53 protein-coding genes, 1 tRNA gene and 1 other RNA gene (1 of these 55 cut by a window edge) are annotated in these 55,525 nt (G+C 64.7%); 25 read left to right on the top strand and 30 right to left on the bottom strand.

The window, feature by feature from the left end; genetic code table 11:
* The 4 genes from Q2941_RS24670 to Q2941_RS24655 form a co-directional block, all read right to left on the bottom strand.
* Positions 1 to 490 carry the 5' portion of a LysE family translocator gene (locus Q2941_RS24670; protein WP_458193981.1) on the bottom strand. It extends 146 nt beyond the left edge of the window, so 490 of the gene's 636 nt are visible here — the first part of the coding sequence; the start codon lies at positions 488 to 490; the stop codon falls past the left edge of the window.
* An 83-nt stretch (positions 491 to 573) separates the two neighbouring features.
* A complete protein-coding gene (locus Q2941_RS24665) occupies positions 574 to 1,116 on the bottom strand; it encodes an NADPH-dependent FMN reductase (protein WP_458193980.1) in 543 nt (180 codons plus the stop codon).
* A gap of 14 nt (positions 1,117 to 1,130) precedes the next feature.
* Positions 1,131 to 4,214 carry a DNA polymerase I gene (gene polA / locus Q2941_RS24660; RefSeq protein ID WP_458193979.1) on the bottom strand — a complete coding sequence of 1,028 codons (3,084 nt, stop codon included), beginning with the start codon at positions 4,212 to 4,214 and terminating at the stop codon, positions 1,131 to 1,133.
* Positions 4,215 to 4,410: 196 nt separating this feature from the next.
* On the bottom strand, positions 4,411 to 5,478 hold the full coding sequence (locus tag Q2941_RS24655) for an acyltransferase family protein (protein ID WP_458193977.1): 1,068 nt from the start codon (positions 5,476 to 5,478) through the stop codon (positions 4,411 to 4,413).
* Positions 5,479 to 5,676: 198 nt separating this feature from the next.
* Between Q2941_RS24655 and Q2941_RS24650 the strand changes: the two genes are divergently transcribed.
* The 3 genes from Q2941_RS24650 to Q2941_RS24640 all read left to right on the top strand — a co-directional run bounded on the left by Q2941_RS24650 (position 5,677) and on the right by Q2941_RS24640 (position 10,265).
* On the top strand, positions 5,677 to 6,993 hold the full coding sequence (locus Q2941_RS24650) for a UDP-glucose dehydrogenase family protein (protein WP_458193976.1): 1,317 nt from the start codon (positions 5,677 to 5,679) through the stop codon (positions 6,991 to 6,993).
* A gap of 153 nt (positions 6,994 to 7,146) precedes the next feature.
* A complete protein-coding gene (gene hrpB, locus Q2941_RS24645; RefSeq protein WP_458193975.1) occupies positions 7,147 to 9,624 on the top strand; it encodes an ATP-dependent helicase HrpB in 2,478 nt (825 codons plus the stop codon).
* 125 nt (positions 9,625 to 9,749) lie between these two features.
* Positions 9,750 to 10,265, top strand: coding sequence for a TIGR02281 family clan AA aspartic protease (locus tag Q2941_RS24640; protein WP_027520828.1), 516 nt, complete (start codon positions 9,750 to 9,752; stop codon positions 10,263 to 10,265).
* A gap of 32 nt (positions 10,266 to 10,297) precedes the next feature.
* Here Q2941_RS24640 and Q2941_RS24635 read toward each other — a convergent pair whose 3' ends face one another.
* Entirely contained in the window at positions 10,298 to 10,924 is a 627-nt protein-coding gene (locus Q2941_RS24635; RefSeq protein ID WP_458193974.1) for a transglutaminase-like cysteine peptidase, read from the bottom strand.
* A 439-nt stretch (positions 10,925 to 11,363) separates the two neighbouring features.
* Between Q2941_RS24635 and Q2941_RS24630 the strand changes: the two genes are divergently transcribed.
* A complete protein-coding gene (locus Q2941_RS24630) occupies positions 11,364 to 12,863 on the top strand; it encodes a phosphomannomutase/phosphoglucomutase (protein ID WP_458193973.1) in 1,500 nt (499 codons plus the stop codon).
* Positions 12,864 to 13,033: 170 nt separating this feature from the next.
* Here Q2941_RS24630 and Q2941_RS24625 read toward each other — a convergent pair whose 3' ends face one another.
* From Q2941_RS24625 to Q2941_RS24585, 9 genes are all read right to left on the bottom strand, one after another.
* Positions 13,034 to 13,543 carry an Lrp/AsnC family transcriptional regulator gene (locus Q2941_RS24625; RefSeq protein ID WP_027520825.1) on the bottom strand — a complete coding sequence of 170 codons (510 nt, stop codon included), beginning with the start codon at positions 13,541 to 13,543 and terminating at the stop codon, positions 13,034 to 13,036.
* A 99-nt stretch (positions 13,544 to 13,642) separates the two neighbouring features.
* The gene (locus Q2941_RS24620; protein WP_458193972.1) at positions 13,643 to 14,563 is read right to left on the bottom strand and encodes a PfkB family carbohydrate kinase; all 921 of its coding nucleotides are present in this window, start codon (positions 14,561 to 14,563) and stop codon (positions 13,643 to 13,645) included.
* Positions 14,564 to 14,575: 12 nt separating this feature from the next.
* Positions 14,576 to 15,520: an NAD(+) diphosphatase gene (gene nudC / locus Q2941_RS24615; protein ID WP_458193971.1), complete on the bottom strand. Its 945-nt coding sequence runs from the start codon at positions 15,518 to 15,520 to the stop codon at positions 14,576 to 14,578.
* Positions 15,521 to 15,547: 27 nt separating this feature from the next.
* Positions 15,548 to 15,967 carry an HIT domain-containing protein gene (locus tag Q2941_RS24610; RefSeq protein ID WP_458193970.1) on the bottom strand — a complete coding sequence of 140 codons (420 nt, stop codon included), beginning with the start codon at positions 15,965 to 15,967 and terminating at the stop codon, positions 15,548 to 15,550.
* A gap of 272 nt (positions 15,968 to 16,239) precedes the next feature.
* A complete protein-coding gene (locus Q2941_RS24605; protein WP_027520821.1) occupies positions 16,240 to 17,367 on the bottom strand; it encodes a muconate cycloisomerase family protein in 1,128 nt (375 codons plus the stop codon).
* A complete protein-coding gene (locus Q2941_RS24600) occupies positions 17,364 to 18,119 on the bottom strand; it encodes an SDR family NAD(P)-dependent oxidoreductase (RefSeq protein WP_254110007.1) in 756 nt (251 codons plus the stop codon). Before Q2941_RS24600 ends, Q2941_RS24605 begins: the two co-directional genes overlap by 4 nt.
* Entirely contained in the window at positions 18,119 to 18,925 is an 807-nt protein-coding gene (locus tag Q2941_RS24595; RefSeq protein ID WP_254110008.1) for an amino acid ABC transporter ATP-binding protein, read from the bottom strand. The genes Q2941_RS24600 and Q2941_RS24595 overlap by 1 nt, the downstream gene beginning before the upstream one ends.
* Entirely contained in the window at positions 18,922 to 19,584 is a 663-nt protein-coding gene (locus tag Q2941_RS24590; RefSeq protein ID WP_254110009.1) for an amino acid ABC transporter permease, read from the bottom strand. Before Q2941_RS24590 ends, Q2941_RS24595 begins: the two co-directional genes overlap by 4 nt.
* Before the next feature lie 220 nt (positions 19,585 to 19,804).
* The gene (locus Q2941_RS24585; protein ID WP_458193969.1) at positions 19,805 to 20,665 is read right to left on the bottom strand and encodes a transporter substrate-binding domain-containing protein; all 861 of its coding nucleotides are present in this window, start codon (positions 20,663 to 20,665) and stop codon (positions 19,805 to 19,807) included.
* Positions 20,666 to 20,844: 179 nt separating this feature from the next.
* Here Q2941_RS24585 and ffs point away from each other — a divergent pair.
* The 5 genes from ffs (at position 20,845) to Q2941_RS24560 (ending at position 24,405) form a co-directional block, all read left to right on the top strand.
* Positions 20,845 to 20,941, top strand: an RNA gene (ffs, locus tag Q2941_RS24580) — signal recognition particle sRNA small type.
* A gap of 94 nt (positions 20,942 to 21,035) precedes the next feature.
* The gene (locus Q2941_RS24575) at positions 21,036 to 22,871 is read left to right on the top strand and encodes a DNA polymerase III subunit gamma/tau (RefSeq protein ID WP_027520816.1); all 1,836 of its coding nucleotides are present in this window, start codon (positions 21,036 to 21,038) and stop codon (positions 22,869 to 22,871) included.
* Between the two features lie 144 nt (positions 22,872 to 23,015).
* A complete protein-coding gene (locus Q2941_RS24570; RefSeq protein WP_027520815.1) occupies positions 23,016 to 23,336 on the top strand; it encodes a YbaB/EbfC family nucleoid-associated protein in 321 nt (106 codons plus the stop codon).
* 1 nt (position 23,337) lies between these two features.
* On the top strand, positions 23,338 to 23,940 hold the full coding sequence (gene recR, locus Q2941_RS24565; RefSeq protein WP_027520814.1) for a recombination mediator RecR: 603 nt from the start codon (positions 23,338 to 23,340) through the stop codon (positions 23,938 to 23,940).
* Positions 23,941 to 23,970: 30 nt separating this feature from the next.
* The gene (locus tag Q2941_RS24560; protein WP_458193968.1) at positions 23,971 to 24,405 is read left to right on the top strand and encodes a hypothetical protein; all 435 of its coding nucleotides are present in this window, start codon (positions 23,971 to 23,973) and stop codon (positions 24,403 to 24,405) included.
* A gap of 136 nt (positions 24,406 to 24,541) precedes the next feature.
* Here Q2941_RS24560 and Q2941_RS24555 read toward each other — a convergent pair whose 3' ends face one another.
* The 3 genes from Q2941_RS24555 to Q2941_RS24545 all read right to left on the bottom strand — a co-directional run bounded on the left by Q2941_RS24555 (position 24,542) and on the right by Q2941_RS24545 (position 27,589).
* Entirely contained in the window at positions 24,542 to 25,915 is a 1,374-nt protein-coding gene (locus tag Q2941_RS24555) for an AmpG family muropeptide MFS transporter (RefSeq protein WP_027520812.1), read from the bottom strand.
* A gap of 86 nt (positions 25,916 to 26,001) precedes the next feature.
* The gene (locus Q2941_RS24550) at positions 26,002 to 26,304 is read right to left on the bottom strand and encodes a GIY-YIG nuclease family protein (protein WP_458193967.1); all 303 of its coding nucleotides are present in this window, start codon (positions 26,302 to 26,304) and stop codon (positions 26,002 to 26,004) included.
* Positions 26,305 to 26,392: 88 nt separating this feature from the next.
* Positions 26,393 to 27,589 (bottom strand): DNA recombination protein RmuC, encoded by a 1,197-nt coding sequence (locus tag Q2941_RS24545; protein ID WP_027520810.1) that lies wholly within the window; start codon positions 27,587 to 27,589, stop codon positions 26,393 to 26,395.
* Between the two features lie 170 nt (positions 27,590 to 27,759).
* Here Q2941_RS24545 and def point away from each other — a divergent pair, with 170 nt between their 5' ends.
* The 3 genes from def (at position 27,760) to truA (ending at position 30,280) form a co-directional block, all read left to right on the top strand.
* Positions 27,760 to 28,287: a peptide deformylase gene (gene def, locus Q2941_RS24540; protein WP_027520809.1), complete on the top strand. Its 528-nt coding sequence runs from the start codon at positions 27,760 to 27,762 to the stop codon at positions 28,285 to 28,287.
* A 135-nt stretch (positions 28,288 to 28,422) separates the two neighbouring features.
* Complete coding sequence (fmt, locus tag Q2941_RS24535) at positions 28,423 to 29,358, top strand: methionyl-tRNA formyltransferase (protein ID WP_027520808.1); 936 nt, start codon at positions 28,423 to 28,425, stop codon at positions 29,356 to 29,358.
* Between the two features lie 184 nt (positions 29,359 to 29,542).
* Positions 29,543 to 30,280 (top strand): tRNA pseudouridine(38-40) synthase TruA, encoded by a 738-nt coding sequence (truA, locus tag Q2941_RS24530; RefSeq protein ID WP_027520807.1) that lies wholly within the window; start codon positions 29,543 to 29,545, stop codon positions 30,278 to 30,280.
* Between the two features lie 197 nt (positions 30,281 to 30,477).
* Here the strand turns inward: truA and dapE are convergent, their stop codons facing one another.
* The 11 genes from dapE to rpmH all read right to left on the bottom strand — a co-directional run bounded on the left by dapE (position 30,478) and on the right by rpmH (position 40,044).
* The gene (dapE, locus tag Q2941_RS24525; protein WP_027520806.1) at positions 30,478 to 31,644 is read right to left on the bottom strand and encodes a succinyl-diaminopimelate desuccinylase; all 1,167 of its coding nucleotides are present in this window, start codon (positions 31,642 to 31,644) and stop codon (positions 30,478 to 30,480) included.
* Positions 31,641 to 32,285, bottom strand: coding sequence for a DUF805 domain-containing protein (locus Q2941_RS24520; protein ID WP_458193966.1), 645 nt, complete (start codon positions 32,283 to 32,285; stop codon positions 31,641 to 31,643). Before Q2941_RS24520 ends, dapE begins: the two co-directional genes overlap by 4 nt.
* Before the next feature lie 219 nt (positions 32,286 to 32,504).
* Complete coding sequence (dapD, locus tag Q2941_RS24515) at positions 32,505 to 33,350, bottom strand: 2,3,4,5-tetrahydropyridine-2,6-dicarboxylate N-succinyltransferase (RefSeq protein ID WP_254110013.1); 846 nt, start codon at positions 33,348 to 33,350, stop codon at positions 32,505 to 32,507.
* 215 nt (positions 33,351 to 33,565) lie between these two features.
* Positions 33,566 to 34,255 (bottom strand): pyrimidine 5'-nucleotidase, encoded by a 690-nt coding sequence (locus Q2941_RS24510; protein ID WP_027520803.1) that lies wholly within the window; start codon positions 34,253 to 34,255, stop codon positions 33,566 to 33,568.
* 87 nt (positions 34,256 to 34,342) lie between these two features.
* Positions 34,343 to 35,329 (bottom strand): DUF1036 domain-containing protein, encoded by a 987-nt coding sequence (locus Q2941_RS24505; protein ID WP_027520802.1) that lies wholly within the window; start codon positions 35,327 to 35,329, stop codon positions 34,343 to 34,345.
* Positions 35,330 to 35,397: 68 nt separating this feature from the next.
* Positions 35,398 to 36,285, bottom strand: a complete 888-nt coding sequence (gene argB, locus Q2941_RS24500) for an acetylglutamate kinase (RefSeq protein WP_254110014.1) — start codon at positions 36,283 to 36,285, stop codon at positions 35,398 to 35,400.
* A 205-nt stretch (positions 36,286 to 36,490) separates the two neighbouring features.
* Positions 36,491 to 36,856, bottom strand: a complete 366-nt coding sequence (locus Q2941_RS24495) for a DUF423 domain-containing protein (RefSeq protein WP_027520800.1) — start codon at positions 36,854 to 36,856, stop codon at positions 36,491 to 36,493.
* Positions 36,856 to 37,506, bottom strand: a complete 651-nt coding sequence (gene yihA, locus Q2941_RS24490; RefSeq protein WP_458193965.1) for a ribosome biogenesis GTP-binding protein YihA/YsxC — start codon at positions 37,504 to 37,506, stop codon at positions 36,856 to 36,858. The genes Q2941_RS24495 and yihA overlap by 1 nt, the downstream gene beginning before the upstream one ends.
* Positions 37,507 to 37,617: 111 nt before the next feature.
* Positions 37,618 to 39,486 carry a membrane protein insertase YidC gene (yidC, locus tag Q2941_RS24485; protein WP_254110015.1) on the bottom strand — a complete coding sequence of 623 codons (1,869 nt, stop codon included), beginning with the start codon at positions 39,484 to 39,486 and terminating at the stop codon, positions 37,618 to 37,620.
* Between the two features lie 16 nt (positions 39,487 to 39,502).
* A complete protein-coding gene (gene rnpA / locus Q2941_RS24480) occupies positions 39,503 to 39,880 on the bottom strand; it encodes a ribonuclease P protein component (protein ID WP_027520797.1) in 378 nt (125 codons plus the stop codon).
* Between the two features lie 29 nt (positions 39,881 to 39,909).
* The gene (gene rpmH, locus Q2941_RS24475) at positions 39,910 to 40,044 is read right to left on the bottom strand and encodes a 50S ribosomal protein L34 (protein ID WP_008542748.1); all 135 of its coding nucleotides are present in this window, start codon (positions 40,042 to 40,044) and stop codon (positions 39,910 to 39,912) included.
* Positions 40,045 to 40,394: 350 nt separating this feature from the next.
* Between rpmH and Q2941_RS24470 the strand changes: the two genes are divergently transcribed.
* The 10 genes from Q2941_RS24470 (at position 40,395) to Q2941_RS24425 (ending at position 49,750) form a co-directional block, all read left to right on the top strand.
* Complete coding sequence (locus tag Q2941_RS24470) at positions 40,395 to 41,921, top strand: ATP-binding protein (protein WP_027520796.1); 1,527 nt, start codon at positions 40,395 to 40,397, stop codon at positions 41,919 to 41,921.
* Positions 41,922 to 42,259: 338 nt separating this feature from the next.
* A tRNA-Arg gene (locus Q2941_RS24465) sits at positions 42,260 to 42,336 on the top strand.
* A gap of 321 nt (positions 42,337 to 42,657) precedes the next feature.
* Positions 42,658 to 43,566, top strand: coding sequence for a LysR substrate-binding domain-containing protein (locus Q2941_RS24460; RefSeq protein WP_458193963.1), 909 nt, complete (start codon positions 42,658 to 42,660; stop codon positions 43,564 to 43,566).
* A 136-nt stretch (positions 43,567 to 43,702) separates the two neighbouring features.
* On the top strand, positions 43,703 to 44,944 hold the full coding sequence (locus Q2941_RS24455; RefSeq protein ID WP_458193962.1) for an MFS transporter: 1,242 nt from the start codon (positions 43,703 to 43,705) through the stop codon (positions 44,942 to 44,944).
* A gap of 31 nt (positions 44,945 to 44,975) precedes the next feature.
* On the top strand, positions 44,976 to 45,737 hold the full coding sequence (locus Q2941_RS24450; RefSeq protein WP_458193961.1) for an SDR family NAD(P)-dependent oxidoreductase: 762 nt from the start codon (positions 44,976 to 44,978) through the stop codon (positions 45,735 to 45,737).
* Positions 45,738 to 45,765: 28 nt separating this feature from the next.
* Positions 45,766 to 46,755 (top strand): aldo/keto reductase, encoded by a 990-nt coding sequence (locus Q2941_RS24445; RefSeq protein ID WP_458193960.1) that lies wholly within the window; start codon positions 45,766 to 45,768, stop codon positions 46,753 to 46,755.
* 16 nt (positions 46,756 to 46,771) lie between these two features.
* Positions 46,772 to 47,971 (top strand): arabinose transporter, encoded by a 1,200-nt coding sequence (locus tag Q2941_RS24440; RefSeq protein WP_458193959.1) that lies wholly within the window; start codon positions 46,772 to 46,774, stop codon positions 47,969 to 47,971.
* A gap of 13 nt (positions 47,972 to 47,984) precedes the next feature.
* The gene (locus Q2941_RS24435) at positions 47,985 to 48,215 is read left to right on the top strand and encodes a tautomerase family protein (RefSeq protein ID WP_458193958.1); all 231 of its coding nucleotides are present in this window, start codon (positions 47,985 to 47,987) and stop codon (positions 48,213 to 48,215) included.
* 85 nt (positions 48,216 to 48,300) lie between these two features.
* The gene (locus Q2941_RS24430) at positions 48,301 to 49,317 is read left to right on the top strand and encodes a zinc-dependent alcohol dehydrogenase family protein (RefSeq protein WP_458193957.1); all 1,017 of its coding nucleotides are present in this window, start codon (positions 48,301 to 48,303) and stop codon (positions 49,315 to 49,317) included.
* A 37-nt stretch (positions 49,318 to 49,354) separates the two neighbouring features.
* The gene (locus tag Q2941_RS24425; protein ID WP_458193956.1) at positions 49,355 to 49,750 is read left to right on the top strand and encodes a (R)-mandelonitrile lyase; all 396 of its coding nucleotides are present in this window, start codon (positions 49,355 to 49,357) and stop codon (positions 49,748 to 49,750) included.
* A gap of 61 nt (positions 49,751 to 49,811) precedes the next feature.
* Here Q2941_RS24425 and Q2941_RS24420 read toward each other — a convergent pair whose 3' ends face one another.
* Both Q2941_RS24420 and Q2941_RS24415 read right to left on the bottom strand, forming a co-directional pair.
* On the bottom strand, positions 49,812 to 50,048 hold the full coding sequence (locus Q2941_RS24420; protein WP_458193955.1) for a conjugal transfer protein TraD: 237 nt from the start codon (positions 50,046 to 50,048) through the stop codon (positions 49,812 to 49,814).
* A 1-nt stretch (position 50,049) separates the two neighbouring features.
* Complete coding sequence (locus Q2941_RS24415; RefSeq protein WP_458193954.1) at positions 50,050 to 50,376, bottom strand: conjugal transfer protein TraD; 327 nt, start codon at positions 50,374 to 50,376, stop codon at positions 50,050 to 50,052.
* A gap of 171 nt (positions 50,377 to 50,547) precedes the next feature.
* Here Q2941_RS24415 and traA point away from each other — a divergent pair, with 171 nt between their 5' ends.
* The 3 genes from traA to Q2941_RS24400 all read left to right on the top strand — a co-directional run bounded on the left by traA (position 50,548) and on the right by Q2941_RS24400 (position 55,311).
* Positions 50,548 to 53,553 (top strand): Ti-type conjugative transfer relaxase TraA, encoded by a 3,006-nt coding sequence (gene traA, locus Q2941_RS24410; RefSeq protein WP_458193953.1) that lies wholly within the window; start codon positions 50,548 to 50,550, stop codon positions 53,551 to 53,553.
* A gap of 128 nt (positions 53,554 to 53,681) precedes the next feature.
* Positions 53,682 to 53,897, top strand: a complete 216-nt coding sequence (locus Q2941_RS24405; RefSeq protein WP_458193952.1) for a helix-turn-helix transcriptional regulator — start codon at positions 53,682 to 53,684, stop codon at positions 53,895 to 53,897.
* A gap of 442 nt (positions 53,898 to 54,339) precedes the next feature.
* The gene (locus Q2941_RS24400) at positions 54,340 to 55,311 is read left to right on the top strand and encodes an ABC transporter substrate-binding protein (protein ID WP_458193951.1); all 972 of its coding nucleotides are present in this window, start codon (positions 54,340 to 54,342) and stop codon (positions 55,309 to 55,311) included.
* Positions 55,312 to 55,525 lie beyond the last annotated feature (214 nt).

Below are 55,525 nucleotides of genomic sequence, written 5' to 3'. Positions count from 1 at the left end.
CGCTGACGCTGATCGCGATCTGGATGGCACCCAGCACCAGCGACTGTGTCAGCACGCTGCCAGCGGCGGGGTTGATGAACTGCGGCAGCAGCGCCAGATAGAGCATCGCGATCTTGGGATTGAGCAGGTTGGTGACAAAGCCCATCGCGAACAGTTTTCGCGGGCTGTCGATCTCAAGCTTCCTCACCTGGAACGGCGAGCGGCCGCCCGGCTTCACCGCCTGCCAGGCGAGCCAGAAGAGATAGCCGGCGCCGGCGAGGCGCAGCGCGTCATAGGCGAAGGGAATGGCGAGCAGCAGCGCGGTGATGCCAAACGCCGCGCACAGCATGTAGAACACGAAGCCCAGCGCCACGCCGCCGAGCGAGACGATGCCGGCCGCCGGCCCCTGCGTGATCGAGCGCGAGATCAGATAGATCATGTTCGGCCCAGGCGTCAGCACGAGGCCGAGGCAGACGAGGGCAAAGCCGAGCAGGGCGGATGTGGGGGGCATCGGTGAACTCGTGCGGGAGATACACCGGTTCTAATATGCGAGGGCTCGCGTCGCCATCCCGCAATTGCACGGAGGACAATTTGCTAGGACGCGTCGGCCTCTACGCTCCGGATGAACGCCGCAAAACGCTCCATCGCCGAACGCAGCGGCTCTGCGATTGCGGGATCTGCGACGATGCCGTGCTCGTCGAAGGCGCCGCCGAGCAGGGGCAGCGTCACGCAGGCGTCCCGTGCGATCCGGGCCGACATCGTCTCCAAGGTGAGCGTGAGGGCAGCGAGCGCGTGCGTGGCGCGAGGCGAGGTGTTGATCAATGCGACCGGCTTGCCCGGAAATTCATGGCTTCCGACCAGCCAGTCGAGCGCATTCTTCAGGACGCCGGCGACACCGCGAGCATATTCGGGGCTGGAGATCAGGAGGCCATCCACGCTTCCGATGAGGTTGCGCATTGCCCCGGCGGGGGCGGGCACGTCATTGCTATCGAGATCCGGATTGAAGAAGGGCAGGCCCGCAATTCCTTCGAAGGCTACCATTTCGACGCCAACAGGCGCGAGCAGGGCCGCTGCACGCAACGCAGCCGTATTGCTCGAGCCGGCGCGCAAGCTGCCGGAGATCGTTGCGATCTTCATCAGGGTGCCCGCCGTCAGTGTGCCTCGTCCCAGTTGGTCGCCGCGCGGGCATCGACATGGAGCGGCACCGAGAGCAGCACGGCCGGGAACGGTGCGTCCTGCATCACGTGCTGCACGACCGGCAACGTCGCCTCGACCTCCGCGTCCGGCACCTCGAAGATCAATTCGTCATGCACCTGAAGCAGCATCTGCGCCGAGAGCTTCTTTGCCGCCAGCGCGTCCTCCACCCGCGTCATGGCACGGCGGATGATGTCGGCGGCCGTGCCCTGCAGGCGCGCGTTGATCGCGGCGCGCTCGTTGAAGGCGCGCACCGAGGCGTTAGACGCCTTGATGTCGGGGTAGTGACACTTGCGGCCGAACAGCGTCGTGACATAGCCGTGGCTCCGGCAGAAATCGCGCGTTTCGTCCATATAGGCACGGATGCCGGGGAAGCGCTCGAAATACTTCTTGATGTAGGCGGAGGCCTCCTCGCGCGCGATGCCGAGCTGGTTGGCAAGGCCGAACGCGGAGATGCCGTAGATGATGCCGAAATTGATCGCCTTGGCCCGGCGTCGGATTTCGCTCGGCATGCCCTTGATCGGCACGCCGAACATCTCGGATGCCGTCATCGCGTGAATGTCGAGCCCGTCGCGGAAGGCCTGCTTCAGCACGGGAATGTCGGCGATCTCGGCGAGCAGCCGCAGCTCGATCTGCGAATAGTCGGCCGAGACCAGCTTGTGCCCGGGCGTCGCAATGAAGGCGCGGCGGATCTTTCGCCCGTCCTCGGTGCGCACCGGAATGTTCTGCAAGTTCGGCTCGTTCGACGACAGCCGGCCCGTGGTGGTCGCGGCCAGCGCGTAGGTCGTGTGCACGCGATGGGTCTGCGGATTGACGTAAGTCGGCAGTGCGTCGGTGTAGGTCGATTTCAGCTTCGAGACCTGGCGCCATTCCAGAATCTTCTTCGGGAAGTCATGGCCCTGCTCGGCGAGATCATCCAGCACCTGCGCCGTCGTCGACCATGCGCCGGTCTTGGTCTTGGTGCCGCCCGGAAGTCCCATCTTGCCGAACAGGATGTCGCCGATCTGCTTTGGGCTGCCGACATTGACGGGCTCGCCGGCGATCTCCTGGATCTCGGCTTCCACCCGCGCCGCGGTCTGGGCAAAGTCGCCCGACAGCCGCGACAGCACCTGGCGGTCGATCGAGATGCCGCGACGCTCCATGCGCGCGAGCACGCTGGTCAGCGGACGCTCCAGCGTCTCGTAGACGGCGCTCATGTGCTCGGCTATAAGGCGCGGCTTCAGCACGTGCCACAAACTCAAGGTCACATCGGCGCGCTCGGCGGAATGCTCGGTCGCCTTGTCGATCGCGACCTGATCGAAGGTGAGCTTGTTCTTGCCGCTGCCGACGAGCTCGCTTTCGGCGAGCACCGCGTGCCCGAGCCAGCGCTCGGCGAGCGATTCCAGCGCGTGCGAGCCGCGGCCGGCGTCGAGCACATAGGAGATCAATTCCGAATCGTCATGGTTGCACAGCGTGATGCCGGCCTGCGCCAGCAGCACCGCGATGAACTTGGCGTTGTATCCGATCTTCAAGATGCCCTGCGACTCGAGCACAGGCTTCAGCGCCGCGACGGCCGCTTCGAATTTCACCTGGTCGGGCGCGAGCCCCGCATCGAACAGTCCGGCGCCGCCGCCCGGTGGCTTGTGGGCCAGCGGCACATAGGCGGCATCGTCCGCGCCGAGCGCCAGCGCGATGCCGCAGATGTCGGCCTGCATCGGGTCTTCAGAGTTCGCCTTCACCTCGAGCGCGACATGGCCGGTGTCGTGGATGCGCGCGATCAGCGCCTTGAGCTGGTCGAGCGTCTTGATCGTCTGATATTTGGTACGGTCGATCCTGGTCTTGCGCGCGGCTTCCGCGCGAGCCTCGGCGAGCGAGACCGGCGTGCCCTTCGGGCTTGCGGCCTTGTCCTCCTTGCCGGCGGCCTTATTGCGCTCCTTGGGTGCAGTTTGCGCCGATGCTCCGGGTCCCGGCGCCGGCACGACGTCCGAGGGCGGCAGTGGCGAGAACACGCTGGCACCGGTCTTGTAGCCGGGATCGGCCTCCACATCGGCGGGATCGACCTGGGCGTATTCGGCGACGCGGCGGGTCAGCGTCGTGAACTCCATCGCCTTCAGGAAGGCGATCAGCTTGCGCGCGTCGGGCTCGTGGACGGCGAGATCGTCCAGCGGCACTTCGAGATCGACTTTGTCGTCGAGCAGCACCAGCTGGCGCGAGATCCGCGCCTTCTCGGCATTCTCGATCAGCGCCTCGCGCCGCTTCGGCTGCTTGATCTCGGTCGCGCGAAACAGAAGCTGCTCGAGGTCACCATACTCGACGATCAATTGCGCCGCGGTCTTGATGCCGATGCCGGGCACGCCCGGCACGTTGTCGGTGGAATCGCCCGCCAGCGCCTGCACTTCGACCACCTTCTCCGGCGGCACGCCGAATTTCTCGATCACCTCGGGAATGCCGATGCGGCGATCCTTCATGGTGTCGTACATGGTGATCTTGTCATTGACGAGCTGCATCAAGTCCTTGTCGGAGGACACGATGGTCGCGACGGCGCCACGCTCGCTTGCCTGCCGCGCATAGGTCGCGATCAGATCGTCGGCCTCGAAGCCCACCTGTTCCAGGCAGGGCAGGTCGAAGGCGCGCACGGCCTCGCGGATCAGCGCGAATTGCGGAATGAGATCGTCCGGCGCCGGCGGCCGATGCGCCTTGTAGTCGGGATAGAGCTTGTTGCGGAAGGTGACTTCCGACTTGTCGAACACGATCGCCAGATGCGTCGGCCGGTTGTCCGCGGGCATGTCGCGAAGCAATTTCCACAGCATGTTGCAGAAACCGAGCACGGCGTTGACCTGTAAACCGTCAGACTTGCGGTTGAGCGGCGGCAACGCGTGGTATGCGCGGAAAATGTAGGAGGAACCGTCGACCAGGAAGACATGGTCGCCCTTGCCGGCCGCCTTCGCCGCCACGGGTTTGGCAGCAGCCTTGGCAGCAGCGGATTTGGTTTCAGCGGCCGCCTTGGGTGCAGCAGCCTTGGTGTCAGCTTTGGCGGTGGTCTTCGGGGAGGTTTTGGGCATGGCCGCAATGTATGAATTTTTGCGGAATTTGACAGCCTTTGAGGGGCGATTTTTGGGCCGCTGGCGCCGCTATCCCCACTGTCATTCCCCGGCTTGACCGGGGAATCCAGTACGCCGCGGCCTATCGGTCAATAACTGCTGTCTCTGGAATACTGGGTCGCCCGGTCGAGCCGGGCGACGACAGCGGAGCGAGAAACTACTCCGCCGCCTGCAACACCGACCCCGCCTTCTTCGGCGCGATCCAGAAGGCGTCCGGCCGCTCGAACAGGAAGTGGGCGTGCAGGCGCAGCGCGGCCCGCCAGATCAGGAGCGCACCGGCGACGCCCACGATGGTGACGATCAGCGACATCATGCCGATATCGGGAACAACGCCGGTGCGCAGCAGAAGCGTCCGTGTCGCGGCCATCGGCAGGAAGAAGGCGAGATAGATCACGATCGAGTGCTCGCCGCAGAACCGAAGAAAGTTGAGCCAGCGCGCATGCGCGAGCAGCGTGCCCATCGTCGCGATGGCGACGGCGCCGGAGAAACCGAGCAGAAGCGAGACCATCGGCCATTCGCTGGCGCCGTGTGCAACGATACCCGCATTGACGAGAACCCACGCGCCAAGCGTCGCGAGGGCAACAGCTGGATGCCGGCGCGCGCGATCCGACAAGGCGAACACGTAATCCGCAAACAGATAGCCGGAATAGAAATAGACGAAGCGTGCGCAGAACTCGTCGATGGCGGTCCATCCCGTTGCGATGCGCGCCGTCTCCAGCATCGCCGCGACGAGCCAGATCGCGAGCGGCGGGATTCGCCGTGTCAGTTTTGTGACGACGAAGAAGATCGGCAGCAGGTAAATGAACCAGAGCGTGCCGAACGGCTCGATGAATGATTCGAGATACAGAAGGCCCACATGGTGCCAGCTGGTCTCGGCCGCGAAGGCTGGCGCCTTGAAGCCGAACTGGATTGTCACCCAGAGGACATAAAAGTAGGCGAAATGCACGACCTTGCGGTCGAGATAGATTCGCCAGTCGCGGTCGATCACGAGCGGCAAGAACAGGCCCGAAATCAGGAAGAAATCCGGCATCCGGAACGGCTTTGCGAAGGCGACCAGACCATGCATGAACCCGGGTTCGCCGGCAGCGAGCTCGTCCCCCAGCACCGAATGCATCATCACGACCATGACGATGCAGATGCCCTTGGCGTAATCGACCCAATCGAGGCGCGCCGGCGGCGAGGTCTTGGAACCTCCGCTTGCCACGATTGTGCCTGATGGTGCCATGGTGTCCCTTTTCGAGGCGGTTGCCGCCCAAGAGCGGGGCAGTATGCCGGCGGCAGGTTTCGGTCCCCTTTACTCTACAAATCACATGCCGGTTTTCTTGCCGACTTTCTTGGGGCAGCCTCTTCCCCGCGGACATGAAAATGCTCTAAGACCGCTGCGAAGCATCATTATGCGTTAACCAAGACGGGCAGGTTTTCCATGCGAATTGCCATGATCGGCACGGGATATGTGGGGCTGGTTTCCGGTGCGTGCTTTGCGGATTTCGGCCATGACGTCACCTGCGTCGACAAGGACGAGCGCAAGATTGCGGCGCTCCACCGCGGCGAGATCCCGATCTACGAGCCGGGGCTCGACTCGCTGGTCGAGACCAATGTGAAGGCCAAGCGCCTGAGCTTCACGACCGATCTTTCGGGGCCGGTGGCGGAGGCGGAGGCCGTGTTCATCGCGGTCGGTACGCCGTCGCGGCGCGGCGATGGTCATGCCGACTTGTCTTACGTCTACGCTGCCGCGCGCGAGATCGCTGCGTCACTCTCCGGTTTCACGGTCATCGTCACCAAGTCGACCGTTCCGGTCGGCACCGGCGATGAGGTCGAACGCATCATCCGCGAGACCAATCCGAAGGCCGATGTGGTGGTCGCGTCCAACCCCGAATTCCTGCGTGAGGGCGCGGCGATCCGCGATTTCAAATTCCCGGATCGCATCGTGGTCGGCACTAATGACGAGCGTGGTCGAAAAGTGATGAGCGACATCTACCGTCCGCTGTCGCTGAACCAGGCGCCGCTGATGTTCACCGCGCGCCGCACCGCGGAGTTGATCAAATACGCCGCCAACGCGTTTCTGGCGACCAAGATCACCTTCATCAACGAGATCGCCGATTTGGCCGAGAAGGTCGGCGCGAACGTCCAGGAGGTCGCGCGCGGCATTGGTCTGGACAACCGCATCGGCACCAAGTTCCTGCATGCGGGCCCGGGCTTCGGCGGCTCCTGTTTCCCGAAGGACACCAAGGCCCTGATCAAGATCGCGCAGGACTATGACGTGAGCCTGCGCATCGTCGAGGCGGTGCTTGCCGTCAACGAGAACCGGAAGCGCGCGATGGCGCGCAAGGTCAGCCACGCGCTCGGCGGCGCGCTGCGCGGCAAGACCATCGGCGTGCTCGGTCTCACCTTCAAGCCCGACACCGACGACATGCGCGATGCGCCCTCGATCCCGCTCGTCACCGGTTTGCTGGACCAGGGTGCGAAGGTGCGCGCCTATGACCCGGTCGGCATGGAGCAGGCCAAGCACGAGTTGCCGGCCATCGACTATTGCGAAGATGCTTATGCCTGCGCCAAGGGCGCGGACGCGCTGGTCATCGTCACCGAATGGGTGCAGTTCCGCGCGCTCGATCTCGACCGGTTGAAGGAGACCATGGTGCAGCCCGTCGTGGTCGATTTGCGCAACATCTACCGTCCCGAAGACATGGAAGCCGCGGGCTTCGTCTATGAGAGCGTGGGACGGCCTGCCGGGCAGGTTTGACGATAGGCCGCCGCAACGATTCCGTCATGGCCGGGCTTGTCCCGGCCATCCACGTCTTGTTCACTCCGCGCTAAAGAAACGTGGATGCCCCGGGACGTTTGGTGCGAAGACGTACTTCGCGCTTTTGCCCGGGCAGGACGAACGGATAGCGCATTGCCTCGCAGCTTCGACACGCCCCTCCCGATCGATGCGGTGCTCGACGACCTGTCGCGCACGCTGGACAAGCACAACGCTGCCGTGCTGGTGGCGCCGCCCGGCGCCGGCAAGACCACGCGCGTGCCGCTGGCGCTGCTGGACGCGCCCTGGGCCAGGGGTAAGAAGATCGTCGTGCTGGAGCCGCGGCGCATCGCGGCGCGCGCTTCCGCCGACCGCATGGCCAAATCGCTCGGCGAGCGCGCCGGCGAGACCGTCGGCTATCGCGTCCGCTTCGGCTCGAAAATCTCGCGCGCGACCCGCATCGAGGTGGTGACGGAGGGCATCTTCACCCGCCAGATCCTCGACGACCCCGAGCTGACGGGCGTCGCCGCCGTCCTGTTCGACGAATTCCACGAGCGCTCGCTCGATGCCGACCTCGGCCTCGCGCTGGCGCGCGATGCGCAACTGGGCCTGCGCGAGGATTTGCGCATCCTCGTGATGTCGGCGACGCTGGACGGCGCCCGGGTGGCGAGACTGCTGGGGGAGGCGCCCGTCGTCGAGAGCGAGGGCCGCGCGTTTCCGGTCGAGACGCGCTATCTCGGTCGAAAGGCAGATGCGCCGCTGGAGCGACAGATGGCGGATGCGATTGCCTCCGCGCTGCGCGCCGATGCCGGCTCGGTGCTGGCGTTCCTGCCCGGCGCGGCCGAGATCCGGCGCACGCAGAACTTTCTCGCCGAACGCGTCCATGATGCTGCAATCGAGATCGTGCCGTTGTTCGGCGCGCTGGATGCCGCCGTGCAGGACCGCGCCATCGCGCCGGCGCCCAAAGGCACGCGCAAGGTGGTGCTGGCGACCTCGATCGCGGAGACCTCGCTCACCATCGAGGGCGTGCGCATTGTCGTGGATTCCGGCCTCGCCCGCGTGCCGCGCTATGAGCCCGATATCGCCTTGACGCGGCTCGAGACTGTTCGTGCCTCGCGCGCCGCGGTCGATCAGCGCCGCGGCCGCGCCGGCCGCACCGAGCCCGGCGTGTGCTACCGGCTCTGGGACGAGCCGCAGACCGCCTCGCTCGCGCCCTACACCCAGCCTGAAATTCTGAGCGCGGACCTCTCCTCGCTCGTGCTCGATCTCGCGCAATGGGGCGTGAGCGATGCCTCGGCACTCTCGTTCCTCGATCCGCCGCCTCAGCCCGCCTGGAAAGAGGCAAAGAGCCTGCTTGCCGAGCTCAACGCGCTCGATGCCGACGGTCGCATCACGGCGGAAGGCAAGAGCCTGCGCGCGCTGGCGCTGCCGCCGCGGCTCGCGCGCATGATCGTGGATTCGCATCGCGCTGGCAGCGGCGAGGCCGCCGCCGAAATCGCCGCCATCCTCACCGAGCGCGGGCTCGGCGGCGACAGCGTCGATCTCGACCACCGTCTCGATCAATTCCGCCGCGACCGCTCGCCTCGCGCCAGCAGCGCCCGCGACCTCGCACGGCGCTGGGCCTCGCAAGTCGCATCATCGGAGAAAGGGACGCTGGGGCAGGGCGACTTGCGCACCGGCATCATGCTCGCCTACGCCTTCCCCGACCGTGTCGCGCGCAACCGTGGCAACGGCAGCTTCGTGCTCGCCAATGGCCGCGGCGCGGCCGTCGAGCAGACGTCGTCGCTTGCGCGCGCGCCCTATATTGCGGTGGCCGAGATGACGGGCACGGCGGCGAGCGGGCGCATCCTCCTTGCCGCGCCGATCAGCGAGGGCGACATCGAAGGCCATTTCGCCGAGCACATCGAAACCTCGGACGAGATTTCTTTTGATCGCGGCGCGATGGCGCTGCGCGCACGCCGCAAACGCGCGCTGCACGCCATCACGTTGTCTGAGGCACCCCTCACGCTCACGCCGTCCGAGACGACGGCCCGCATTCTCGCCGACGGCCTGATCGCCGCCGGCCTCGACCGGCTGCCCTGGTCGAAAGCCGCCATCCAATGGCGCGACCGCGTGATGTTCCTGCGCAAGGCTGAAGGCGAGAGCTGGCCCGATCTGTCCGACGACGCCCTGATCGCGCGGCGCGATGACTGGCTGGTGCCTGCGCTCTACGACAAGACGGCGCTGAAGGACGTCTCCGCCGGCGACCTCTCCGACGCGCTGATGGCGCTGTTGCCGTGGGAGCTGCGCGCCCGGCTCGAACGCGAGGTGCCCACCCATTTCGAGGCGCCGACCGGGACGATGCTCGCGATCGACTATGAGGCCGAGCAGGGGCCGACCATCGCCGTGCGGCTCCAGGAACTGTTCGGCCTCAACAGCCATCCATCGATCGCGGGCGGCAAGGTGCCGCTCGTTCTGGAACTGCTGTCGCCGGCGCAGCGCCCGGTGCAGGTGACGCGCGACCTGCCCGGTTTTTGGCGCGGCAGTTACATCGCGGTCCGCTCCGATCTGCGCGGGCGCTATCCGCGCCATCCCTGGCCGGACGATCCGGCGAACGCTCTGCCCACCCGGCGCGCCAAGCCGCGCGGGACGTAATTCCATAAGCTTGCATTAACCCTTCCGTCACGCTTTTCGCCAAAATGGCGGCGCCCCGGTCGCAGGCTCGCTCGCGGACGGGCGCGTAGCGTGATGAAATCGTGTTTTCGGTTCCGAGTGGTGTCATGCGTAACATTATGATCTTCGCGGCCATCTTGATCGGGCTGGGCACATTCATGGCGCAGATGGCCGACAAGATGAGCTCGGCCTCCGCCACCTCGGTGCCGCGCCAGATGGCCGCCGTGCAGGCCGCCGCGCCGCAAGCGAACAATCGCAGCGTCAGCATCCCGCGCGACGCCCGCGGCCATTTCCAGACGGAAGGGCGGATCGACGGTCAGCGCATCGCCTTCATGGTCGACACCGGCGCTTCCGTGGTGGCGCTGAACGAGACATCGGCTGCCCGCTTCGGCCTGCGCCCGTCGCGCGGCGATTACAACGCGAAGGTCACCACCGCCAACGGCACCATCAAGGCCGCGCGCGCCCGCATCGCCATGCTCGACGTCGGCGGTCTCATCGTTCGCGACGTCGATGCCATGGTTCTGCCTGACGAGGCGCTGTCCGAGAATTTGCTCGGCCTCTCCTTTCTGTCCAAGCTGAGGCGCTTCGAATATGCCAACGGCCAGATGGTGCTGGAACAGTAGGCGAGCGCCTCGGTCCAACGCCTGACGGCGCCCTATACGCTACGCGGCGCGACGATGCTCCAATATCGCGGGTTGCTCGGCGATTGAATTCGAATCCAGCGATAGGGTGCGCGTGGCCACGGTCTGATCTGCGCCGTCAAATTATCCAGAATCAGGTCGCCGCTCTGCGTTCGAACGACCAGAACCAGGTGATGCTTGCCCCAGACGGTCTCGACCTCGCTGAGCAGAAGCGCCCGCTCGGGCCAGCCTCGGCTCAGAAGCCTGTGGCGCTTGCTGACGGCGTAGTCGTTGCAGTCGCCGCGCTTGGGGTCGATGAGCCAGACCTCCGTTGCCAGGCCCCCTTCGTTCGGTTCCGAGATGATGGCGTTGTTAGCGGTCGCGTTGACCTCTTTCAGATCTTCCCATCGCGCCTCGGTCAAGTGCACCGGACCGCCACGAAACATCAGGCGGGGGCGGCATTCGTCCCGGTAGTGCAGGCAGAACACCGTGTATGCCATCGGAGGAAGCGTCGGATCGCCAAACTTGAGGTGCAGAGGCATGGACGGGGGACCGGTCGGCAGGCCCGGCAACCTCTCGTTTGCAGATTGAGCGGCTGTCATTTGGCTGATCGACAAGATCATGCCGGATGCAATCGCAGCCAGGATCGACGCCGTGCGCATGCTTTGTCTCCGACGCGTTACGTCGTGGAGAGAGCTCGAGACGAGGCTTGAATTAATGCTCTAATGATCAGTCAGGCCGCGTCCTGCGCCATGGCGATTGCGGATCGTTCACCGGGCGAGACGGAGTAATCCTGGGTGGGATATGCGCGATCGGCCCGATTGGTTTCAACACGACCTCGCGATCAGAGGTTGTGAGGCACAAAGTGCACATCCGCGATGAGCGGATCGATCATGGTCGAGAACTCTGGCCGACAACTTTGCCGAACCGTTCCGCGCGCTCCGAGCCGCGCTTCGCTCCGAGCCGCGCTTGAAGTAAGGTTTCTCCGTTACCAAACTGCCGCAATTATTAGCCATAAGCCGCCGATCCCGCCTTCCGCTCGGCCTGAGCATTCGCTATGGCTGCGGTATATTCCTCCTGCCTGTTAACGAGATTGTCTCGATGTTTCCCACGCCGAAATCCGCGCTGCTGCCCAACACCTATGCCTTCGAATCCGAGCCCATGGTGAAGCCCACCGGCTTCCGCGAATACGACGCGCGCTGGCTGTTCAACAAGGAAATCAACCTGATGGGGGTGCAGGCGCTCGGCATGGGGCTGGGTGCGCTGATCGCCGAGCTCGGCGTTCGCCAAGAGATCGTCACCGGGCACGATTTCCGCGGCTATTCGGCCTCGATCAAATATGCGCTGATCTCCGGCCTGATGGCGGCGGGCTGCAAGGTGCATGACATTGGCCTCGCCGTGACGCCGATGGCCTATTTTGCACAGTTCGACCTGGATGTGCCCTGCGTTGCCATGGTCACGGCCTCGCACAACGACAATGGCTGGACCGGCGTGAAGATGGGTGCCAACCGTCCGCTGACCTTCGGCCCCGACGAGATGACGCGGCTGAAGGAGATCGTGCTGGGCGCCGATTTCAAGAACAAGGCCGGCGGCTCCTATCAGTTCCACGAAAATTATCCGGCGCGCTACATCGCCGATCTCACCAGCCGGCCGAAGCTGAAGCGCAAGCTCAAGGTCGTCGCGGCCTGTGGCAACGGCACCGCCGGCGCGTTCGCGCCGCAGGTGCTGGAAGCGATCGGCTGCGAGGTGATCCCGCTCGATACCGAGCTCGACCACACCTTCCCGAAATACAATCCGAACCCCGAGGACATGGAGATGCTGCACGCGATCCGCGATGCGGTGCTGCATCACAAGGCCGACGTCGGCCTCGGCTTCGACGGCGACGGCGACCGCTGCGGCGTCGTCGACAACACCGGCGAGGAGATCTTCGCCGACAAGGTCGGCGTGATGCTGGCGCGCGACATGTCGGCGATCCACAAGGACGCGCAGTTCGTCGTCGACGTGAAGTCGACCGGCCTGTTCATCACCGATCCCGTGCTCCAGAAGCAGGGTGCGAAAACGGCATATTGGAAGACTGGCCATTCCTACATGAAGCGCCGTACCAACGAGATGGGCGCGCTTGCCGGCTTCGAGAAGTCGGGCCATTTCTTCTTCAACAAGCCGTTCGGGCGCGGCTATGACGATGGCCTCGTCTCCGCGATCGCGATCTGCGACATGCTCGACCGCGCCCCCGGCAAGTCGATGGCCGATCTGAAGAACGCCCTGCCAAAAACCTGGTCGTCGCCGACCATGTCGCCGCATTGCGCGGACGAGGTCAAATACGGCGTCATCGATGCCGTGGTGAAGCATTTCGAAGGCCTGCACGAGAAGGGCGCCAAGATCGGCGGTCAGGCGATCCGTGACCTCGTCACCGTCAACGGCGTGCGTGTCACGGTGGAAGACGGCAGCTGGGGCCTGGTGCGCGCGTCCTCGAACAAGCCCGAGCTCGTCGTCGTGGTCGAAAGCCCCGTCTCCGAGCAGCGCATGCGCGACATGTTCGAGATGGTGGACGGCGTGCTGCGCACGCATCCGGAAGTCGGCGAGTACAATCAGAAGATTTGAGGCGGCTCGAGGGAGGCGTGATCGATGCCTTCCTCTCCGCTGTCATGCCCCGGCTCGACCGGGGCATCCAGTACGCCGCAGCTTCTCCGTATCCAATCGCCGTCTCTGGAATACTGGATCGCCCGGTCGAGGCCGGGCGATGACAGTTCCCTTGTGGTGAGATTCGTAGCCTAAGCCGCCACCACCGCCGGGATCGGGAGTGCGGTGACCGACTTGATCTTCTCCATGGCGAAGCGCGAGGTGACGTTCTTGAGCGGCACGGCGCTGATCAGCTTCTTGTAGAAGACGTCATAGGCCTGCATGTCCGCGACCACGACGCGCAGCATGTAATCGACGTCGCCGGCCATGCGGTAGAACTCCATCACCTCGGGCATGGCGCTGACGGCCTCGGCGAATTTCTTCAGCCAGGCCTCCGAATGGTCGGCGCTCTCCACCGAGACGAACACGGAGATGCCGAGCCCGATCTTGTTCTGGTCGACCAGCGCCACCCGTTTGAGGATCACCCCATCGGCCTCGAGGCGCTGGATGCGCTTCCAGCAAGGCGTGGACGAGAGCCCGACCCGGTCGCCGATCTCGGCGACCGACAGGGAGGCGTCCTCCTGGAGTACCATCAGAATCTTGCGGTCGATGGCGTCGAGGCGGCGGTTGGTCTCTGGGAGTTGGACGGCGAGGTCGCTCATTTGAGGAACTTTTTTCCATTTCAGGGGTCGAAACACCTCATATATAGAAAAATCTTCTAGAGCAAGCCCATATTCCGGGCGACAGGGTGCCCGCGCCGGTCAGCCTCCGAGCAAAAGCCCTTCAACTTCAATGCGTTGCGGGGCGGCCAGGCCGCCACCAAAGCGGGTGCATTTCAGTGCCGCCGCGGCCGCGGCGAATCGCAGCGCCTCCCGCGCATCCCGGCCTTCGGCGAGGCGAAGGGCAAAGGCGCCATGGAAGACGTCGCCTGCGCCGAGCGTATCCACGGCGTGGACCGGAAAGGCCGCCGTCTCCTCCGGCTCGCCCCGCTCATTCAGCCAGATCGTTCCACGCGGGCCGCGGGTGGCGGCGAGGAATGCCGGCGTCAGCCTCGTCAGCGTCTTTAGCGCCCCACCGTCGTCGGCAACAGCAGCCGTTTCCTGCAACTGCTCGCTGGCGAACAGGATGTGCGAGGCGGCCGCGAAGAGGCCATCGCCCGGCGACATCGCGCGGTCGACGCCCACGATGACGGGAATGCCGCGGCGTCGCGCCTCGGCGCAGAGGGGAAGGGCGAATTCGGCGCAGCGGCTCTCGACCAAAATGGCGTCGCAATCGCCGAGCAGCGCGTCGGCTTCAGGCAGCTTCACCGTCCACAGCTTGGGATCGCGATAGATGACGAGAGTGCGCTCGCCGCTCGCGTCGATCATGATCGCCGAGACCGGCGTCGTCAGGCCCGGCATGCGCACGACGTGCCTGACATCGATGCCCTCTTGCGCCATGCGTTCGAGGATGAAGCCGCTCGAGGTTTCCTGTGCATCGCCCATCGGCCCGACCAGCGCAGCGCGGCCGCCGAGCCGCGCGATGGCGATCGCGGCGTTGAGCGCATTGCCGCCGCAGATCTCCTCCAGATGCGTGGCGTTCGCCTTGCTGCCATGCCCGGGCACACCTTCCACGCGGAAGGTGAGGTCGCGCACGGGGATGCCGATGCAGAGGATGCGCGGCGCGATTGTTCTGGCGGACATCGGCCGTCGCAGCTACACGCTGTCCTTGCCCTGCAACCAACGGCCGACCAGATGATGGGCGATGGCGAAGGGGTGCGGGCCGGCAAGCCCCTCCGGATGCGTCCGCGACAACATCAGTCGTGCCTCGTCGCGGCTGAACCAGCGGGCGTCCTCCAGCTCCGAGTGGTCGACGGTGATCTCATCGGTCAGCGCCCGCGCGCTGCAGCCGATCATCAGCGACGATGGATAGGGCCAGGGTTGCGTCATGTAATACGTGACGTCCGTGCAGCGAATGCCGGATTCCTCAAAAATCTCCCTGCGCACCGCGTCCTCGATGGTCTCGGCCGCCTCGACGAAGCCGGCGAGGCAGGAATACATGCCCGGCGGAAACTGCTTCTGGCGGCCGAGCAGGCACTTGTCGCCGGAGGCGACCAGCATGATCACGACCGGGTCGGTGCGCGGAAAATGCTCGGCCTTGCAGGTCGGGCACTCGCGCTTCCAGCCGCCTTCCTTCATCGCGCTGCGGGCGCCGCAATTGGCGCAATAGCCGTGGCGCTGATGCCAGGTGACCATCGACTTCGCCATCGCGATCGCGGATAGCTCCTCGGGGTGGATCGCGCCCTGCATGGCCATGCCGCGCAATTCGGTCACGGCATAGTCCTCACGGCCGATCAGCTTTTCGGCCGCGGCCTGCGGCATGCCCATGCCGAACACCGCGGCGCCATCGCGCAGCCCCAAGAAGATCGTGCCGGGATTGGCGCCGCATTTGATGGCTTCGTCGATCGAGAGCAGGGCGCGGACGCGCTCGCCCTCGCGCCTCACCAGGAGCGAGTCGCGATAGATCACATAAGCGCGCGACGACGGCTTCTGTTCGATCGCGAAGAGTTTTTCCTCATTGAGGCGCAGGTGCGCGGCGCGATCGAGGACATTGGTGACGAAGGCCGGCTGTCCCAGCGGGAACGAGTCGAATGCTGACATTATTGTTCTTTCAACCCAATCGTTCTTTCAACCCAACCAGATCTTGCGGCGAAGCGCGCTGATGAAATTCTGCACCTCTTCGGCATCATGCGCCAAGGGCGGCATCACGCCCCAGACCGGGCGTGGCCACGCCGCATCGTTGGTGCGGCGCGCGATGATGTGCACGTGAAGCTGCGGCACGAGGTTGCCGAGGGCTGCGACGTTGAGCTTGTCGCATTTGGTGATCTCCTTCAGCGCGCGGGAGACGCGCGTGATCTCGGTCATCAATTGCGCCTGCTGGACCTCGTCGAGATCGATGATCTCGACCGCATCCGCGCGCCGCGGCACCAGCAACAGCCACGGGTAATGCGCGTCCTTGATGACAAGCACTTTCGACAACGGCAGGTCGCCGATGTCGATGGTGTCCTCTTTCAGGCGGGAGTGCAGCGACCAGGCGGGATCAGGCATGAAGAGTGTCCGGATGGCCCGACAGGCTCGGGCGGCAAGGGCAGGAACCCCAAGTATTTTGCCCCGACCATACGCCACGGATTCCCATAGGGGAAGGATCGCGCTCCGCAGGAGCGGCATGCTCTGCTGTCGTCCCCGCGAAGGCGGGGACCCATAGCCACAGGGAGCAGTTGTGGCGCGAGATATCGGTTACAGTCTCGCCTCCCAACCTGATCCTGTGGTTATGGATTCCGGGCTCGCGCTTCGCGCGCCCCAGAATGACGGCGTGTCATTTACGCCTCCGCCAGCACGCGCGCGTTGGCGCGGATAGAGGCTTCGCTGACGCGGATGCCGAGGCCGGGACCATCGGGCACGACGACATGGCCGCCGCGGTTGGGGATGCGCTCCTCCAGGACGTCCTCGGCCAGCACGTGATGCGGCATATAGAATTCGCAGCCGAGCGAGATGCCGGGCGTTGCCGCGATGAGCTGCGTGCCGGCAGCGAGCCCGATGCCGCCTTCCCACAGCGTGCCGCCATAGCCGGGCAGCCCGGCAACGTCGGCAATCGCCATGATGGCCTGTGCCTCGAACAGGCCGCCGGCCTTCATCAGCTTGATCGAGACGGCGTCCGCGGCTTGCCGGCGCACCACCTCCATCATGTCGCGGCGGTCAAAGCAGCTTTCGTCGGCGAGAACAGGCGTTTCCAGCGCTGATGTTAGCTGTGCCATGACGTCGAGATATCTACGCGGCACCGGCTGCTCGATGAAGGTCGGTGAAAACTGCTCGACGTCGCGCAGGATCTTGATCGCGCCGAACGGCGCCAGGGCCTGGTTGTAGTCGACGCGAAGGTCGACCTTGTCGCCGAATTCCTTGCGGATCGCCGAGAGGTGATCGAGGTCCTCGCGATGAGGCTTCACACCGGTCTTGACCTTGTAGATGACGTTGCCGTCCGGAACCATTTTGCGCATGCGCTCGAGGTCGGCGGCGAAATCGGGATCGGCAATCGAGAAGGAGAGGGGGATCGTGTCGCGCACGCGGCCGCCGAGCAGGTCGGCGACCGAAAGTCCCGCCGACTTGCCGACGATGTCGAGCAGCGCCGTCTCGATCGCGACTTTTGCTTCCGCATGGCCGACCAGCGCGCGGTCGAGCTCCGCCATCAGTGCGCGGATGCGGCGCACCGGCTTGCCGAGCAGGATCGGACGCAAGTAGATGTCGAGCGCGGAGAACGCCGCTTCCGGCGTTCCCGTGAACACCTCCCACGGCGCCGCTTCGCCCCAACCGACCACACCGTCGCTTGCGGTGAGCTCGAGCAGCACGCGCTTCACCGTGCCCTTGACGTTGCCGACGCCCTGGAGGCGCGCCATCTTGATCGGGCTTTCGATCAGGAACAGGCGAAGCCGCGCGACGGTTGCTTCGGTCATGCCAGGCCTCCATTGACGTGCCAGACCTGGCCGGTGACGTAGGATGCCTTCGGTGATGCCAGGAAGGCGATGATCTCGGCCACTTCCTCCGGGCGGCCGCGACGGCGCATGGGAATCAACGCTTCCGTTGCGGCGATCTGTTCGGGCGAAAGCCGGCTCGAGCTCGGCTTGTCCTTGACGATGAGGCCCGGCGCCACCGCATTGACTGCGATGCCGTCGCTGGCCAGTTCAACTGCGGTGAGCCGCACCAAGGCTTCCAGCGCGGAGCGGCTTGCGGCGGTCGCCGCGAATGGCGCGAAGTCGGGGCGGATCGCGTGCGCCACGAACGACGACACCGCCACGATCCGCGCGTCGTGCCCCGCACGCAATAGCGGAAGCGCGGCCTCCACCAGCCGCGTGAAGGCGAGCGCTGACTCGTCCATCGCGCGGCGGAACTCGTCCGCCGGCGTGCCGATCGCGCTGCCACGGCGGGCATGGCCGCCCACGAGGACGAGCGCGTCGAGCCGGCCGAAGGCGGCTTGCGCGGCCGCGACGGCATCAGCCGCGGCTCTCTCCTCAGCGAAGTCGCCAAGACATTTTGCAATCGTCGCGCCGCGCGCTTCGGCCTCGGCGGCCGTAGCATCGAGGCCGGTTGCGTTCGAGCGTGTGTGCAGCAGGAGCGCGGTGCCGGGCGCTGCCAGGAGCTTTGCCGTGGCACGGCCGATGCCGCTGGCGGCGCCGGTGACGAGATAAACGCGGTTGATCTCGGGCATCACGATGTCACGTTGGCCGGCGGCAATGCGCCGGTGCGGTGGAAATGGCTGAGGAAGGCCCGCGTCGCGGCCTCGCGCGGGGCATCGATCACCTGCCGCGCCGGGCCGTCCTCGACCACGACGCCGTCGCGCATGAACACGACGCGGCCCGCGACCTCGCGGGCGAAAGCGATTTCGTGAGTCACGATCACCATGGTCATGCCTTCGGAGGCGAGCTGCTGCATCACGCCCAGCACCTCGCCGACGAGCTCGGGATCGAGCGCGGAGGTCGCTTCATCGAAGAGCATGACGTCCGGCTCCATGGCGAGCGCCCGCGCGATCGCGACGCGCTGCTTCTGTCCGCCCGAAAGCGTCGCCGGATATTGATCGGCCTTTTCCAGAAGCCCGACTTTTGCCAATTGCGCTCGCGCCAGTTTTTCCGCGTCTGCCTTCGGCATGCGGCGCACCGTGACGGGTCCTTCCATCACGTTTTGCAGCGTCGTCATGTGCGGGAACAGGTTGAAGTGCTGGAACACCATGCCGGTGCTGGCGCGGAATTTTGCCAGCGTCTTCACATCCGGCAGCTTCGCGCCTTCACCGAACGCGAACCGCGTCTCGCCGACGCGGACGCTGCCGCCGTTCGGCACGACCAGCAGATTGATGCAGCGGAGCAGCGTCGACTTGCCCGAGCCCGACGGCCCGATCAGCGCGACCACGCCGCCCTTGGCGACGTCGAGGTTGATGTTCTTCAGCACCTCGTTGCTGCCGAAGCTTTTGCGCAAGCTTCGGATCTCGATCTTGCAAGTATCTTTGGACGTATCGCTCATTCGCTGACCGCCAGGCGCTTCTCGCCCCGCCGCACGATGATGGTCAGGGGAATCAGGATCGCGGCATAGGCGAGCGCCACCGCGGTGTAGGTCTCGAGCGGCCGGTAGCTGTCATGCGCGGCGACCTGGCTCTGATAGACAAGGTCGGGCACGGCGAGCACCGAGACCAGCGAGGTGTTCTTGAACTGGATGATCGACTGGTTCATCAGCGCCGGGATCATGCGCTTGATCGCCTGCGGCAGGACGATGCGCATCATGGCCTGGCGCGGCGTCATGCCGAGCGCGGCGCCCGCTTCCGACTGGCCACTGTCGATCGAGACGATGCCGCCGCGGATGATCTCCGAATAGAACGAGCCGCCATAGAGCGACAGCGCCAGCGCCGAGGCCGTGATCGGCGTCATTTCGACGCCTGCCAGGATCGGCAGCGCGTAGTAGAACCAGATCAGCTGCACCAGGATCGGCGTGCAGCGGAACGCCTCGACGAAGGTCAGCGCAATGCCGCGCAGCCAGCCAAAGCGCGACAGCATCGCGAGCGCGGCGATGAGGCCGAACAGCAGCCCGAGCAGCACGATGACCACGGTGAAGCCGACGGTGACGCCGAGCCCGTTGAGGAAGAGCCAGCGATAGCCCCAGAGGATGCCGAAGTCCCACTGATACATGTCTTCCGGACCTCAGCCTTGAGGACGTTTGGATTGGCGGAGCCGCAGTCTCACTGCACCTCTCCCGGTTGCGGGAGAGGTCGGCGCGAAGCACCGGGTGAGGGCTCTCTCCATTGCCGGAGTCTCTTTGTGGAAGCACCCTCACCCCAACCCTCTCCCGCAAGCGGGAGAGGGGGCGCAGTGCCAATCGCGGATCGAGCTTGCCTCAAACTCATCCTACCTACAGCGTCACGCCCGGCGGAATGTCCGCCTCCGTCACGCCCACGAGCTCCATGTTGGTGAGGATCGCGGTGCGGATGAAGCCGAGGCCCTTGTTGAAGTCGATCCAGGTGTTGACGTAGTCGCGCCAGGTCTTGTCGGTCTCGCGGCGGAAGCCGGCGTTCGAGGTGGTGGCGAAGATCGGCGTCGGCAGCACGAACTGGCCGAGCGAGGGATTCTTCTTCAGCACCGTCAGCGAGAGCATGGTGATCAGGCACTGCGCGTCGACGCGGCCGGTCTGCAGCGCGGCGGTGGCGTCATCGGCGGTCTTCAGGCGCGAGATCTGCGCCTTCGGGATCAGGCGGCTGATGACCTGGTCGTGCGAGGAGCCCTGGTCGACGGCGATCTTGATGTCGGGGGAGTTCAGCTCGGCCCAGGTCTTCGGCTTGAAATCCTTCTTGGCGAGGAAGCCGAAGGCGTTGTTGAAGACGGGAATCGAGAAATCGACCACCAGCGCGCGCTTCGGGGTCGGATTGAGGCCGAAGAAGATGTCGATCTTGTTGGACTGGAGATCGAGCACCGAATTGCCCCAGGTGGTCTCGGTGATCTCGAGCTCGGCTTCCATGTCGTCGGCGAGCGCCTTGGCGATGTCGATGTAAAAACCCTTCCACTGCCCGCTGGCGAGGTCCTTCATGTAATAGGGCGCGCCGCCATTGACCGCGCCGATCCGCATCTTCTTGGTGCGGCGGATGCGGGCGAAGGTGGATTCGCTGGCATCGGGGGCCGTCTGCGCCGCCGCCGGGGATGCGACCGCGCCTGCCGCCATTGCCGCGCCGACCGCGCCAAGCCCGACAATCGATGCAACATCACGACGTGTAACCATTTTTGGTATCGCTTTTCTGATTGGGTGAAGTTCCGGCAGCGTTCATACCAAGGCGGCACCATCAGTGAAAGCACAGCCTCTTGGCGCTTTGGGCGGGGATTTGCCCGGATGCTGGGCAGGCTGATACCCGATCCGATACCCGCTTGCTTTCCGGCCCTTTTGGCCCCAAATAGGGACCGGGAGATTGGCGGTGGACGAGCCACTCGCCAACCGGGTCAGGTCCGGAAGGAAGCAGCCCTAACGAGGTCCGGATCGGGTCGCTCGTCAGTCTCCTACCTGTTTTTTCGAGCGAATTGCGCCGGCGGGCTCCCCGCCAGCGCGCTCCTTTCCGCAAAAGCCGGCCGAGAGACATTTCATTGCGGATCGACCGATGACCGACGCTGGCGCCCCTTCCGACCCTGACAGCGCCAGCCAGGCTGGCTTTGAGCTCGGCGCCCAGCCGGGGACGCCGTACCGGGTGCTGGCGCGAAAATACCGTCCTTCCAGCTTCGACGATCTGATCGGCCAGGAGGCCGTGGTCCGCACCGTCTCCAATGCGTTCGAGACCGGGCGTATTCCGCAGGCCTGGATCCTCACGGGCGTCCGCGGCGTCGGCAAGACCACCACCGCGCGCATCCTCGCCCGTGCGCTCAACTATGAGATGCCGGACGGCTCGGTGAAGGGCCCGACCATCCACATGCCGACGCTGGGCGTGCACTGCCAGGCGATCATGGAAAGTCGGCACATGGACGTGCTGGAGATGGACGCCGCCTCGCACACCGGCGTTGATGACGTCCGCCAGATCAACGACAGCGTGCGCTATGCACCGGCCAGCGCCCGCTACAAGGTCTACATCATCGACGAAGTCCACATGCTGTCGACGGCGGCGTTCAACGCCTTCCTGAAGACGCTGGAGGAGCCGCCGGAGCACGCCAAGTTCGTGTTCGCGACCACCGAGATCCGCAAGGTTCCGGTGACCGTGCTGTCGCGCTGCCAGCGCTTCGACCTGCGCCGGGTCGAGGCCGATGTATTGATGAAGCATCTTGCCAATATCGCCGCGAGGGAAAGCGTCGAGATCGAGCCCGAGGCGCTTGGCATCATCGCCCGCGCGGCGGAAGGTTCCGTGCGCGATTCGCTCTCGCTGCTCGACCAGGCAATCGCCCATGCGGCGGGCCAGGTGAAGGCCGATGCCGTGCGGCAGATGCTGGGCCTTGCCGACCGCACCCGCGTCATCGACCTCTTCGATTCGCTGGTGCGCGGCGACATCGCCGCCGCCTTCAACGAGTTCCGCGACCAGTACGACACCGGTGCCGATCCCATCGTCGTGCTCTCGGACCTCGCCGAATTCGTCAACTTCGTCACCCGCGTCAAGATCGTGCCAGCCACCGCCGACAACGTCGCCTATGGCGAGACCGAGCGGCTGCGCGCGCGCGACTTTGCGTCCAAGATCTCGATGCGCGTCTTGTCGCGGATGTGGCAGATGCTGCTCAAGGGCATCACCGAGGTGCAGTCCGCAACGCGCCCGGCGGCCGCCGCGGAGATGGTGCTGGTCCGCATCGCCTATGTCGCCGACCTGCCGACGCCGGACGAAGCAATCAGGATGCTGGAGCAGAACGGCGGCGCTTCGCCGGTCGTGAGCGGCGGAAGCGCGGCGCGCAGCACGCCGACCGCGCCGGTTGCTTCTGCTGCGCCGGTGCGCGCGCCTTCGTCGCCGTCCTCATTCGGCGGTGGCGCGCGGCCGCAAATGGCAGCGCCCGCGCCGGAGATCCAAGGCTCGGCGCCCGCGCTGCGCATCACGAGCTTCACCCAGCTCGTCGCGCTCGCCGGCCAGAAGCGCGACCTCATGACCAAGGGCGCGCTCGAAAGCGACATGCGCCTCGTCCGTTTCGAGGAGGGCCGGCTGGAAGTCGCGCTCGAGCCGAACGCCTCCAAGACCATGATTTCCGAACTCGCGCGCAAGTTCGAGCTCTGGACCGGCCGCCGCTGGACGGTGATCGTGTCCAACGAGCAGGGCCAGCCGACACTGCGCTCGATCAACCAGGCCGCCAAGCAGGAGCACGCGCGGACCGCGGAGGCCGATCCACGCGTGCAGGAGGTGCTGTCGCGCTTCCCAGGCGCCAAGGTTGTCGAGGTCCGCAGGCTTGCCCCCGAGACGCCGGAATCCAATATTAACGCCGACTATGGCAGTGACGATCCCCCCGACGGTTCCGACATCGACGATCTCTAGAGCATGATCCGGATCCGAAGGGCCGAGTTAGCGCAAAGTGTGCAGCGGTGTTCCGGGAAGATCATGCTCAAACAAAATGCTAAAGCGTGTGTCATCGCGCTTTAGTCAGTTTTAAGGACACACCCGTTTTAAGGACAAGAACTCATGGCTGATTTTCTCGGCATGATGAAGCAGGCGGCGCAGCTGCAATCCAAGATGCAGGCGATGCAGGACGAGCTCGGGAATGTCGAGGTCGAGGGCATCTCCGGCGGCGGCCTGGTTGCGGTGCGCATGACCGCGAAGATGGACGTCAAGGGCGTCAGGATCGATCCTTCGCTCTTGAAGGCTGAGGAGCGCGAGGTGCTTGAGGATCTGCTCGTCACCGCACTCGGCGATGCGCGCCGCAAGGCGGAAGCCGCCATGCAGGAGAAGATGCAGGCGCTCACCGGCGGGCTCGGCCTGCCGCCGGGCCTGTTCGGCCAGTGACATGGGAGCCGTTGCCGGTCCCGAGATCGAACGCCTGATCCAGCTTCTGGCGCGGCTGCCCGGTTTGGGCCCGCGCTCGGCGCGGCGCGCCGCGCTGCACCTGATCAAGAAGCGCGAAGCGCTGATGATGCCGCTCTCCGCCGCCTTGCAGGTCGCGCTCGACAAGGTCCAGGTGTGCAAGACCTGCGGCAATATCGATACGCAAAGTCCCTGCACGGTCTGCACCGACCCGCGGCGCGACCCCGCCATCATCGTCGTGGTCGCCGATGTCGCCGATCTCTGGGCGCTGGAGCGGGCCAATGCGACGCAAGGGCGCTATCATGTGCTTGGCGCGACATTGTCGCCGCTCGACGGCGTCGGCCCGCAGGATCTCACCATCGACGCGCTGGTCGCCCGCGCGCATGATCCGCAGGTGCACGAGATCATATTGGCGCTGAACGCGACGGTGGACGGCCAGACCACGGCGCATTACATCACCGACCTGCTTCAGGACGCCAACGTAAAAGTAACCCGGCTCGCCCATGGTGTGCCAGTCGGCGGCGAGCTTGATTATCTCGATGAAGGTACGCTATCGGCGGCAATGCGGCAGCGGACCCTGTTCTAGCTATTCCCTTAAGACGACGGAACGGACGACATGACGAAACGATTCGCCAAACGGCTGGCTTTGGTCGCGACGATGATGGTGCTGGTGACGCCGGCCGTCTCGGCGCAGCAGGACGATGGTGCTCCGCCGCCGTCAAAGCCCGGCAAGCCGATCAACAACGGCGATGTGCTCTCGGGCGAGCTGAACACGATGCAGGTTCGCGATGCCAAGAAGGGCAAGAAGGTCGCGACCTACCAGATCACGTCCGAGCCGCGGCGGCTGCCCGCGCCCAGCGGGCTGTGCAATCTCGAGACCGGCCCCGAGACATTCCAGCTCGTCACTTCCAGCGACGCGCAGGCCGCGCAGTTGAAATCATTCGTCGGCAAGGAAATTTCCGTGAAGGTCGACGAGGTCGCCTGCGCCAGCGATCCCGGCCAGGTGAGCGAGGCCGTGATCACGAAATGGAGCCTGGTGAAGAAGCAGTAGGGGACGCGCCAATAACTCGGTGTCGTCGCCCGGCTTGACCGGGCGACCCAGTACGCCGCGGCGGTCGTAATAGATCTCGACGTCTCTGGAATACTGGATGCCCCGCCTTCGCGGGGCATGACGGATACCGTGATTGCTACACCCGCACCGGCCCAAGCGTCTCGAAATGTCCGCGCTTCTGCAAATATGCGAGCAGGATCAGGCTGGGCACCGCGACGACCACGCAAATCATGAAGAACAGTGGCCAGCCCGTCATCTTCGCCACGAAGCCGGCGCCTGACGAGAGATAGGTGCGCCCGACAGCGGCCAGTGCAGTGAGCAGCGCATATTGCGTCGCCGTGTGCAGCGGGTTCTGGCACAGCGCGGAGAGATAGGCGACGAAGATCACGGTGCCGATGGCGCTGGTGAAGTTCTCGCAGGTAATCGCAAAGGCGAGCGCCCATTGATTGGTGCCGACCAGCGCGAGCCACGAGAAGGACAGGTTCGCGATCGCCTGCACCACGCCGCCGATCCACAGGCTCGTTGCCAGCGAATAGCGCCGCGCGACGAAGCCGCCGGCAAAGCCGCCGATCAGGGTTGCGGCAAGGCCGACGCCCTTCACGATCGCCGCGTAGTCGTTGCGGGAGAAGCCGAGGTCGATCACGAACGGCGCCGTCATGGTGCCGGAGAACGCATCGGTGAACTTGAACAGCACCACGAAAGCGAGCGCGGCGAGCGCATCCTTGCGCGACAGGAATTCCGAGAAGGCGCCGATCGCAGCGTGCATGACGCGGACGAATGCCGTCTCGGTCTGCGTTGCGGCTTCGGCCTTTGCGGATTGTGCAGGCTCGGTGGCGAGGAGCGCGGTGATCGTGCCGATCAGCACCATCGCCGCCATCACCACATAGCCCCACATCCACGCCGACGGCTTCGGAATGCCGGTGCTTTCGAAGCCGGATACGATGAACAGCGCGCCCGCGGTCGAGACCAGCATGCCGATGCGATAGGCCGCCACATAGGAGGCCATGCCGGCGGCCTGCTCGCTCTCGGGCAGGCTCTCGACGCGGAAGGCGTCGACCACGATGTCCTGCGTCGAGGAAGTCGTTGCGACCAAGAGCGCGCCGAGCGCGACGAAGAACGGCGAGCGCGCAGGATCGGTCAGCGCCAGCAGAAGGATCGAGATGATCAGCAGGAGCTGCGAGAACAGCAGCCAGCCGCGGCGTCGCCCGAAGGCGCGGGTGAACAGCGGCACATGCAGCGCATCCACCAGCGGTGCCCAGAGGAACTTCAGCGTATAGGGCGTGCCGACCAGCGCGAACAGCCCGATGGTGCCGAGATCGACGCCGGATTCCCGCATCCACACCAGCAGCGTCGAGCCCGACAGCGCCAGCGGCAGGCCGGAGGAGAAGCCGAGAAACAGCACGATCAGCACCCGCGGCTGCAGGTACACGGCCAGGCTGTCGCGCCAGGAGGCGGCGGGAGCATCGGCGGTTGCCGGGGCAGTTCCGGAAGTCGCGTCGGGTGCGGTCATGGGGAGGTGTTAGCAGATTCTGGCGGCCACAAGTGAGGCGTCGTCGCCCGGCTTGACCGGGCGACCCAGTATTCCAGAGACCGGAATTATAGAGGACCAGCGATCCCCGGGTAGAGATCGTTCCAGTTCGGATTGTCTTTCTCGATGAGCGCGATCTTCCATGCGCGCTTCCATTTCTTCAAGCGCTTCTCGCGCTTGATCGCATTCTCGGGATCATCGAACTGCTCGAAATAGACCAGCTTCACGATGTCGTATTCCTTCGTAAAGCTATCGACCAATTTCAGCCTATGCTCGGCCACCCGGCGGACCAAATCATTGGTCACACCGATATAAAGCGTACCGCCGATCTTGCTGGCGAGGATGTAGACGTAGTAGCAGCGTGCGCCCATCTGCCGCCTCTGGGATGCTGGGTCGCCCGGTCAAGCCGGGCGACGACAGCCATATTGGGGTCGCAGGTTACTTTGACTCGGGAGGGGATCACTCCCCCGCCTGGAGCTTGCGCGGGAACAGCTCTGGTGTGGTCGCGACCAGGCGTGGGCCCTCCGGCGCGTCGGTCTTGCTGAAATCGAGCTCCTCGATCCGTCCCGCGCGCTTCTCGATCTTGTCGGCGGAGATCAGGACCTGGCGCACGTCCTCGTTCACATCGGCAAAATGCTTCTGCAGTTTCAGTACGCGGTCGCGCAGGCGGCCGAGATCGTCGCCGAGCTTGATCACTTCGGTGCGGATCTGGTCGGCGGCGTCGCGCATGCGCGCGTCCTTCATGATCTGCTGCATCACCTGGATCGCCAGCATCAGCAGCGAAGGCGAGACCAGCACGACGCGGGCGCGATAGGCCTTCTGGATCACGTCGTCGAAGCCGTCATGGATCTCGGCATAGACCGACTCCGACGGCACGAACATCAGCGCCATCTCCTGGGTCTCGCCGGTGACGAGATATTTTTCGGCGATGTCACTGACGTGTTTCATCACGTCGCCGCGCAGCCGCTGCGTGGCGATGCGCCGCTCCTCGTCGGTGCGCGCATCGTGCAGTGCCGTCATCGCCTCCAGCGGAAATTTGGCGTCGATGCAGAGTGGCCGCTGGTCTGGCAGGAACACCACGCAGTCCGGCCGCTTGCCGGTCGAGAGCGTGAACTGGAACTCGTAGGAGCCCTTCGGCAGCCCGTCCTGGACGATTGCCTCCATCCGCGCCTGGCCGAAGGCGCCGCGCGACTGCTTGTTGGCGAGTACGTCGCGCAGGGTGGTCACCTGCGTGGTCAGGTCGGTCAGGTTCTTGTGCGCGCTGTCGATGATGCCGAGCCGCTCGTGCAGCGCGCGCAGGCTCTCCATGGTGTTGCGCGTGGTGTGCTCCATGGACTGGCCGACGCGATGGGTCACCGAATCCAGCCGCTCGTTGACCGCGCGCGCCATCTCGGCCTGGCGGCCGGCGAGCGTCTGCGCCATTGCGTCGACCCGCCCCGAGGCCTCGCTCTGGGCGCGCAGCATCTGGCTGAGGCGCTCCTCCAGCTCGTCGGCCCGGATGGTCTGGGCCATGGCGAGTTCCGCCCCGCGCCGCGAGGACCGCGCGATGACGATGGCGATCACCAGGAGCAGGATGAGGGCCAGCACGCCAAAGCCGATCAGTGCGTCGGCTGTGCGCACCGGCCAGTCGCCAGCGGTAAAAATGATCTCGTTCATGTCAACCCTTCTAGCCGATTCGCGGCAGCGCGCGAACGAAGAGGGAACATTTATGGTTAACCAGCGGTGAATTTTTATGGTTAACGAAGCCCTAATTATTATGGTTAGCAGACCGTTAACGCCGTTCGCCGCCGGATTGACCGCACCGGGCGCGCGGCTTAAATCGCGCCATGGCCCTCAGAGAAATCATCATCCTGCCGGACAAGCAGTTGCGTCTGGTCTCCAAGCCGATTGAGAAGGTCACGGCGGAGATCCGCAAGCTTGCCGACGACATGTTCGAGACCATGTACGACGCGCCCGGCATCGGGCTTGCGGCGATCCAGGTCGCGCAACCCCTGCGTCTGATCACCATGGACCTCGCCAAGCGCGACGAGAGCGGCGAGACCGCGCGAGAGCCGCGCGTCTTCATCAATCCGGAGATCATCGCCTCGTCCGAGGAGCTGTCGGTCTACGAGGAGGGCTGTCTCTCGATCCCCGAATATTACGAGGAGGTCGAGCGGCCTGCGAAGGTGCGGGTGCGCTTCACCGATCTCGACGGCAAGCTGCACGAGGAGGATGCCGAAGGCCTCTACGCCACCTGCATCCAGCATGAGATCGACCATCTCAACGGCGTGCTGTTCGTCGACTACCTGTCGAAGCTCAAGCGCGACCGCGTGTTCAAGAAGTTCGAGAAAGCCGCCAAGCGCGCGGTGGAGTAGGGCTCTCCGTCATTCCGGGGCGATGCGAAGCATCGAACCCGGAATCTCGAGATTCCGGGTTCGGCTCTTCGAGCCGCCCCGGAGTGACGGAACGGAGAGACGTGACGGTCGGTATAGCTCGCAGGTTCTTTTCTGATGCCTCTACGCCTCATCTTCATGGGCACGCCCGATTTCTCCGTGCCGACGCTGCTCGAGCTCGTGGCGCACGGCCACGAGATCGTGGCTGTCTACACCCGTGCGCCGAAGCCGGGCGGGCGGCGCGGGCTGCAGTTGCAGCCGACCCCGGTTGAAGACGCCGCGCGAAAGCTTGGCATTCCCGTGTTGACGCCGAAGACCCTGAAGACGCCCGAAGCGCTCGAAGAATTCCGCGCGTTCGATGCCGATGCCGCCGTCGTCGTTGCCTATGGCATGATCCTGCCGCAGGCGATCCTCGATGCACCAAAGCTCGGTTGCTACAATCTGCACGCCTCGCTGCTGCCGCGCTGGCGCGGTGCTGCGCCCATCAACCGCGCGATCATGGCCGGAGACGCCGAGAGCGGCGTCATGGTGATGAAGATGGACGTGGGGTTGGACACCGGCGACGTAGCCATGGCCGAGCGTCTTGCGATTTCTGACACCATGACCGCCGCCGATCTGCACGATCGCCTCGCCCGGCTCGGCGCTGACTTGATGGTGCGTGCGATGGCCGCGCTCGAACGCGGCGCCCTCCAGCTCAAGAAGCAGAGCGAGGACGGCGTCACCTACGCCGCCAAGATCGACAAGGCCGAGGCGCGGATAGACTGGAGCAAGCCGGCCCGCGCGGTGCTGCGTCACATTCACGGCCTGTCGCCGTTTCCCGGCGCATGGAGCGAGCTTGCCGGCGCGAGCGAAAACGCGCGCGTGAAAATCCTGCGCTGTGAGCTCGCAAAGGGGGCGGGCGCGCCGGGCGACGTGCTCGATGAGCAGCTCACGATCGCCTGTGGCGAGGGCGCCATCCGCATCATCGAGCTCCAGCGCGAAGGCAAGGCGCGAATGCAGACGGCGGACTTTCTGCGCGGCGTGCCGCTGAAGGCAGGAGCCAAATTCACCTAACACTGTCATACCCCGCGCTGGCGGGGTATCCAGTACGCCGAGGCCTCTCGGTTGAACGGAGACGCTGCGGCGTACTGATCGCCCGGTCCCGTCTCCGCCAAGGCTCCGAAGAGGCTCGCGAACTCGGCTCGCCGGAGCTTCAGCGAAGGCGGCAAGCCGGGCGATGACAGCGAAATTGGACAAGATGCCCCGCTACAAGCTCACCATCGAATATGACGGCGCGCCGTTCTGCGGCTGGCAGGTGCAGGCGACGCTACCCTCGGTGCAGGGCGCGCTCGAGACGGCCGTGAAGGCGATGTGCGGCACCGACGTGCGCGTGCATGGCGCGGGCCGCACCGACGCCGGCGTGCACGCGCTCGGCCAGGTCGCGCATGTCGATATCGAAAAGCCCTTTGCGCCGGATCGCCTTCGCGATGGCCTGAATGCGCATCTGCGTCCGCATCCGATCGCGGTGCTCGAAGCCGCGATCGTGCCGGAGACGTTCGAGGCACGCTTCTCGGCCATCAAGCGCCACTACCGCTATCGCATCATCAACACCCGCGCCAATCTCACGCTCGACGTCGGCCACGCTTGGCGCGTGCCGCGCCGGCTCGACACTGGTGCCATGCATGCGGCTGCGCAGCGCCTTATCGGCAAGCACGATTTCACGACCTTTCGCGATACCGAGTGCCAGGCCAAATCGCCGGAGAAGACGCTCGATCAGCTCGACGTCTTGCGCGACGGGCGCGAAGTGACAATTCTCACCTCGGCGCGCTCCTTCCTGCACAGCCAGGTCCGCTCGATGGTGGGTTCGCTGGTCTGGGTCGGCGAAGGCCGCTGGAGCGCCGATGATCTCTCCGCAGCACTCAAAGCCCGCAATCGCGCCGCCTGCGGCATCGTCGCCCCGCCGGAGGGGCTTTATCTGGTGAAGGTGGATTACTAAGCTACGAGCGACTGAGCAGAGCTCTCGCCACACTCTCCGGTGTCATGCCCCGCGGAGGCGGGGCATCCAGCACGCCGCGGCTTCTCCGTATTCGTCACTGTCTCTGGAATACTGGATCGTCCGCTTTCGCGGACGATGACGGCGGAGTGGGTGGCAACGGCGGAATGTGTGGCGGGCGCCAGGGTAGTCTCGGAGCCCTACGCAAAATACCGCGTCAAAATCCCCCGATACACCTTCGTCAGCTTCTCGAGGTCCGCAACCGGCACGCGTTCGTCGACCTGGTGCATGGTCTGGCCGACCAGGCCGAACTCGATCACCGGGCAATAGCTGGAGATGAAGCGCGCATCCGAGGTGCCGCCTGACGTCGACAGCTCGGGCTTGCGGCCCGTCACCTCCTCGATTGCGGCGACCGCGAGATCGGTGAAGGGGCCGGGCTTGGTGACGAACACGTTGGAATTCGAGGGCTCCCAGATGATATGCGCGCGGATGCGGTTGCCGCAGGCTTTGGCCAGCCGCGTCTCGACGAGCTCGCGCAAGCTCGCCTGCGTGTGATTGTCGTTGTAGCGAATGTTGAACTTTGCGCGCGCCTGGCCGGGGATCACGTTGTAGGCGGTGTTGCCGACGTCGACTGAGGTGAATTCGAGGTTGGAGGCCTGGAACTGCGCGCTGCCATGATCGAGTGGCTCGTCGGAGATCGCCACGATCAGGCGGGAGATATCGGGCACCGGATTGGACGCGCGGTGCGGATAGGCAACGTGGCCCTGCCGTCCCTCGACATGGAGCGTGCCGGATTGCGAGCCGCGGCGGCCGACCTTGATGGTGTCGCCGAGTGTCTCGACATTGGAGGGCTCGCCGAGCACGCAATGATCGAACTTTTCGCCGCGCTCCGCGGCCCACTTCAAGAGTTTGATAGTGCCGTTGATCGAGACGTCTTCCTCGTCACCGGTGATCAGGAACGAGATCGAGCCCTTACCGTCCGCGTGCGGCTTGCCGCCATTGGCTGCGAGATGCTCCAACACCGCCGCGACGGAGCAGGCAATGCCGCCCTTCATGTCGACCGCGCCGCGGCCGTGCAGGATGCCGTCCTTCACTTCGCCGGAGAATGCACCGACGCTCCAGGCGCTCTCGTCGCCGGGCGGCACCACGTCGGTGTGGCCGGCAAAGGTGATGTGCGGGCCTTCGCTGCCGATCCTCGCGTAGAGGTTATCGACGTCGGCAAAGCCTGCTTCGGAGAAGGTCACGCGGTGGCAGGTGAAGCCTGCTGCGGTGAGCGCCTTTTCAAGCACCCCCAGCGCACCGGCATCGGCCGGGGTTACCGAAGGGCAGCGGATGAGGTCGCGGGCAATGGAGAGGGCATCGGTCATGCGCCCCGCTTAACATGCATGCCGCCGGGCGGGCTAGCGCTGGGCGGGACAAATTCGATCTCGTTCTGCTGGTCCCAGTTTTTCGCAGGGGCCGATGCGGCGCCGTCCTCGATTTCGGCCAGCGGATCTGGACCGAACCGGTTGCTGCCCGAGGTGCCGGGCACAATGAACATTTCGATCAACCCCCACAGCCACAGGATCGAAGCAGTGAGGCTGAACGGAAGCACCCAGTTGGAGTGAGGCAGCAGGTCCGAGAACTGACTGTAGAGGCCGGGGACGAGGAAGAACGCAACGATCCACCAGCCGCTCCTGTCGCGGTCGTGCAACCGCTTGATGGCCGTTGCCAGGAAAATCCATGAAAACAGCGCCAGGCCAAACGCCTTCAGGATCAGATCCGTGCGGTCAAAGGATGCCAGCGAGCGGTAGGCCCGAGGATCGACCAGTTTGAAGAGGTCGTCGAGGCCGAAGTCGAAATCGAGTTTTGAGGATAACGTCAACGATCCCTTGGCGGTGAGGAGGTGGATCACCTGACCGATCATTCCGAGCAAGGGCGCCAGAACCGCGACGATCAGCAGCGCCTGCCACAGCAGAGCGCGGTTGATGCGGCCGTCGAAGCGGAAGAGGTACCAGGTCCAGTCCATGCGAAGGCTCCGGGCGGCGAAGGCCGCCCGGTGATTGGTCGCTTGATTGGATTGCTGGGTTCGACCCTGCCAATCCGTCATCCTGAGGCGCTCGCGTAGCGAGCCTTGAAGGATGAGCGGCCGAGATGTCGCCGGGATGCAGCCGGGCCGTCGCCCTTCGAGGGCCGCTTCGCGGCCACCCCAGGGTGACGGAGAAGGAATGGCGCTCGCGGTGCGAAGTTAGTCCCGCAGCAGCTCGTTGATGCTGGTCTTGGACCGCGTGCGCTCGTCGACGCGCTTGACGATGACGGCGCAGGCGGTGCTCGGGCCCGGTTGGCCGTTCTTCATCGGCTTGCCGGGCAGGGCGCCGGGCACCACCACGGAATATTCCGGCACTTCGCCGATGAAAACCTCGCCGGTCTCGCGGTCGACGATCTTGGTCGAGGCGCCCAGGAACACGCCCATCGCCAGCACCGCGCCCTTGCGCACGATGACGCCCTCGGCGACCTCGCTGCGTGCGCCGATGAAGCAGTCGTCCTCGACGATCACGGGCTCGGCCTGCAGCGGCTCGAGCACGCCGCCGATGCCGACGCCGCCGGAGATGTGCACGCGCTTGCCGATCTGCGCGCAGGAGCCGACCGTCGACCAGGTGTCGATCATGGTGGATTCATCGACATAGGCGCCGAGATTGACGAAGGACGGCATCAGCACGACGTTGCGCGCGATGAAAGCCGAGCGGCGCACGATCGCGCCGGGCACGGCACGGAAGCCGGCGTCGCGAAACCGGTTCTCGCCCCAGCCGTCGAACTTCGAGGGCACCTTGTCCCACCACGAGGCCTTGCCGGGACCGCCGGGAATGGCTGCCATGTCGTTGAGGCGGAAGGAGAGCAGCACGGCCTTCTTCAGCCACTGATTGACCTTCCACTTGCCGCTCGCCTCACGCTCGGCGACACGGGCCTCGCCCTTGTCCAGGATCTCCAGCGCATGATCCACGGCCTCGCGCACCTCGCCCCTGGTCGAGGTCGAGATGCCGTCACGCGCGTCGAAGGCGCCGTTGATGGTGGATTCGAGGGCTTGGAGGGACATCGGGATTTCCTCAAGGAGGGAATGATTTGTGACGGATTGGGGGGCTTTTTCGGGATTTGAGGGGACGGAGTCAAGCTTGGTTCGCCGTCCTCACCCGCGAAAGCGGGTGATCCAGTACGCCGCGGCGGTTGTGATGAATCGAGACAGCAGTGATTAGTGGATACCCCGCTTTCGCGGGGTAGACGCCTTATTGGGGCTTCACCGCCGCAACGGCCTCAACGCGACAGCCTCGCCAAAAACCCGGCCAGATCGTCCGTGACATGGTCGACATGGGCGGCGTCGCGGCCTTCCAGTTCCCAGTCCTCGCGGACCACTTCTTTCGTGCCGTCGGGCACCACCAGCACCGTGGTCATGCCGAGCTCGTGCGGAACGGTGAGGTTGCGGGCGAGGTCCTCGAACATCGCGGCCCGGGTCGGATCGACCGCATGATCGGAGAGGAATTTCTGGTAGGTCTGCCGCGCCGGCTTCGGCTCGAACTCGGCGGCGATGATATCGAACACCGCATCGAAATGTGTGGCGAGGCCAAGCCGCGACAGCACCGCATCGACGTGGTCGACCGAACCGTTGGTCAGGATCAGCTTGCGCCCCGGAAGTTTCGCGATGGCCTCGCCGAGCGCCGGATTCGGTTGCAGCGGCGAGTGATCGATCTTGTGCACATAGGCGAGGTAGTCGTCGGCGCGCACGCCGTGCAGGGTCATCATGCCGCGCATGGTGGTGCCGAAGCGGCGGTAATAGTCCTTCTGGATATTGCGCGCTTCCTCAGCCGTCACGTTCAGCCAGCTGCAAACGAACTCCCCGATCCGCGCATCAACCTGCTGCCACAGGTTGACGTGATGCGGATAGAGTGTGTTGTCGAGATCGAACACCCAGGTGTCGATATGGGTGAAGGGGCGGGGTGGGGTCATCAAAGCTCTCTCAAACTCGTCGTCCCGGGGCGCGCGAAGCGCGAGCCCGGGACAGCGGTAATTGTGTCGCGAGTCGCACACCAGCACTCACGGCATCGCAAAGCGCAGCGTTTTGCCGCCGCTGCTCATGTCGACGGCGCCAAAGCCGGCCGCCGCAAATCCCCGCGCGCCGCAATCGACCTGCTCGTTGGTCTCGAACTTGGTCTCGCGCGTGCAAAGCTGCTTCTCGCCGCCCCAGTTCAGCGGCTTGTCCTTCAGCTTGATGGTGCGGTTGTCGGCGTCGACGGCTTCCGCAAAGCTGAAAATCTGTTTCGGCTGGCCGGCGACGTCAGGGTGCAGGCACTTGCCGGGATCGATGCGGTACCAGCCGCGGCTCGTCACCGCCTTGCCGTCGTCGGTCGCGACCGCTGCCATCACCTTGTGCGGCGTGTCGTTGCACCAGGTGAGCCCGCTTGGTGACGGTGTCTGCACCGCGTCGACCATGGTCTTGAAGAAGTTCGGCGACTGCGTCACGTCGGATGGCAGCCCGCGGCTCTTCAGGAAAGCGGCGAGCGCTGATTGCGTCTTCGGTCCGTCGACGCCGTCGATCGCGCCGGCGTCATAGCCGGCGATCGCCAGCAGCCGCTGAATGCCGGCGAGCCGGGCCTGCTCGTCGTCATACTCCGAGTCCTCGGCGAGATAGGCGACGAGGTTGCCGTCGTCGCCCTGCGTCGGCGTCACCTGGGTGAAGGCGGCTTGCGTCTGTCCGCTGCGGCATTGGCGCGCGGCAGCGATGACGAAATTCTCCTGCGCGATGCACAGCATGTCGCTGCCATTCTGCGGGATCGGGGAGGCGCCATAGACGCCGAGCGCGCGCGCATGGAGCAGGATACGGTCGGCGGTCAGCGTGCCCTGCACCACCACGCGGCAGGTGGCCGGATCGATCCGGAACCAGCCGCGCGTCGCGGTCGCCGCCTTGTCGTCGATGCCGATCGCGGCTTCCACGACATAGGACATGCGGTTGCAGATCTTGAGGTCGGCGAGAGCCGGGGCGGCCGACGCGAAGAACGAGACGACCGCCGCCGGCAACGTCATCAGGAGGCGGGTCAGGGCGGTGCGGCGCCTTGGCCCGGCCATGACGGCTGCTCTCGTCGTCCCGTCCCTCACTTGTGGATCAGCGTTCCCGTGCCCTGGTTGGTGAAGAGCTCGAGCAGCACCGCGTGCTGCATCTTGCCGTCGATGATGACGACGCCCTGCACGCCCTGTTCGAGCGCGTAGATGCAGGTCTCGACCTTCGGGATCATGCCGCCGGAAATGGTGCCGTCGGCGATTAGTTTTCGCGCGTCCTTCACCGAGAGTTGCGGGATCAGCTTCTTCGACTTGTCGAGCACGCCCGGCACGTCAGTGAGCAGCAGCAGGCGCTTGGCCTTCAGCGCGCCAGCGACCGCACCGGCAAAGGTGTCGGCGTTGACGTTGAAGGTCTGGCCTTCCTTCGAGGTCGCCAGCGGCGCGAGCACCGGGATCAGCTCGTAGCCGATGAGCTGGTTGAGCAAAGTGAGATCGACTTTCTCCGGCTCGCCGACGAAGCCGAGATCGACCACCTTCTCGATGTTGGAGCCGGGATCGATCATGGTGCGCGTCGCCTTGGTGGCGGTCACCATGTTGCCGTCCTTGCCGCAGAGGCCGACGGCCTTGCCGCCGGCTTCATTGATGTAGCCGACGAGCTGCTTGTTGATGGAGCCGGCGAGCACCATCTCGACGATCTCGATGGTCGCCTTGTCGGTGATGCGCAGGCCCGCGGCAAACTCCGAGACGATGCCGAGGCGCTTGAGCATGGTCGCGATCTGCGGCCCGCCGCCATGCACGACCACCGGGTTGATCGCGGTCTGCTCGAGCAGGACGATGTCGCGGGCAAAATTCTTCGCGGTCTCCTCGTCGCCCATGGCATGGCCGCCATATTTGATGACGATGGTTTCCTCGTCGTACTGCTGCATGTGCGGCAGCGCTTCGGACAGGATGCGGGCCTGGTCGAGCGGAGAGATGTCGGTCATGGGGCGGATCTCGCTGGCGGGACTGTCGGGCCGCGTTCTATCCGATTGGCGGGCGAGGCGCAAAGCGTCATCCGCACCACTCTCGTGTCCCGGACGCGGTGCGGCACGCAGTGACGCGCCGCTGGGCCGGGACCCAGCGTCGGCATGGGCCCGGCTCAGCAGCGCACCGCTGAAGCGCTGCGCTGCGTCCGGGGCACGAGAGTTATCAACGCGGCACTACCGCTGCCACGCCCACCGCCAGCCAGCTCAAAATCATCAGCGTGCCGCCCGTCGGGGCGGCGTAGGGAAACAGCGAATGGCCGGCGTATTGGCGCAGCGTCAGGTCGCCGGCGAACAATGCGGCCGCAATCGCGAAGCCGAAGGCGGCGGTGAGGCCAATTCCGCCGTGCAGAAGGCCGCGCGCGAGCAGCGCCGTCGTCGCCAATATGGCAGTTGCGTGAAACAGCAGCATCGAGCTTGCCGTGGCGAGCCGGCTTGCCTCCGCGCCGTGGGCGCCAGCCGCTGCCAGCGCCATGCCGGCGGCGCCCATCAAACCGGCAAGCCCGATCAACAGGCGGAACGCTTGCGGCATCACGCCCGCTCTTCCAGCAGCCGTGCCATCGCGGCGCGCAAGCTCTCCATGCCGGTCGAGCTGCGCGAGGAGGTCGCGAGCACGTTCGGAAACGCCGCCGGGTGCTTTGCCAGCGCCGCTTCCGTTTCGGTGATACGGCTGGCAAGCTCCGAAGCCTTCACCTGATCGGCCTTGGTCAGCACGATCTGGTAGCTGACGGCCGAACGGTCGAGCGTCTTCAGGATTTCGAGATCGACATCCTTGAGGCCGTGCCGCGCGTCGATCAGCACATAGACGCGCGCCAGTGATGCGCGGCCGAGCAGGAATTTGTGGATCAGGTCGGTCCAGGATGCGACCTGCGTCTTCGGCGCCTTGGCATAGCCGTAGCCGGGCATGTCGACGAGCCGCAGGTCGGACTTTCCTGGGACTTCGAAGAAGATCAGCTCCTGCGTCCGCCCCGGCGTATGCGCGGTGCGCGCGAGATTGTTGCGGCCGGTCAGCGCGTTGATCAGGCTCGATTTGCCGACATTGGAGCGCCCGGCAAAGGCGATCTCCAGCCCCGCCATCGGTGGCAGCGTTTGAATCGAGGGCGACGCCCAGATGAACTGCCAGTCGCGCGCGAACAGCTTTCGCCCCGCTTCGATCAGCCTGTCGTCGGTTTCTGCGTTCATGCGAATGCCCGCTCGCTCCCCGCGTCATTGCGAGCGAAGCAAAGCAATCCAGACTTTCTCCGCGGAAACAGTCTGGATTGCTTCGTCGCTTCGCTCCTCGCAATGACGGCGTTAGGTCGCCTCAGTCACTTTTTTTTTGAACGAGCTGCGGATGTTGTCGAACAGCTCCACCTTCACGCCGTTGCGGCGCATGATGAAGCTTTGCTGGATCACCGAGAGCGTGTTGTTCCAGGCCCAGTAGATCACGAGGCCCGCGGGGAAGCCCGCCAGCATGAAGGTGAAGATCAGCGGCATCCAGTCGAAGATGATCTTCTGCGTCGGATCCGGCGGCGTCGGGTTCAGCTTCATCTGGAACCACATCGTGATGCCCATGATGATCGGCCAGATGCCGAGCGCGAGATAGTGGCCGAACACCGGGATCGTGGTCGGATCGAACGGGATCAGCCCGAACAGCGTGAACAAATTGGTCGGATCCGGCGCCGAGAGGTCCTTGATCCAGCCGTAGAAATGCGCGTGCCGCATCTCGATGGTGACGAACAGCACCTTGTAGAGCGAGAAGAACACGGGGATCTGGATCACCACGGGAAGACAGCCGGCGACCGGATTGATCTTCTCCTTGCGGTAGATCTCCATCATCTCCTGCTGCTGCTTCACCTTGTCGTCGGGATAGCGCTCGCGGAGCGCCTGAAGCTGCGGCTGGATCGACTTCATCTTCGCCATCGAGGCGTAGGACTTGTTCGCCAGCGGGAAGAACAGCAGCTTCACGATGACGGTCACGAGCAGGATCGAGATGCCGAAATTGCCGAAGAAGCGGTAGAAGAAGTCGAGGCCTAAGAACATCGGCTTGGTGATGAAGTAGAACCAGCCCCAGTCGATCAACAGATCGAAATGGTTCAGGCCGAGATCCTTGTTGTAGCCGCCGAGGCCTGCGAACGGGAACACGCCGACGACGCCGGCTTCCTTGGCGCCGGCGAACAGCCGCGCATTCGCCGTCGCGGTGCCGCCGATCGCGACGGTCACGGGATCGAGCAGATAGTCGGTCTGGTAGCTCCGGATATTGTTGGCGAGATCCGACGAAAAGCGCGCCTGGAGCTGCGCATTGGTGTCGGGCAACAGCGCCGAAGCCCAGTACTTGTCGGTGATGCCCAGCCAGCCGTCGGTGGCCTTGAAGTTCACCTGCTTGGCTTCGTCGATCTTCTTGTAGGCGTATTCCTGCAAGCCATGCTCGCCGAGATAGCCGATCAGGCCTTCATGCAGGATGTAGTAGCCGGAGACCTGCGGCGTGCCGTGGCGCGAGATCAGCGCGTAAGGATAGAGAGTGACCGGCGCATTGCCGACATTGCTCACCTCGTCCTTGATGGTGAAGAGATAGTGGTCGTCGACCGCGATGGTCCGGCGGAAGGTCAGGCCCTCGCCATTGTCATATTTCAGCACGACCGGCGTCGACGGCGTCAGGTTGCCCGAGCCGTCCTGCTGCCAGACCGTCGAGGCGTCCGGCAGCTTGGCCGAGACGCCCTGTCCCCGCACCCAGCCGAACTCGGCGTAATAAGGCTGCGCGGTGCCGGACGGCGAATAGAGGATGATCGGCGGCGAGCTCGGGTCGACCGTCTCGCGGTACTGCACCAGCGCGAGGTCGTCGATGCGGCCGCCCTTCAGCGCGATGCTGCCGGCAAGGCGCGGGGTGTCGATCTTCACGCGCGGGCTGGCTGAAATCGCGGTGTCACGGGCAACGACCGGCTGGTTGCCGGAGGTAGGCGCGGCCGGTGCCGGCGTGGCGCCAGCCTGCGGCGCGGTCGTCGCGGTTCCGGATTGGGGCGAGGCGGTCGGGCTCGGCTGCGGCGCGTTCTTCTGAAGCTCGGCCTGCGCCTGCTGCTGCGCCCGCTGCTTCTCCATCTGCGGCACGTTGTAGAAATACTGCCACGCGATCAGCACCAGGCCGGACAGAATGACGGCGAGGATGGTGTTGCGGTTGTCGGTCATCTTTGGATTCTCGTCATCAGTCCGGTTTGCGGTCCGCAGGTAAGGGCTTCTGCCCGCGTCCCTTCGTCGCCGGCCGCTGCGATTGGGCGAACGCTGCACGGAGGTCGTCGAGCATGACCGCGAATTCGCGCGTCAGCGCGTCCCTGCGGCCGACTAGCACATAATCATGGTGGGGGTGCATCGACAGCGGGTCGCAGCACTTCACCAGTTCGCGAAGCCTGCGCCGGATGCGATTGCGCTCGGTAGCGGTGCCGTTTTTCTTGGTAACGGTAAAGCCGACCCGGATCGGGCCGGCGTCATCGCGGCGACGGCTTTGCAGGACGAACGCGGGCCTGTTCACCCGCGCGCCATTGGCAACGGCGAGGAAATCCGCCCGCTGCCTCAGCCGATCCATGATGAAATCCCAAAAAGGGCCAGTCCGGCTCAGGCGCTCAGACGCTTGCGGCCGCGGGCGCGGCGGGCGGCGAGGACCTTGCGGCCGCCGGCGGTGGCGAGGCGAGCACGGAAGCCGTGACGGCGCTTGCGCACCAGTTTGCTGGGTTGATAAGTCCGCTTCACGGGTTGTTCTCCGCTGACCGGGCAATTTGCCTTTGGAATTGATGGATACGTCCGAAAGATGCGGCCCAAAACGGGCCCTTTCCGGCCCCAAAAGAGCCGCTCCCGGTGTCACACCGGGTCATCGCGGACAATTCGGCGCGGCTTATAAGGGAGCGTCCCGTTTTCGTCAACGCCGCGGGGCGGGTCCAATTGGCGAATATCGCTGTTTCCGCGGGGTTTTTCCCAGTGGAGGTAGCGACTCGCCGTTTCCGCGCCTACATCCTACCTTGGCAGATTAGCGATCCGTAATTTGACCGGCAGGTGCTACGGGTCGCATCCTCCACAAGTCGAGGCCAACGAAGGCGAAATTCGTGTCAGCGACAGACCTTCAGCGCGCCCAAAGGGGCCTGGAGCCGCAGGACCTGGAGCCCCAAGACCCGGGGTCACCGGCGGCGGTGCGGCCGCGCGCCCCGCGCCGGCTCGGCCTGTCCGGCAAGCTGCTGCTGCTGACTGTCCCCCTGGTGATGATCGCAGCGAGCATGCTCTACGTGCCCGCGATCGCCAACTTCTGGGTCAACCGGCTGAACGACCGCGTCGCCGCGGCGAACACCGCGGCCCTGGTGCTCGACGCCGCGCCGCTCGGCATGGTCCCGGACTCGCTGTCGCGGCAGATCCTCAAGAGCATCAACGCGCGCGCCGTCGCCATCAAGATGGGCCAACAGCGCCGCCTGCTCGCCAGCGCCGATCTGCCGGCCGCGATCGAGCACGACATCGACCTGCGCGAGATGACGGCGTGGCAAGCGATCACCGGCTCGTTCCAGATGATGCTGGAGACCGGCAACCAGGCCATCCGCATCGTCGGCCCGGCGAGCGGCAATGCGCAGTTCATCGAGGTCGTCACCGACGAATTGCCGCTGCGGCAGGCGATGTACCGCTTCTCCCGCAACGTCGTGGTGGTCGCGCTGTTCATCGCGGTGCTGACCGCGGGCCTCGTCTATCTCGCGCTCCATTATCTGTTCGTGCGGCCGATGCGGCGGCTGACCGCGAGCCTGGTCGGCTTCCATGAAAATCCCGAGAGTTCGGCGGGAATCATCGTGCCGAGCCAGCGCGGTGACGAGATCGGGGTGGCCGAGCGCGAGCTGTCGGACATGCAGCGCGACCTGATGTCGATGCTGCATCAGAAGAGCCGGCTCGCAGCCCTTGGTCTTGCCGTCTCCAAGATCAACCACGATTTGCGCAATCTGCTGGCCTCGGCGCAGCTGCTGTCCGACCAGCTTGCCAGCGTGCCCGATCCGCGGGTGCAGCGCTTTGCGCCAAAGCTCGTGCGCTCGCTCGAGCGCGCCATCGCGTTCTGCCAGTCGACCCTGTCCTACGGCCGCGCCCAGGAGGCCGCGCCTGATCGCCGGCTGATCCTGATCGAGCCGGTGGTCGTAGAGGTGCGCGAGACCGCGGGCCTCGCCTCCGATGCCTCGATCACCTGGGTTGCCGCGATCGAGCGCGGGCTGTCGATCGATGCCGACCCCGACCAGCTGTTCCGCGTGCTGCTCAACCTCGTCCGCAACGCGGCGCAGGCGTTGGAAACCCACGCCGCGAGCGCGACCGGCCCGCAGCAGATCCGGATCACGGGCAAGCGCGAGGGCGCGGTCGCGATCCTGGAGGTTTCCGATACCGGCCCCGGCGTGCCGCAAAAGACCCGGGAGCACCTGTTCGAGGCGTTCCAGACCTCGGGCCGCCCAGGCGGCAGCGGGCTCGGGCTGGCGATCGCCGCCGAGCTCATCCGTGCTCATGGCGGCGACATCCACCTCGTCGAGGGCACCATCGGCGCCACCTTCCGGATCGTGATCCCCGACCGCCCCGTGGAACTCCTCTCCATCCGCAACGAGCGGGCGAGGGCGTAGGGTCGGCCAGAGGCCGACCGCGCCTGCGATTCCGGACGCTGTTCCCACAATTCGTCATTCCGGGATGGCCCCGCTGGGTCCGGCCTTCGGCCGGCCCGATGGCAGGCTCCGGGCCAGGCCCGGAATCCATAACCCCGACCGGTGGTTATGGATTCCGGGCTCGCCTCTTCGAGGCGCACCGGAATGACGGCTGAAAAGGCGGAAATGCCCCAAATACGGCCTATCCAGACCTTGCCAACCGGGACAAGAGCGGTTAGTCAGAGCGCTCTTTCGCACCCCCTCCGGCTCTGTCCGGAGGCTGCGTGTGGGCCTGGCCCGCATAGCTGTTTGCGAAACACGCGCCCGTAGCTCAGCTGGATAGAGCATCAGACTACGAATCTGAGGGTCGGACGTTCGAATCGTTCCGGGCGCGCCAACTATCTCATTCAAATATCATCGATTTTCAGAGCGGCCAGAAATGGCCCCAGACTAAAATTTCGTTTTAGTCTGGGATTTAGTCTGGGGAGATTTCTCGAAGATTTCGAACTTGCGCGACCGGCTCTTCGAAGTTGGAGCCGCCCATCTCCTCGACTGAGCATGAACGACATTCGGGACGCTGCGCGAGACTGTTAGCGCTCAAGTCGAACATCAGTTGGGCGCGATGAACGCGTGCGCATGGGTACGACTGGCGCCGATCAACGTTGAATGCGATTCAACATGATTGCATCAGGAGAAGAGGCTCGGCAGAATCGACCACATGCGTATCAATCGCACTGATCTCGCCGACTTTACTTATTTTCTTTCGCTTGCGAAGCACCGCAGCTTCCGTCGAGCCGGACTGGACCTCGGAGTCAGTGCCTCGGCACTCAGTCATTCCCTCAAAGGGCTCGAGGCGCGCCTGGGCGTTCGCCTGTTCAACAGAACGAGCCGGAGCGTGACCCTCACTTCAGCGGGGGAAGAGCTGCAGGCAGCACTTGCGGTCCCCTTCGACGCGATCGGGACCGCGGTCGAAGCGCTGAACCGCTACAGGGCTGAGCCCGCCGGGCGGATACGGTTGAACGTGTTGGAGCATGCAAGCTCGCTACTGCTTGGCCCGGTCCTTCCGACTTTTGTGGACCGATATCCGGGGATCGAAGTCGATGTCGCGGTCTCGAACCACTTGGTGGACGTGGTCGCGCAGGGCGCGGACGCGGGTATCCGCTACGGCGGCACGGTGCCCGAGGACATGATCGCGCAGCGGCTGTCCAGCGACATACGGTGGGTGGTGGTAGGGTCGCCCGGTTATTTCGAGCGTCGTGGCGAACCGTTGCATCCGCGCGATCTGTATGACCACCGGTGCCTTCGCATCCGCCTTGGCGATGCCAGCATCTATCAATGGGAATTCGAGAAGGACGGCGAGGAGATCGCGATCGATGCGCCCGGCGCGATCACCATCGACGAGAGCCAGTTCGCGCTCACCTTGGCCGCCGCCGGTGCCGCTTTGGCCTACCTGCCCGAGCCCAGCGTGACGCCGCTGACCGCTCGGGGGCAGCTTAGGTGCGTTCTCGACGCTTGGTCGCCGATGGGGCCTGGGTTCCACATCTACTACCCAAGCCGGCGGCAACTGCCGACCGGGTTGCGGCTCCTGATCGATCTCATCCGCGAGATGCAGCCGCTGGGTCTCTAGCGCTCAGTCGATCGTTGAGCCCGGCTCATCGCTTCATCGCAGAGATGGGGCGTAATCGCCGGCCCTCTAGCGCTCTATGTTCCGTGCACGGTCACGGGTCCTTCCGTGAGCATTCATCGTCGCACGGAGCTGCCACGTGTCACAGCAAACTATTCTTCGATACCCCGACGCCCCCTCGTTGGAGAGGGACGCGGCGCAAACCGGCTGGGGCGCCGTCCTTGCCCTGACGCTATGCGTCTCGACGTTGATCGCCTCGGAATTCATGCCGGTCAGCATCCTAACCCCGATCGCGTCCGACCTTCATCTGACCGAAGGGGCGGCGGGCCAGGCGATCTCGGTGTCCGGCTTGTTCGCCGTGGTGACCAGCCTGTCCATCGCTACGATCACCCGCGGGGTCGACCGTCGCGCGTTGTTGCTCGGATTGACCCTCCTGATGCTGCTGTCGGGCCTGCTGGTCGCCTTCGCGCCGAACTTCATCGTGCTCATGGCAGGCCGCGCCCTGTTGGGCGTCGTGATCGGCGGGTTCTGGTCGATGTCGGCGGCGACGGTGATGCGGCTAGTGCGCGAGCGGCAAGTGCCGCGAGCCCTCGCGATGCTCAACGGGGGCAACGCCCTTGCCACCACGATCGCCGCACCGTTGGGCAGCTTTCTCGGCCAATATATCGGCTGGCGTGGCGCATTCTTCCTGGTCGTGCCGCTGGCCGCGATCACCTTCGCTTGGCAGTGGCTGACCTTGCCGTCGATGCCGTCCGATCGCACCAAGCGGCAGCCAAGCGCGTTGGGCGTCCTCGGCCGCCCGAACGCCCGCTTCGGAATGGCTTCGGTCGCGCTTCTGTTCGCGGGTCAATTCGCGCTCTTCACGTATCTGCGGCCGTTTCTGGAGAGCGTCACGCGCCTCCAGGTTTCCCCGCTTTCGCTGGTGCTGCTCATCATGGGTGCGGCCGGCCTCGCCGGCACCTGGCTGATCGGGCGCACGGCGTCGCGAAGCCTGTCGCTGACCCTGATTCTGGCTCCGTTGGCGCTCGCGGCACTCGCATGCGGCCTGGTCTCGTTCGGAACGATCGCGAGCCCCACGGCGCTGTTGTTGGCTCTCTGGGGCGTGATCGGAACGGGCGCGCCGGTCGCCTGGTGGACCTGGGTTGCCCGTCGGTTTCCGGACGACGCCGAAGCTGGCGGCGGTCTTCTGGTCGCGGTCGTTCAACTGGCGATCACGCTCGGGGCCGCAGGCGGCGGGGTCCTGTTCGACGCCGCGGGATATCGCGCGACCTTCTTGTCGAGCGCAGCCTTGCTGTGCGCCTCGGCGCTGTTCGGCATCTTCGATGCTCGCGCCGGCGAAGCCGTGGATCGTCAGAGGCAATGCGGCGCAGGCGGCGACTGAGCCCCAGCGCCCGCGGCGAGAGGAGAACGAGATGGCACGCATCTTCATCACCGGCAGCAGCGATGGGCTCGGTCGCGCGGCGGCGTTGTCGCTTCTGAGCGAAGGTCACGAGGTCGTCGTGCATGCCCGCTCGAAGGAACGCGCCTCGGCGCTTACCGATCTCGCGTCCGGAGCCGTGGTGATCGGCGACCTGCGCAGCGCGGCCGACGTTCGGAGGATCGCCGACCAGGTCAACGCGATCGGCTGCATGGACGCCGTCATCCACAACGCCGGTATCTACACGGCACCTAACCGCGGATCGACGCCAGAAGGGCATGCCGTGACCTTGGCGGTTAACACGCTGGCACCGTTCATGCTGACCGCTCTGATCGAGCGACCCGATCGCTTGGTCTATCTCAGCAGCGGTCTTCACCGTGGGGGTGGAGGCTCTCTGCGCGATCTCGACTGGACCGATCGTCCATGGGATGGGGCGCGCGCATATGCCGAAAGCAAGCTGCATGTGGTCGCACTCGCTTTCTGTCTTGCCCGGCGGTGGCCGAAGGTCCTCTGCAACGCGGTCGATCCCGGCTGGGCTCGCACGCGGATGGGAGGAGCGGGCGCCCCCGTCGACATCGACACGGGCCAGCGCACGCAGAGTTGGCTTGCCGTCAGCGCCGATCCCGCAGCGATGGTCAGCGGCAGGTACTGGCATCACCTCAGGCCGGAAACGCCCGCGGCCGAAGCGACAGATACCGGCTTTCAGAACGAGCTGATCGATCGCCTTCAAGAACTCACCGGCGTGGCGCTGCCCTGAGCCGGTTCGAACCAAAGGAGAAATTTCGATGGACTACACGCATCTGGGCCGGACCGGGCTGAGGGTCAGCCGTCTCGCGCTGGGCACCATGAACTTCGGCGAACTCGCCGACGAGAAAACCAGCTTCGCGATCATGGACGAGGCCTTGGACGCCGGCATCAACTTCTTCGACACCGCCGACGTCTATGGCGGCCCGCAGAAGCCCGACATGGAGAAGGGTTTCGGCGTCTCGGAAGAGATCATCGGCAACTGGCTGGCGCAGAAGGCCGGCCGACGCGAGAAGATCGTGCTGGCGACCAAGGTCTACCAGCCGATGGATACCGGCCCCAACGACAAGTACCTCTCGGCTTATCACATCCGGCGCGCGTGCGAGGCGAGCCTGCGCCGCATGAAGACCGATCACATCGATCTCTACCAGATGCATCACGTCGACCGCGCGACGCCATGGGAGGAGATCTGGCAGGCGATGGAGCAGTTGATCCGCGAGGGCAAGATCACCTACGTCGGCTCCTCCAACTTCGCCGGCTGGGACATCGCCACCGCGCAGATGACGGCGGCCTCACGCAGCATGCTTGGTCTCGCCTCCGAGCAGAGTCTCTACAATCTCACGCAGCGCACCGTCGAGCTGGAGGTGATCCCGGCTCTTCGCCACTTCGGCATCGGACTGATCCCGTGGAGCCCGATCGGCATGGGACTGCTCGGCGGCGTGCTGAAGAAGATGGAAAGTGGCCGCCGCTCGTCCGAGCGGATGCAACAGCAGGTGAACAAGTTGCGGCCGAGGCTCGAAGCCTATGAAAGGCTGTGCGCCGATCTCGGCGAGGCCCCGGCCGACGTGGCGCTTGCCTGGCTGCTTCACAACCCGGTCGTCACCTCCACGATCAGCGGTCCGCGCACGGTCGAGCAACTGCGCCAGAACCTCAAGGCACCGTCGCTGGTCCTTTCACGCGAGACGCTGGCGAAGCTGAACGAGATCTGGCCCGGTCCGGGCGGCGAAGCGCCGGTGGCCTATGCCTGGTAGAGCCGGATACGCATCGATGGCTGCTGCCGCGAAGAAGTCGGAAGGGGCGGCGCTGCTGCTGCCGATCATGGGCGTGGTCTTCGTTGCGTTTCTCGTCATCGGGATCGCCATGCCCGTTCTTCCGCTCCATGTGCACGACGGTTTGGGGCAAAGCACGTTCGTGGTCGGACTCGTCGCCGGCAGCCAGTTCGCGGCGTCGTTGATCTCGCGACCCATGGCCGGCCACTATTCGGACACACGGAACGCGAAACGCGCAGTGATCGTCGGTCTGCTGGCGGCCGCAGCGTCCGGACTGCTCTATCTGTTGTCGCTAGGCTTGATGAAGACACCGTCGATCTCTGTCGCCGTTCTTCTTCTCGGGCGAGGCCTGCTCGGCACCGCCGAAAGCTTCATCATCACCGCCGCCGTGAGTTGGGGACTTGCGCTCGCCGATTCCCGGAGCACGGGCAAGGTCATCGCCTGGGTCGGGGCCGCGATGTTCGCAGCCTTTGCGATCGGCGCTCCGGCCGGCTCCGCGCTCTATGCTGGCTACGGCTTCGCTGCGATCGCATGGGCTACCGCCGCGGCTCCGCTAGTTACCCTGCTGCTGGTTGTCCCCGTTCCCGCGGTTGCTCCGGCGCAGCATGCTCGCTTTTCCTTTGCCGAAGTGGTCGGCGCGGTCTGGGTGCCAGGCTTGGGCTCGGCGCTCGGCAGCGTAGGTTTCGGCGCCGTGATAACGTTCGTCGCCCTGCTGTTCGCGACTAGAGGCTGGCCGAACGGATGGCTCGCCTACACGGCGTACGCCGTCGCTTTCATCCTGGCACGGATCTTTTTCAGCCACCTGCCCGATAGGATCGGCGGTGCGAAGGTGGCGCTGGTCTGCGCGCTCGTCGAAGCCGTGGGCCAGGCACTGATCTGGCTGGCCGTTCGGCCCGAGATGGCGCTCGCCGGCGCCGCGCTGACCGGATTCGGTTTCTCGCTGGTCTATCCCGGTTTCGGAATCGAAGCGGTGCGGCGCGTACCGGCGCAAAGCCGCGGCCTCGCCATGGGAGCCTATACCGCCTTCCTCGATCTCGCCCAAGGCGTCGCCAGCCCCGCGCTCGGATTGATGGCGAGGGGCGCGAAGCTCAACGTCGTATTTCTCGCGAGCGCCGCGACCGTGCTGTGCGCCGTCGCCGTCGCATGGTGGCTCATGGCACATCCCGCGCCCGCAGAAGGTCATCAGCAGCAAGACTAGGAAAGGAGACGCAATGCCCCACGTGATCGTGAAGCTCCAGCCCGGCAGGTCGGAGCAGCAAAAGGCCGCCTTGGCCGAAGCCCTGACGAAGGTGGTCGTCGAGACGCTCAAGTCCGGCGAGGATTCGGTATCGGTCGGAATCGAAGATGTGCGCGCCGAGGACTGGACCGAGCAGGTCTACAAGCCCGACATCATCGCCAAACCGCGCACCATCTACAAGAAACCGGGATACGACCCGCGCTAACGGCCGTGATTGCAGCCACCAAGTCGAACGCGCACGGCGGGATGCCTCGCCGTCGATTTATTCCCCTAACAGACGAGTAGTAGCCATGTTTGCGACAGTCATGTACGGCCCTCGCGATGTCCGTTTCGAGCAGGTCGAGGACCCCAAGATCATCAAGCCGACGGATGCCATCATCAAATTGTCGGCCACATGCATCTGCGGCTCCGATCTCTGGCCTTACCGTGGTCTGCAAGCGACGGATGAGCCGGCCCATATGGGACACGAATATTGCGGCGTCGTCGTTGAGGTCGGCGGCGCGGTCAAAACCGTGCGCCCCGGGCAGTTCGTCGTCGGCTCCTTCTGCCTCTCGGACAACACCTGTCCGCATTGCAAGTTCGGTTTTCAATCCTCCTGCGTGCAGCGCGAATTCATGAGGGGGGCTCAAGCGCCCTACGCGCGCGTGCCGCTGGCCGACGGAACGCTCGTCGCCACGGCCGAGATGCCCGGAGATGATCTCGTTCCACATCTCCTGGCGACCTCGGATGTTCTCGGCACGGGTTGGTACGCCGCCGATGCCGCCAATGTCCGTCAGGGCGGTACCGTAGCGGTGGTCGGTGACGGCGCCGTCGGGTTAATGGGGGTGCTCGCGGCGAAAGAGATGGGCGCTGAGCGCATCATCGCGATGAGCCGGCACAAGAGCCGGCAGGAACTGGCGCGCGAGTTCGGCGCGACGGATATCGTGGCCGAGCGTTGGGAGGCCGGCATCGAGCGCGTGAAGGAACTGACGGGCGGCGTCGGTGCCGATTCCGTGCTGGAATGCGTGGGCACGCAAGAGTCCATGACGCAGGCCATCAATTCGGTGCGGCCGGGAGGCTCCATCGGCTACGTCGGCGTCCCCCACGGCGTGACCTTCGACGGCCAGGCGATGTTCTTTTCGCAACGGCGCATGCTGGGGGGCCCGGCGCCGGTCCGACGCTTCCTGCCGGACCTGATGGACCGCGTTTTCAAGGGCAGAATCAAGCCGGGCAAGGTTTTCGACCTCACGCTACCAATTGCAGACGTTGCGGAAGGATATCGCGCGATGGACGAGCGGCGGGCGATCAAGACGATGCTCAAGCTCTGAAGGCAGCGCAAGCATAATCAAAGGAAGGAAAAGCAAGATGCAGATAAAGCGTAACGGAGAACAGCCGTCTCAGAAGGGACCGGACGATTGGTTTACCGGGCGCGTTCGGATCGACCCGTTGCATACGGCGCCTGCGCCCGCGCGCGGCGGTGCCGCTTTGGTTACTTTCGAGCCGGGCGCACGGACGGCCTGGCACACGCATCCGCTCGGTCAAACTTTGATCATCGTCACTGGCGCAGGTTGGGTCCAACGCGAAGGCGGGCAAATCGAAGAAGTGAAATCCGGAGACGTGGTGTGGTTTCCGCCTGGGGAAAAGCACTGGCATGGTGCAACGCCGACGACCGCAATGGCGCACATAGCGATCCAGGAATTCCTCGACGGAAAATCGGTGGATTGGTTAGAAAAGGTCAGCGACCAGCAATATGCACGATGACTCACGTCGCCAGCACCAGTCTCGGGTTCGGTTCAAGCGCCATTGTAGCGAATCAACGCTCTCATCCCTTGTGTGTCGCCGAGTCCACCTCGAACGCCTGCTTCCCCTTTGCGGCCCAAAGCGCTCGCGCATGTTTGCCCTGATCGCTTTTGAGTTTGTCAGCCATCCAGAGCAACGCGCCATAGATCGTGGCGCGGTCATCGCCGGTCAGTTCGATGATCCCGGCTTTGACGACCAGACCGCCGAGTTCAATGAGATGCCGCGCGCGCTTACGACGCTCAACCTGCCACGTGCGCATGTCATGTCGAGCCCTTGCGGCTAGCTGCCGGTTGCGCGCCGTTCGGTTGCGCAGGAGGGCCGTCCGTGTTGCGGTCAGTTGTCGGTGCATTTCGCCGCGACCGTCCCTGAAAGAAAGCGGCCCCGCGCCTGGTCCATGCCTCCCTCTTTCCCGCCTCTTTTGTCTCGGCAAGTACGATCAGCGCACCAGCCAGTTCAAGGGTGGGGAGAGTGTCAGCCCCGGTGGCGATGACCAGTTCGCCGAGCTGCTGCACTTTGCGGGTTTTCAGCCCGCGCGCCTTGTCGTCGAGCGCTTTCAGTTCCGCGTCAAAGTCCCGTGGCTTGCGCATCATCGTCTCCATGAGTGTTATTAGAGAAATGATAGTCGAGCCCCCGGCACAATTCTGTAAGGTCGTCAGGACGAGCTGAGACGGGGTAGTCCCTCCCGAGAATCTTTCGAGGGAGGGCGCGCTTATACGTCGTGCCGACGTGCACCTCGCCGTGTAGATGATCTGGTCGCGATGGCGATCTATCATCTTCACGTCAAGGTCATTGGCCGCAAGTCCGGCTCCAGCGCAGTAGCGTCGGCAGCCTACCGCTCCGCCTCGCGGCTGCGCGACGAGCGCCTTGACCGCAGCCATGACTTTTCCGCCAAGCGTGGCGTCGTCCATTCCGAGGTGATGCTGCCGGAGAATGCGCCGGAAGCATGGAGCGACCGCGAGCGGCTCTGGAACAATGTCGAGGCCTTCGAGGTCCGCAAGGATGCTCAGCTTGCTCGCGAGGTCGAGTTCGCTATCCCGCGCGAGATGACACGGGCTCAGGGGATCGAGCTTGCCCGCGACTTCGTTCGGGGCGAATTCGTGGATCAGGGCATGATCGCCGATCTCAATGTGCATTGGGACATGGCCGAGGACGGCATACCCAAGCCCCATGCCCATGTCATGCTGACCATGCGGGCGGTGGACGAGAACGGTTTTGATCAGAAGGTGCGCGACTGGAACCGTACCGAGATGGTGGAGCGCTGGCGGAGGCGCTGGGCGGAGCTTGCCAACGAGCGCCTGGCCGAGGTCGACATCGACGCGCGGATCGACCATCGCAGCCTCGAAGCACAGGGCATCGAGCTTGAGCCGCAAACCCAGATCGGTGCGCCCGCCAAACGTATCGATTATCAGGGCATCGAGGGCGAGAGTGCCGACCGCGCCGAGATGCACCGCGAGATCGCGCGCGGCAATGGGATACGGATTATCGCTAATCCGTCGCTTGCATTGGACGCCATCACGCGTCAGCAATCGACCTTCACGCAGCGCGACATCGCCAAGTTCGCGCATCGGCATAGCGACGGAATCGACCAGTTCGACGTGGTCATGGGCGCGATGCGTAGCGCGCCAAATATAGTCGAACTCGGCAAGGACGCTCGCGGCGAGGATCGCTTCACCACCCGCGAGATGATCGAGGCTGAACAGCGCCTGCACCGTGCCGCTGAACTGATGGCGGAACGAGAACGCCATGAGGTGCATGATAGGGATCGCGTGGCGGCGCTGGCGCGTGCGGAAGCACGCAATCTTGTCCTTTCGACCGAGCAGGCCGACGCGCTGGCACACGTTACGCACGGGCGCGATCTCGCCGTCGTGGTCGGCCATGCCGGGACGGGGAAGAGCGCGATGCTGGGGGTGGGACGTGAGGCCTGGGAAGCGGCTGGCTACGAGGTCCGGGGCGTGGCGCTGTCCGGCATCGCCGCAGAAAGTCTCGAAAGTGGATCGGGCATTGCGTCCCGCACCGTCGCCAGCCTGGAACATGGCTGGGGACAGGGCCGCGACCTGCTTAGCCCCCGCGATGTCCTTGTCATCGACGAGGCCGGCATGGTCGGCACGCGCCAGCTCGAGCGCGTGCTGTCGCATGCCGCAGAGGCCGGCGCGAAGGTGGTGCTGGTCGGCGATCCCAGGCAGTTGCAGGCGATCGAAGCTGGCGCGGCGTTCCGGTCCATTTACGAGCGCCATGGCGGGGAAGAAATCGGCGAGGTGCGCCGGCAGCGGGAGGACTGGCAACGCGACGCCACGCGGGATCTCGCAACGGGCAGGACCGGTCATGCGCTGGAAGCTTATCGCTCCCGCGGCATGGTGCATGAGGCCCATACCCGCGAGCAGGCACGCAGCAATCTGATCGACCGCTGGGACCACGACCGGAAGGCGGCGCCGGAGCGCAGCTGGATCATTCTCACCCATACCAATGACGAGGTGCGGGCGCTGAACGAAGCTGCGCGCGAGCGGATGCGGGCTGCGGGCGATCTCGGGGATGACGTGCGCCTGACGGTCGAACGCGGCACGAGAAACTTCGCCAGCGGGGATCGCGTCATGTTCCTGCAGAACGAGCGTGGCTTGGGTGTCAAGAACGGCACGCTGGGGACCATCGAGCAGGTCAACGCGCTATCCATGACCATCCAGACCGACAATGGCCGATCTGTGCAGTTCGAATTCAAGGACTACAACAAGATCGACCACGGCTATGCCGCGACGATCCACAAGGCCCAGGGCCTGACGGTGGACCGCACTCATGTGCTGGCAACGCCGGGAATGGACGCCCATGGCAGCTATGTCGCCCTGTCGCGGCACCGCGACGCCGTGGACCTGCATTATGGCCGCGACGATTTTGTCAACCAGGACCGGCTCTCCCGCACCCTGTCGCGCGATCGTGCCAAGGACATGGCATTGGACCACGAACGCACCGATCCGGCGCAAGTCTATGCCGAACGACGCGGGATCACCTTCCGCGAGCGCGTAGCCGAGATCGTTCGCAAGGTCGTGCCCGAGAAGGTACGCAACATGTTCGGCGGCCTTCACACTCCTACAGATGTGCCCGGTGCGGATCGCGGGCAGAGGCCGGAACGGGGAGCGCCGGAAAGGGGAAGGAGCAACGCGGGGGCCGAGCGGCGCGAAGCCGCAGCGCCGGAAAGGAACGTGGCGGCAGACCCGGAAGCGGAAGCGCGGCGCCTGCGCACACGGGCGCTGGTGCGCCATGCCCGCGCCGTGGATGCGATCTTCGAGGCGCATGAGATGGGCGGCGAGACAAGTCCCGAGCAGGTGAAAGAACTCCAAAAGGCCCGGCGGATCTTCGAGGACGTGCGGCCCTACGGCTCGGTTGATGCGGAAGCCGCCTACAAGAAGAACCCGGAGCTTGCGCACGAGGCCGCGTCAGGCCGGGTCAACCGCGCCGTCCGCGCCCTTCAGCTCGAGACTGAACTGCGCATCGATCCAGGCCGCCGCGCAGACCGCTTTGTGGAGCGCTGGCAGAAGCTCGAGCAAACCCGCCTCAGTCAGTATCAGGTGGGCGACATGGCCGGCTACAGGGCCACGCGCTCGGCGATGGGCGATATGGCGAGAGGCCTCGAACGCGATGCGCAAATGGAATCCCTTCTCGCCAACCGCAAGCGGGAGCTCGGCATCGCCTTTGAAACAGACCGCCGGCTCGGCCTCGAACTGGCCTTCACTCACGGCCTCGATCTCGGCAGAGGCCGGGGCATCGAAATTTGAGTCCATCCTATCTCCGCCGTCTGAACGCCAGAGTACGACGACGTGTAAAATGCGCTTGCGCGCCTGCAACAACTGTCCTGTCTGGTCTCAGAAGCCGTCAGGAACAGCCAGCAGGAGGCAGCGCGGCCATGCGCGAACCAGATCGTATCGTCCGTTTGAAAACCGTTCTTGCCCGGACCGGGCTGTCCCGGTCCACCATTTACCGCAAGATCGCTGAGGGCACGTTCCCGGCGCAGCTCAAAATCAGCACCAACGGGACCGGCTGGCACGAATCCGACATCAACCGCTGGATCGCCGATCCCATCTCGTGGCGTCCGCAACGTGGATTCGATGAGGCTCGGTGAGGTCGGTGATTGTACCGTTTACTCACGCGGTCCTCCAGGCATCCGGCCAGCCAAACGCGAATCTGCAAAGTCGGCACGCAGAGCAGCGGGTTGCCAGTGTCATCATCCACCCGCCGTACGCCGCGCGGCTTGTTCGGTAACAGTGATTTGGTGGCAGCTCCCTCCCGTCGGTGAGTTCGTAGCGAACGATTCGAGCCCCGGTTTGGAGTTTGAATCACGATTGGAGCGCATGCTCAACGTAAGCTCGTCAAGGAAGCGTTTGGACGCAATCTGCCGAAAGCAGACGTATTATGCTCACATTGAGTTTTGTCGAGTTTGACCCCAAACGGGCATGGGCCATCGCGCAGCGCTTGCGACGCAGCATTTGACTCGCGCTGAGTGCGACGACCATTGAGACCTGATAGTCTGCACCCCGTCTCCTCAAATGCGATGAGAGCACCGAATGAAGCGGCGGGAGTTCATAGTCGCTGTTGCGGCACTGCTCATTTCGCCACGGCGTTCGCGGGCGGAGGGGATGCCTCGCCGGGTCGGCGCCCTTAACAACTCCCAAAATCTGGCAATCACCAAAGTGTTGCAGGAGGGAATGCGTGATCACGGCTGGATCGAGGGCAAAAACCTGATCTTGGACAATCGATATTTCGAAGGCCATGCGGAGCGCCTACCGGCTCTCGCGGCCGAACTCGTCGCCCTCAAGCCCGATCTCATCGTTTGCGGCAGCCCGCAGGCAGCCTTAGCCTTGAAATCGGCAACTGCCAATATTCCGATCTTATTCGTGGCTGTAGCCGATCCCGTGGGGATTGGCCTCGTGCAAAGCCTATCGCGTCCAGGTGGCAACATAACGGGTTTTACGGCCGTCGCACCTGGGGACTTCATCGGGAAACGTATAGAAATCCTCCGAGAGCTCGTTCCTGGCGCCTCGAAAATTGCGCTCTTAGCCAATCCGGACAACCCAATCCACAGGCTGGAATTGGCCGAGGAGATACCCCGTACAGCCCGGAAACTAGGCGTGGCCCTGCCGATAGTTGAGGCGCGCACGGCTGAGGAACTCGACGCCGCCTTTGCCTCAGCCGCCGCCCAGCACGCCGATGCGATAGTTGATATTGGCGATCCTTTGACCTTTCAGCAGGCTCCGCGAGTTGTCGCACTCGCGGCGAAGCACCATCTGCCCGCGACTTATCTATTTCAACAATCCGCCAATGAGGGCGGATTGATCGTCTACGGCCCGGATCTATTCGATCTGTTCCGCCGTGCAGTCGGCTACATCGATAAAATTCTCAAAGGCACCAAGCCTTCCGATCTGCCGGTAGAGCAGCCAACCAAATTCGAGCTCGTGATCAACATGAAGACTGCCAAAGCGCTCGGCCTCACCGTGCCACCCTCGTTACTCGTTCGCGCCGACAAGGTGATCGAATAGAGATGCTCTTTGCTGCGGTGGATGAGTCCGGTTGTGGCCCAACGCGACACCGCCACATGACCTCGGTCGCTAAAGGGGCATAGCGGACATCGGCAGGCCGCCGTCGATCGGAGAGGACGACGCTCGTGACCCGGAATGGAGTGCGCCAGGAAAGCTGGCAAAGAATAGGAGGTGAAAGTCCCCCATGGGGTAAGGACTAGCCATCCACCCCGAC

Source organism: Bradyrhizobium sp. UFLA05-153, assembly GCF_054185185.1.
Note: the sequence above shows the minus strand (reverse complement) of the source record. Positions and strands in the feature narration are given on the sequence as shown.

Excerpts from the sequence above, each read along its gene's own strand:
- Q2941_RS24575 (WP_027520816.1), top strand. The coding sequence starts at position 21,036 with ATGACCGACGCTGGCGCCCCTTCCGACCCTGACAGCGCCAGCCAGGCT.
- dapD (WP_254110013.1), bottom strand. The coding sequence starts at position 33,350 with ATGTCCCTCCAAGCCCTCGAATCCACCATCAACGGCGCCTTCGACGCG.
- fmt (WP_027520808.1), top strand. The coding sequence starts at position 28,423 with ATGCCTCTACGCCTCATCTTCATGGGCACGCCCGATTTCTCCGTGCCG.
- Q2941_RS24650 (WP_458193976.1), top strand. The coding sequence starts at position 5,677 with ATGCGAATTGCCATGATCGGCACGGGATATGTGGGGCTGGTTTCCGGT.
- Q2941_RS24460 (WP_458193963.1), top strand. The coding sequence starts at position 42,658 with ATGCGTATCAATCGCACTGATCTCGCCGACTTTACTTATTTTCTTTCG.
- Q2941_RS24590 (WP_254110009.1), bottom strand. The coding sequence starts at position 19,584 with ATGTATCAGTGGGACTTCGGCATCCTCTGGGGCTATCGCTGGCTCTTC.
- Q2941_RS24520 (WP_458193966.1), bottom strand. The coding sequence starts at position 32,285 with ATGGACTGGACCTGGTACCTCTTCCGCTTCGACGGCCGCATCAACCGC.
- Q2941_RS24610 (WP_458193970.1), bottom strand. The coding sequence starts at position 15,967 with ATGCCTGATCCCGCCTGGTCGCTGCACTCCCGCCTGAAAGAGGACACC.
- Q2941_RS24510 (WP_027520803.1), bottom strand. The coding sequence starts at position 34,255 with ATGACCCCACCCCGCCCCTTCACCCATATCGACACCTGGGTGTTCGAT.
- rnpA (WP_027520797.1), bottom strand. The coding sequence starts at position 39,880 with ATGGATCGGCTGAGGCAGCGGGCGGATTTCCTCGCCGTTGCCAATGGC.
- Q2941_RS24420 (WP_458193955.1), bottom strand. The coding sequence starts at position 50,048 with ATGCGCACGTGGCAGGTTGAGCGTCGTAAGCGCGCGCGGCATCTCATT.
- Q2941_RS24450 (WP_458193961.1), top strand. The coding sequence starts at position 44,976 with ATGGCACGCATCTTCATCACCGGCAGCAGCGATGGGCTCGGTCGCGCG.
- Q2941_RS24630 (WP_458193973.1), top strand. The coding sequence starts at position 11,364 with ATGTTTCCCACGCCGAAATCCGCGCTGCTGCCCAACACCTATGCCTTC.
- yidC (WP_254110015.1), bottom strand. The coding sequence starts at position 39,486 with ATGACCGACAACCGCAACACCATCCTCGCCGTCATTCTGTCCGGCCTG.
- Q2941_RS24495 (WP_027520800.1), bottom strand. The coding sequence starts at position 36,856 with ATGCCGCAAGCGTTCCGCCTGTTGATCGGGCTTGCCGGTTTGATGGGC.
- nudC (WP_458193971.1), bottom strand. The coding sequence starts at position 15,520 with ATGTCAGCATTCGACTCGTTCCCGCTGGGACAGCCGGCCTTCGTCACC.
- Q2941_RS24600 (WP_254110007.1), bottom strand. The coding sequence starts at position 18,119 with ATGCCCGAGATCAACCGCGTTTATCTCGTCACCGGCGCCGCCAGCGGC.
- Q2941_RS24400 (WP_458193951.1), top strand. The coding sequence starts at position 54,340 with ATGAAGCGGCGGGAGTTCATAGTCGCTGTTGCGGCACTGCTCATTTCG.
- Q2941_RS24595 (WP_254110008.1), bottom strand. The coding sequence starts at position 18,925 with ATGAGCGATACGTCCAAAGATACTTGCAAGATCGAGATCCGAAGCTTG.
- Q2941_RS24635 (WP_458193974.1), bottom strand. The coding sequence starts at position 10,924 with ATGCGCACGGCGTCGATCCTGGCTGCGATTGCATCCGGCATGATCTTG.
- Q2941_RS24560 (WP_458193968.1), top strand. The coding sequence starts at position 23,971 with ATGACGAAACGATTCGCCAAACGGCTGGCTTTGGTCGCGACGATGATG.
- Q2941_RS24550 (WP_458193967.1), bottom strand. The coding sequence starts at position 26,304 with ATGGGCGCACGCTGCTACTACGTCTACATCCTCGCCAGCAAGATCGGC.
- truA (WP_027520807.1), top strand. The coding sequence starts at position 29,543 with ATGCCCCGCTACAAGCTCACCATCGAATATGACGGCGCGCCGTTCTGC.
- yihA (WP_458193965.1), bottom strand. The coding sequence starts at position 37,506 with ATGAACGCAGAAACCGACGACAGGCTGATCGAAGCGGGGCGAAAGCTG.
- recR (WP_027520814.1), top strand. The coding sequence starts at position 23,338 with ATGGGAGCCGTTGCCGGTCCCGAGATCGAACGCCTGATCCAGCTTCTG.
- Q2941_RS24415 (WP_458193954.1), bottom strand. The coding sequence starts at position 50,376 with ATGCGCAAGCCACGGGACTTTGACGCGGAACTGAAAGCGCTCGACGAC.
- def (WP_027520809.1), top strand. The coding sequence starts at position 27,760 with ATGGCCCTCAGAGAAATCATCATCCTGCCGGACAAGCAGTTGCGTCTG.
- Q2941_RS24640 (WP_027520828.1), top strand. The coding sequence starts at position 9,750 with ATGCGTAACATTATGATCTTCGCGGCCATCTTGATCGGGCTGGGCACA.
- traA (WP_458193953.1), top strand. The coding sequence starts at position 50,548 with ATGGCGATCTATCATCTTCACGTCAAGGTCATTGGCCGCAAGTCCGGC.
- Q2941_RS24435 (WP_458193958.1), top strand. The coding sequence starts at position 47,985 with ATGCCCCACGTGATCGTGAAGCTCCAGCCCGGCAGGTCGGAGCAGCAA.
- Q2941_RS24570 (WP_027520815.1), top strand. The coding sequence starts at position 23,016 with ATGGCTGATTTTCTCGGCATGATGAAGCAGGCGGCGCAGCTGCAATCC.
- argB (WP_254110014.1), bottom strand. The coding sequence starts at position 36,285 with ATGACCGACATCTCTCCGCTCGACCAGGCCCGCATCCTGTCCGAAGCG.
- Q2941_RS24405 (WP_458193952.1), top strand. The coding sequence starts at position 53,682 with ATGCGCGAACCAGATCGTATCGTCCGTTTGAAAACCGTTCTTGCCCGG.
- Q2941_RS24445 (WP_458193960.1), top strand. The coding sequence starts at position 45,766 with ATGGACTACACGCATCTGGGCCGGACCGGGCTGAGGGTCAGCCGTCTC.
- Q2941_RS24620 (WP_458193972.1), bottom strand. The coding sequence starts at position 14,563 with ATGTCCGCCAGAACAATCGCGCCGCGCATCCTCTGCATCGGCATCCCC.
- Q2941_RS24665 (WP_458193980.1), bottom strand. The coding sequence starts at position 1,116 with ATGAAGATCGCAACGATCTCCGGCAGCTTGCGCGCCGGCTCGAGCAAT.
- Q2941_RS24585 (WP_458193969.1), bottom strand. The coding sequence starts at position 20,665 with ATGGTTACACGTCGTGATGTTGCATCGATTGTCGGGCTTGGCGCGGTC.
- Q2941_RS24440 (WP_458193959.1), top strand. The coding sequence starts at position 46,772 with ATGGCTGCTGCCGCGAAGAAGTCGGAAGGGGCGGCGCTGCTGCTGCCG.
- Q2941_RS24655 (WP_458193977.1), bottom strand. The coding sequence starts at position 5,478 with ATGGCACCATCAGGCACAATCGTGGCAAGCGGAGGTTCCAAGACCTCG.
- polA (WP_458193979.1), bottom strand. The coding sequence starts at position 4,214 with ATGCCCAAAACCTCCCCGAAGACCACCGCCAAAGCTGACACCAAGGCT.
- Q2941_RS24625 (WP_027520825.1), bottom strand. The coding sequence starts at position 13,543 with ATGAGCGACCTCGCCGTCCAACTCCCAGAGACCAACCGCCGCCTCGAC.
- Q2941_RS24545 (WP_027520810.1), bottom strand. The coding sequence starts at position 27,589 with ATGAACGAGATCATTTTTACCGCTGGCGACTGGCCGGTGCGCACAGCC.
- Q2941_RS24505 (WP_027520802.1), bottom strand. The coding sequence starts at position 35,329 with ATGACGTTGCCGGCGGCGGTCGTCTCGTTCTTCGCGTCGGCCGCCCCG.
- Q2941_RS24605 (WP_027520821.1), bottom strand. The coding sequence starts at position 17,367 with ATGACCGAAGCAACCGTCGCGCGGCTTCGCCTGTTCCTGATCGAAAGC.
- dapE (WP_027520806.1), bottom strand. The coding sequence starts at position 31,644 with ATGACCGATGCCCTCTCCATTGCCCGCGACCTCATCCGCTGCCCTTCG.
- Q2941_RS24430 (WP_458193957.1), top strand. The coding sequence starts at position 48,301 with ATGTTTGCGACAGTCATGTACGGCCCTCGCGATGTCCGTTTCGAGCAG.
- Q2941_RS24425 (WP_458193956.1), top strand. The coding sequence starts at position 49,355 with ATGCAGATAAAGCGTAACGGAGAACAGCCGTCTCAGAAGGGACCGGAC.
- Q2941_RS24555 (WP_027520812.1), bottom strand. The coding sequence starts at position 25,915 with ATGACCGCACCCGACGCGACTTCCGGAACTGCCCCGGCAACCGCCGAT.